At 67.7% G+C, this 54876-nt stretch carries 55 protein-coding genes and 1 tRNA gene (1 of these 56 only partly in view); 22 read left to right on the top strand and 34 right to left on the bottom strand.

Features of this window, described 5'->3' with window-relative positions:
* Positions 1-179: 179 nt before the first annotated feature.
* Positions 180-1268: a site-specific integrase gene (locus tag EV216_RS12335; protein WP_132695837.1), complete on the bottom strand. Its 1089-nt coding sequence runs from the start codon at positions 1266-1268 to the stop codon at positions 180-182.
* A gap of 113 nt (positions 1269-1381) precedes the next feature.
* Here EV216_RS12335 and dusA point away from each other — a divergent pair, with 113 nt between their 5' ends.
* The 3 genes from dusA to EV216_RS12350 all read left to right on the top strand — a co-directional run bounded on the left by dusA (position 1382) and on the right by EV216_RS12350 (position 4131).
* Positions 1382-2365, top strand: a complete 984-nt coding sequence (gene dusA, locus EV216_RS12340) for a tRNA dihydrouridine(20/20a) synthase DusA (RefSeq protein WP_132695838.1) — start codon at positions 1382-1384, stop codon at positions 2363-2365.
* An 82-nt stretch (positions 2366-2447) separates the two neighbouring features.
* Positions 2448-3272: a sulfite exporter TauE/SafE family protein gene (locus EV216_RS12345; RefSeq protein WP_132695839.1), complete on the top strand. Its 825-nt coding sequence runs from the start codon at positions 2448-2450 to the stop codon at positions 3270-3272.
* Positions 3273-3354: 82 nt separating this feature from the next.
* On the top strand, positions 3355-4131 hold the full coding sequence (locus EV216_RS12350; protein ID WP_132695840.1) for an enoyl-CoA hydratase-related protein: 777 nt from the start codon (positions 3355-3357) through the stop codon (positions 4129-4131).
* Between the two features lie 214 nt (positions 4132-4345).
* Here EV216_RS12350 and gltA read toward each other — a convergent pair whose 3' ends face one another.
* Positions 4346-5641: a citrate synthase gene (gene gltA / locus EV216_RS12355; protein ID WP_132695841.1), complete on the bottom strand. Its 1296-nt coding sequence runs from the start codon at positions 5639-5641 to the stop codon at positions 4346-4348.
* An 86-nt stretch (positions 5642-5727) separates the two neighbouring features.
* Entirely contained in the window at positions 5728-7131 is a 1404-nt protein-coding gene (gltX, locus tag EV216_RS12360; RefSeq protein WP_132695842.1) for a glutamate--tRNA ligase, read from the bottom strand.
* Between the two features lie 77 nt (positions 7132-7208).
* On the opposite strand from gltX, the gene EV216_RS12365 reads away from it, so the two are divergent.
* Positions 7209-9257, top strand: coding sequence for a ComEC/Rec2 family competence protein (locus tag EV216_RS12365; RefSeq protein WP_132695843.1), 2049 nt, complete (start codon positions 7209-7211; stop codon positions 9255-9257).
* On the opposite strand, the gene lexA is transcribed toward EV216_RS12365, so the two are convergent.
* The 6 genes from lexA to EV216_RS12395 all read right to left on the bottom strand — a co-directional run bounded on the left by lexA (position 9251) and on the right by EV216_RS12395 (position 14316).
* A complete protein-coding gene (gene lexA / locus EV216_RS12370; protein WP_132695844.1) occupies positions 9251-9943 on the bottom strand; it encodes a transcriptional repressor LexA in 693 nt (230 codons plus the stop codon). The genes EV216_RS12365 and lexA overlap by 7 nt on opposite strands.
* A gap of 87 nt (positions 9944-10030) precedes the next feature.
* Complete coding sequence (locus EV216_RS12375; protein WP_132695845.1) at positions 10031-11203, bottom strand: molybdopterin molybdotransferase MoeA; 1173 nt, start codon at positions 11201-11203, stop codon at positions 10031-10033.
* Complete coding sequence (gene moaC / locus EV216_RS12380) at positions 11200-11679, bottom strand: cyclic pyranopterin monophosphate synthase MoaC (protein WP_132695846.1); 480 nt, start codon at positions 11677-11679, stop codon at positions 11200-11202. The genes EV216_RS12375 and moaC overlap by 4 nt, the downstream gene beginning before the upstream one ends.
* Positions 11679-12482: an indole-3-glycerol phosphate synthase TrpC gene (gene trpC, locus EV216_RS12385; protein WP_132695847.1), complete on the bottom strand. Its 804-nt coding sequence runs from the start codon at positions 12480-12482 to the stop codon at positions 11679-11681. Before trpC ends, moaC begins: the two co-directional genes overlap by 1 nt.
* A 236-nt stretch (positions 12483-12718) precedes the next feature.
* Positions 12719-13738 (bottom strand): anthranilate phosphoribosyltransferase, encoded by a 1020-nt coding sequence (trpD, locus tag EV216_RS12390; protein WP_132695848.1) that lies wholly within the window; start codon positions 13736-13738, stop codon positions 12719-12721.
* A complete protein-coding gene (locus tag EV216_RS12395; RefSeq protein ID WP_132695849.1) occupies positions 13735-14316 on the bottom strand; it encodes an anthranilate synthase component II in 582 nt (193 codons plus the stop codon). The genes trpD and EV216_RS12395 overlap by 4 nt, the downstream gene beginning before the upstream one ends.
* Positions 14317-14471: 155 nt before the next feature.
* Here EV216_RS12395 and EV216_RS12400 point away from each other — a divergent pair, with 155 nt between their 5' ends.
* Positions 14472-16121: a divergent polysaccharide deacetylase family protein gene (locus tag EV216_RS12400; protein WP_132695850.1), complete on the top strand. Its 1650-nt coding sequence runs from the start codon at positions 14472-14474 to the stop codon at positions 16119-16121.
* A 26-nt stretch (positions 16122-16147) separates the two neighbouring features.
* Here the strand turns inward: EV216_RS12400 and EV216_RS12405 are convergent, their stop codons facing one another.
* From EV216_RS12405 to gyrA, 6 genes are all read right to left on the bottom strand, one after another.
* The gene (locus EV216_RS12405) at positions 16148-16891 is read right to left on the bottom strand and encodes a proteasome-type protease (RefSeq protein ID WP_132695851.1); all 744 of its coding nucleotides are present in this window, start codon (positions 16889-16891) and stop codon (positions 16148-16150) included.
* A gap of 23 nt (positions 16892-16914) precedes the next feature.
* The gene (locus tag EV216_RS12410; RefSeq protein WP_132695852.1) at positions 16915-17712 is read right to left on the bottom strand and encodes a transglutaminase family protein; all 798 of its coding nucleotides are present in this window, start codon (positions 17710-17712) and stop codon (positions 16915-16917) included.
* A gap of 4 nt (positions 17713-17716) precedes the next feature.
* Entirely contained in the window at positions 17717-18658 is a 942-nt protein-coding gene (locus EV216_RS12415) for an alpha-E domain-containing protein (protein WP_132695853.1), read from the bottom strand.
* 5 nt (positions 18659-18663) lie between these two features.
* A complete protein-coding gene (locus EV216_RS12420; RefSeq protein ID WP_132695854.1) occupies positions 18664-20085 on the bottom strand; it encodes a circularly permuted type 2 ATP-grasp protein in 1422 nt (473 codons plus the stop codon).
* 127 nt (positions 20086-20212) lie between these two features.
* Positions 20213-20389, bottom strand: a complete 177-nt coding sequence (locus EV216_RS18300) for a hypothetical protein (protein WP_165899237.1) — start codon at positions 20387-20389, stop codon at positions 20213-20215.
* Between the two features lie 33 nt (positions 20390-20422).
* Positions 20423-23182, bottom strand: coding sequence for a DNA gyrase subunit A (gene gyrA / locus EV216_RS12425; protein WP_132695855.1), 2760 nt, complete (start codon positions 23180-23182; stop codon positions 20423-20425).
* A 192-nt stretch (positions 23183-23374) separates the two neighbouring features.
* Here gyrA and EV216_RS12430 point away from each other — a divergent pair, with 192 nt between their 5' ends.
* Positions 23375-23644: an usg protein gene (locus EV216_RS12430; protein ID WP_132695856.1), complete on the top strand. Its 270-nt coding sequence runs from the start codon at positions 23375-23377 to the stop codon at positions 23642-23644.
* Here the strand turns inward: EV216_RS12430 and EV216_RS12435 are convergent.
* Both EV216_RS12435 and EV216_RS12440 read right to left on the bottom strand, forming a co-directional pair.
* Positions 23631-24143: a disulfide bond formation protein B gene (locus EV216_RS12435; RefSeq protein ID WP_243642069.1), complete on the bottom strand. Its 513-nt coding sequence runs from the start codon at positions 24141-24143 to the stop codon at positions 23631-23633. The two genes, EV216_RS12430 and EV216_RS12435, sit on opposite strands and share 14 nt — an antisense overlap.
* Positions 24140-24718, bottom strand: coding sequence for a YqaA family protein (locus EV216_RS12440; RefSeq protein WP_132695857.1), 579 nt, complete (start codon positions 24716-24718; stop codon positions 24140-24142). Before EV216_RS12440 ends, EV216_RS12435 begins: the two co-directional genes overlap by 4 nt.
* A gap of 131 nt (positions 24719-24849) precedes the next feature.
* Between EV216_RS12440 and EV216_RS12445 the strand changes: the two genes are divergently transcribed.
* Both EV216_RS12445 and EV216_RS12450 read left to right on the top strand, forming a co-directional pair.
* Positions 24850-24933: transfer RNA gene (locus EV216_RS12445), tRNA-Leu, on the top strand.
* A gap of 722 nt (positions 24934-25655) precedes the next feature.
* Positions 25656-26090: a hypothetical protein gene (locus EV216_RS12450; RefSeq protein WP_132695858.1), complete on the top strand. Its 435-nt coding sequence runs from the start codon at positions 25656-25658 to the stop codon at positions 26088-26090.
* A 17-nt stretch (positions 26091-26107) separates the two neighbouring features.
* Here the strand turns inward: EV216_RS12450 and EV216_RS12455 are convergent, their stop codons facing one another.
* From EV216_RS12455 to EV216_RS12490, 8 genes are all read right to left on the bottom strand, one after another.
* Positions 26108-26704 (bottom strand): nucleotidyltransferase family protein, encoded by a 597-nt coding sequence (locus tag EV216_RS12455; protein ID WP_132695859.1) that lies wholly within the window; start codon positions 26702-26704, stop codon positions 26108-26110.
* 373 nt (positions 26705-27077) lie between these two features.
* Positions 27078-28376 carry a branched-chain amino acid ABC transporter permease gene (locus tag EV216_RS12460; protein WP_132695860.1) on the bottom strand — a complete coding sequence of 433 codons (1299 nt, stop codon included), beginning with the start codon at positions 28374-28376 and terminating at the stop codon, positions 27078-27080.
* Positions 28373-29383: a branched-chain amino acid ABC transporter permease gene (locus EV216_RS12465; RefSeq protein WP_132695861.1), complete on the bottom strand. Its 1011-nt coding sequence runs from the start codon at positions 29381-29383 to the stop codon at positions 28373-28375. Before EV216_RS12465 ends, EV216_RS12460 begins: the two co-directional genes overlap by 4 nt.
* Complete coding sequence (locus tag EV216_RS12470) at positions 29383-29793, bottom strand: hypothetical protein (RefSeq protein WP_132695862.1); 411 nt, start codon at positions 29791-29793, stop codon at positions 29383-29385. The genes EV216_RS12465 and EV216_RS12470 overlap by 1 nt, the downstream gene beginning before the upstream one ends.
* A 110-nt stretch (positions 29794-29903) precedes the next feature.
* Positions 29904-30326 (bottom strand): hypothetical protein, encoded by a 423-nt coding sequence (locus tag EV216_RS12475; protein ID WP_132695863.1) that lies wholly within the window; start codon positions 30324-30326, stop codon positions 29904-29906.
* A gap of 1 nt (position 30327) precedes the next feature.
* A complete protein-coding gene (locus tag EV216_RS12480) occupies positions 30328-31038 on the bottom strand; it encodes an ABC transporter ATP-binding protein (protein ID WP_132695864.1) in 711 nt (236 codons plus the stop codon).
* A 69-nt stretch (positions 31039-31107) separates the two neighbouring features.
* Positions 31108-31896 carry an ABC transporter ATP-binding protein gene (locus EV216_RS12485; protein ID WP_132695865.1) on the bottom strand — a complete coding sequence of 263 codons (789 nt, stop codon included), beginning with the start codon at positions 31894-31896 and terminating at the stop codon, positions 31108-31110.
* A 100-nt stretch (positions 31897-31996) separates the two neighbouring features.
* Positions 31997-33181 carry an ABC transporter substrate-binding protein gene (locus EV216_RS12490; protein WP_132695866.1) on the bottom strand — a complete coding sequence of 395 codons (1185 nt, stop codon included), beginning with the start codon at positions 33179-33181 and terminating at the stop codon, positions 31997-31999.
* A 123-nt stretch (positions 33182-33304) separates the two neighbouring features.
* Here EV216_RS12490 and EV216_RS12495 point away from each other — a divergent pair, with 123 nt between their 5' ends.
* Positions 33305-34441: a PQQ-dependent sugar dehydrogenase gene (locus EV216_RS12495; protein ID WP_132695867.1), complete on the top strand. Its 1137-nt coding sequence runs from the start codon at positions 33305-33307 to the stop codon at positions 34439-34441.
* Here EV216_RS12495 and EV216_RS12500 read toward each other — a convergent pair.
* The gene (locus tag EV216_RS12500) at positions 34411-34965 is read right to left on the bottom strand and encodes an antibiotic biosynthesis monooxygenase family protein (protein ID WP_132695868.1); all 555 of its coding nucleotides are present in this window, start codon (positions 34963-34965) and stop codon (positions 34411-34413) included. The two genes, EV216_RS12495 and EV216_RS12500, sit on opposite strands and share 31 nt — an antisense overlap.
* 228 nt (positions 34966-35193) lie before the next feature.
* Positions 35194-36168: a GlxA family transcriptional regulator gene (locus EV216_RS12505; RefSeq protein ID WP_132695899.1), complete on the bottom strand. Its 975-nt coding sequence runs from the start codon at positions 36166-36168 to the stop codon at positions 35194-35196.
* A gap of 183 nt (positions 36169-36351) precedes the next feature.
* Here EV216_RS12505 and EV216_RS12510 point away from each other — a divergent pair, with 183 nt between their 5' ends.
* Positions 36352-37722: a class II 3-deoxy-7-phosphoheptulonate synthase gene (locus EV216_RS12510; RefSeq protein WP_132695869.1), complete on the top strand. Its 1371-nt coding sequence runs from the start codon at positions 36352-36354 to the stop codon at positions 37720-37722.
* Between the two features lie 89 nt (positions 37723-37811).
* On the opposite strand, the gene EV216_RS12515 is transcribed toward EV216_RS12510, so the two are convergent.
* Entirely contained in the window at positions 37812-38429 is a 618-nt protein-coding gene (locus EV216_RS12515) for a PAS domain-containing protein (protein ID WP_165899238.1), read from the bottom strand.
* A 174-nt stretch (positions 38430-38603) separates the two neighbouring features.
* Between EV216_RS12515 and EV216_RS12520 the strand changes: the two genes are divergently transcribed.
* From EV216_RS12520 to EV216_RS12530, 3 genes are read left to right on the top strand one after another with little or no spacing between them, the layout of a single operon-like run.
* On the top strand, positions 38604-39485 hold the full coding sequence (locus EV216_RS12520) for a YicC/YloC family endoribonuclease (protein ID WP_132695871.1): 882 nt from the start codon (positions 38604-38606) through the stop codon (positions 39483-39485).
* 3 nt (positions 39486-39488) lie between these two features.
* On the top strand, positions 39489-40130 hold the full coding sequence (gene gmk, locus EV216_RS12525; protein WP_132695872.1) for a guanylate kinase: 642 nt from the start codon (positions 39489-39491) through the stop codon (positions 40128-40130).
* Positions 40127-40654: a gamma carbonic anhydrase family protein gene (locus EV216_RS12530; RefSeq protein WP_132695873.1), complete on the top strand. Its 528-nt coding sequence runs from the start codon at positions 40127-40129 to the stop codon at positions 40652-40654. The genes gmk and EV216_RS12530 overlap by 4 nt, the downstream gene beginning before the upstream one ends.
* Before the next feature lie 79 nt (positions 40655-40733).
* On the opposite strand, the gene EV216_RS12535 is transcribed toward EV216_RS12530, so the two are convergent.
* Positions 40734-41006 (bottom strand): hypothetical protein, encoded by a 273-nt coding sequence (locus tag EV216_RS12535; protein WP_132695874.1) that lies wholly within the window; start codon positions 41004-41006, stop codon positions 40734-40736.
* A gap of 302 nt (positions 41007-41308) precedes the next feature.
* Here EV216_RS12535 and EV216_RS12540 point away from each other — a divergent pair, with 302 nt between their 5' ends.
* A complete protein-coding gene (locus tag EV216_RS12540; protein WP_132695875.1) occupies positions 41309-42349 on the top strand; it encodes an ATP-binding protein in 1041 nt (346 codons plus the stop codon).
* A gap of 21 nt (positions 42350-42370) precedes the next feature.
* Here EV216_RS12540 and EV216_RS12545 read toward each other — a convergent pair whose 3' ends face one another.
* On the bottom strand, positions 42371-42559 hold the full coding sequence (locus EV216_RS12545; protein WP_132695876.1) for a hypothetical protein: 189 nt from the start codon (positions 42557-42559) through the stop codon (positions 42371-42373).
* A 365-nt stretch (positions 42560-42924) separates the two neighbouring features.
* On the opposite strand from EV216_RS12545, the gene EV216_RS12550 reads away from it, so the two are divergent.
* On the top strand, positions 42925-43677 hold the full coding sequence (locus tag EV216_RS12550) for a LuxR family transcriptional regulator (RefSeq protein ID WP_132695877.1): 753 nt from the start codon (positions 42925-42927) through the stop codon (positions 43675-43677).
* A gap of 427 nt (positions 43678-44104) precedes the next feature.
* On the opposite strand, the gene tsf is transcribed toward EV216_RS12550, so the two are convergent.
* Both tsf and rpsB read right to left on the bottom strand, forming a co-directional pair.
* The gene (gene tsf / locus EV216_RS12555; RefSeq protein ID WP_132695878.1) at positions 44105-44980 is read right to left on the bottom strand and encodes a translation elongation factor Ts; all 876 of its coding nucleotides are present in this window, start codon (positions 44978-44980) and stop codon (positions 44105-44107) included.
* Positions 44981-45062: 82 nt separating this feature from the next.
* A complete protein-coding gene (gene rpsB, locus EV216_RS12560) occupies positions 45063-45854 on the bottom strand; it encodes a 30S ribosomal protein S2 (RefSeq protein WP_132695879.1) in 792 nt (263 codons plus the stop codon).
* 311 nt (positions 45855-46165) lie between these two features.
* Here rpsB and EV216_RS12565 point away from each other — a divergent pair, with 311 nt between their 5' ends.
* Both EV216_RS12565 and EV216_RS12570 read left to right on the top strand, forming a co-directional pair.
* The gene (locus EV216_RS12565) at positions 46166-46906 is read left to right on the top strand and encodes a DUF502 domain-containing protein (RefSeq protein WP_424511185.1); all 741 of its coding nucleotides are present in this window, start codon (positions 46166-46168) and stop codon (positions 46904-46906) included.
* Between the two features lie 6 nt (positions 46907-46912).
* Positions 46913-47521 (top strand): LysE/ArgO family amino acid transporter, encoded by a 609-nt coding sequence (locus EV216_RS12570; RefSeq protein WP_132695881.1) that lies wholly within the window; start codon positions 46913-46915, stop codon positions 47519-47521.
* 15 nt (positions 47522-47536) lie between these two features.
* Here the strand turns inward: EV216_RS12570 and EV216_RS12575 are convergent, their stop codons facing one another.
* Complete coding sequence (locus EV216_RS12575; RefSeq protein WP_132695882.1) at positions 47537-48574, bottom strand: patatin-like phospholipase family protein; 1038 nt, start codon at positions 48572-48574, stop codon at positions 47537-47539.
* A 22-nt stretch (positions 48575-48596) separates the two neighbouring features.
* Positions 48597-49370, bottom strand: coding sequence for a 3-hydroxybutyrate dehydrogenase (locus tag EV216_RS12580; RefSeq protein WP_132695883.1), 774 nt, complete (start codon positions 49368-49370; stop codon positions 48597-48599).
* Positions 49371-49650: 280 nt separating this feature from the next.
* Here EV216_RS12580 and EV216_RS12585 point away from each other — a divergent pair, with 280 nt between their 5' ends.
* The 5 genes from EV216_RS12585 to EV216_RS12605 all read left to right on the top strand — a co-directional run.
* Positions 49651-51468 (top strand): extracellular solute-binding protein, encoded by a 1818-nt coding sequence (locus EV216_RS12585; RefSeq protein WP_132695884.1) that lies wholly within the window; start codon positions 49651-49653, stop codon positions 51466-51468.
* Between the two features lie 3 nt (positions 51469-51471).
* Positions 51472-51585, top strand: coding sequence for an entericidin, EcnA/B family (locus EV216_RS12590; RefSeq protein ID WP_132695885.1), 114 nt, complete (start codon positions 51472-51474; stop codon positions 51583-51585).
* A gap of 65 nt (positions 51586-51650) precedes the next feature.
* A complete protein-coding gene (locus tag EV216_RS12595; RefSeq protein ID WP_132695886.1) occupies positions 51651-53180 on the top strand; it encodes a class I adenylate-forming enzyme family protein in 1530 nt (509 codons plus the stop codon).
* The gene (locus EV216_RS12600) at positions 53167-53817 is read left to right on the top strand and encodes a DsbA family oxidoreductase (protein WP_132695887.1); all 651 of its coding nucleotides are present in this window, start codon (positions 53167-53169) and stop codon (positions 53815-53817) included. The genes EV216_RS12595 and EV216_RS12600 overlap by 14 nt, the downstream gene beginning before the upstream one ends.
* Before the next feature lie 65 nt (positions 53818-53882).
* A protein-coding gene (locus tag EV216_RS12605) for a multidrug effflux MFS transporter (protein WP_132695888.1) crosses the window boundary here: on the top strand, positions 53883-54876 show its 5' portion. It continues 230 nt past the right edge of the window; the window shows 994 of its 1224 coding nt (coding positions 1-994); the start codon lies at positions 53883-53885; its stop codon lies beyond the right edge, outside the window.

Genomic DNA, 54876 nt, shown 5'->3' on the forward strand with positions numbered 1-54876 from the left:
GATACGATCGGTGCCCGGAAACGTTCTTCTCTGCGATCATGCTCGCCGCAACCGTCTTGTTCTGGCTATGATCAAGAACGAGTCCTGAGCCTAAGTGAAGTAGGAGTCTTAGCTGCTGGGTGCTTTGCGTGCCGGGCAGTTATGGAATGCCGCGTATGGTCGTTGTTTTGATTATTGCGTCACTCAGCGGCGACGTTCCCGGACGGGAAGGGCGAGCGCGCGGCGGCCAACCGATGCAATGCTTCGGGGCGAATATGCGTGTAGCGTCGCAGCATCTTCCAATCCTTGTGACCGGTGACCAGCGAGACCTGTTCGATGGCGAAGCCCGCCTCGAACAGGCGACTTGTACCTTCATGGCGCAAATCGTGGAAGTAGAGGTTCTTAACACTTACCTCGACGCAGGCGCGCCGGAAGGCTGTTCCCACCGATCTGGAGTTGTAGGGAAAAATCCGGCCCTTTGCATGGCCGAGTTCTTTCGCCTGTTCGGTGACCAGCGCCCAGGCGTCGAACCCCGTGGCGGCGAAGAGTGGGATCCGCTGGTCGTTCCCGGTCTTGTTGCGTGGGTCTTTTCGGTCGCGGATCAGAAGCATCCGGCGGTCGACATCGAGATCGCTCCACTCGACCCGGCAGATCTCGTCGAGCCGCATGGCCGTGGCCACCGCGAATTTCACGATCCGCGTCATCGGTGTCGTCAGGCGTTCGTTGTCATCGAAGCAGCGGAAGAGGCGGTTCAACTCGTCAGTGGTGGGGCGACGATCCCGCTCTGTGCCCTTGCCGATCAGGCCGAGACGCTTGAGCGCGACGCGCGCCAGATCGACGGGCTCCGGAGAGATGTCGAGGCCGTGAACGGCTGCCGCGTGGGTGATGATCATCTTGATCACGCCGATATCGATCCCGAGAGTCACCGGTCCCGCGCCTTGTTCGGCGCGCATCTTGCCGTAGTCGATCAGCTTTTGCCGGTCGAGGTGCCCGATCTTTTCCTTGCCCAGATCGCGCTTGAGCGTCGTGAGCGTGGCGGCCTTGCTGCGACGCGGCGGTTTCCCTACCTCGCACATATCGGTTATATGAAGGTCGATGAGGTCGCCAAAGGTCTGGAGGCGGAAGACGGACGACTTGTTCGGCGCCAGCCCCTGATCGACCCGGGTCTCCGCCTGGCGGGCCCAACGATGGGCGTCGTCGCGGCGGAGGAACGTCTCGCTCGCGTAGCGGCCCTTTCGTCTGATCTGGACCCGGTAGGCACCGGAGGGGAGCTTGGTGATGGAGACCATTTTCGTGTGCGCTGTGTGTGCAATGAGTCGTCGTAGAGGGGCAAATTCGGGGATATTGGGGCGTATTCCAGCGTAGCAGCCGTCGCCGCCAACAGTTTGAAGATGCAAAAAAAATGCAAATAAATCAACACGCTAGATTATCCACGGCCCCTATGATGGACTGGACCGACCGCCATTGCCGGTATTTCCACCGGCTGATGAGCGCGCGGGCGCTGCTCTATACCGAGATGGTGACCTCGGCGGCGCTGGTGCGGGGGGAGGCGCGGCATCTGCTGGCCTTTGACCCGGCCGAGCATCCGGTGGCGGTGCAGCTTGGCGGCTCGGATCCGGGCGAGCTGGCGCTGGCGACGCGGATGGCCTGTGACGAGGGCTATGACGAGGTGAACCTGAATGTCGGCTGCCCCTCCGACCGGGTGCAGTCGGGCTGTTTCGGGGCGGTTCTGATGAAGTCGCCCGGTCTGGTGGCCGAGTGCGTGGCGGCGATGCGGGCGGCGGCGCGCGTCGAGGTGACGGTGAAATGCCGCATCGGCGTCGACGATCAGGAGCCGCGCGACATCCTGCCGGAATTCCTGGAAACCCTGCGCGCGGCGGGGGTAAGCCGCTTTGTCATCCATGCGCGCAAGGCCTGGTTGCAGGGGCTGAGCCCGCGGGAGAACCGGGACATCCCGCCGCTGGATTACGATCTGGTTCTGGACATGAAGCGCGCCTTTCCCGACCTTGCGATCAGCATCAATGGCGGGATCCAGTCGCTGGACGAGGCGAAGGGATTTCTCGATGCGGGTCTCGATGGTGTGATGATCGGCCGGGCGGCCTATCACGATCCGGCGGCGATCCTGCTGGGTGCGGATGCGGCGATCTTCGGGCAGGAAGGCCGGAAGACGCGGGAAGAGGTTGTCGACGGGATGCGGCCCTATATCGCGCGCCACCTGGCCGAGGGCGGACGGCTGCACAATGTCACCCGGCACATGCTGGGCCTTTATGCGGGCCAGCCCGGCGCGCGGGCCTGGCGGCGGATCCTGTCCGAAGGGGCTGTGCAGCCGGGTGCGGGGCTCGACGTGCTGGACGCGGCCCTTGCGGCGCTGCCGCGCGCGGCCTGAACCGGCGCCGAACGGGGGCTGATCCCGCTGGCGCGGCGGGTGAGGCTGGGCTAAGGGCAGGGGAGCCGGACCGGAGATTGCCATGCCAGACCTTTCGCTGATCCTGCCGATGCTGGCGCTGCTGCTGGCGATCGGGGCGGTGGCGGGGGTGATCGCGGGCTTGCTGGGCGTCGGCGGCGGGCTGATCCTGGTGCCGGCCTTCTTCTATGCCTTCACCGCGCTGGGCTATGACAGCCCGCAGATCATGCAGATCTGCCTTGCCACCTCGCTGTCCACCATCATCGTGACCTCGGTCCGCTCGGTGCTGGCGCATCATGCCAAGGGGGCGGTGGACTGGACGATCCTGCGCGGCTGGGCGCCGGGGCTGATGCTGGGGGCGGTGCTGGGCGTGCTGGTGGCGGCGGGGCTGCGCTCGGTGGTGTTGCAGGGCATCTTCGGGGTGCTGGGCGTGCTGGCGGGGGGCTATCTGGCCTTTGGCCGCGCGACCTGGCGGCTGGGCGAGGCCATGCCGGGCGGTGCGCTGCGGGCGGCGCTGTCCTCGGGCGTGGGGTTCCTGGCGGTGCTGATGGGGATCGGGGGCGGGCTGTTCGGGGTGCCGCTGATGACGGTCTATGGCCAGGCGATCCACCGGGCGGTGGCGACGGCGGCGGGGTTCGGGTTGCTGATCGCGGTGCCGTCGGTGATCGCCTTTCTTCTGGTCGATATCGCCCCAGAGGGGCGGCCGCCGCTGACCATCGGGGCGGTGAACCTGCCCGCCTTTGCGGTGATCGTGGCGATGACGCTGCTGACCACGCCGCTGGGCGTGCGGCTTGCCCATCGGCTGGACCCCAAGCCCTTGCGCCGGGTCTTTGCGCTTTTCGCGATCGTGGTGGCGGGCAACATGCTGCGCAAGGCGGCGGGGTTGTGAGCGCGCGCGCGCCGCTGCGTTCCGCTTTCCATCCCCGCCCGCCGCGCTAGTCTGGCGGAAGGGCGAAGCGGGAGGACCGGCCATGGTCTACGAGGTGATCGACTACCGCGCGGCGGACGGGATCGGGGTGCTGGTGCTGAACCGGCCCGAGGTGATGAACGCGCTGAACACGCGGATGCGGGCCGAGATCCTGGATGCCGTGCGCCACGCGCCCGAGGAGGCCCGGGTGCTGGTCATCACCGGGGCGGGGCGGGCCTTCTGTTCGGGGCAGGATCTGGGCGACGGGGCCAATGTCGCCGATATCGACCTGGAACGCACGCTGCGCGACGAATACGAGCCGATGCTGCGGGCGATCTTCGATTGCCCGATCCCGACCGTCGCGGCGGTGAACGGCCCGGCGGCAGGGGCGGGGGCGAACCTTGCGCTGGCGGCGGATGTGGTGATCGCCTCGGAGGCGGCGATGTTCCTTCAGGCATTCACCCGGATCGGGCTGATCCCCGATGCGGGCGGCACCTACTGGTTGCCGCGGCAGGTGGGGTTCGCGCGTGCGATGGGGGCGGCGCTGTTCGCCGAGCCCGTGCCCGCGCGCCAGGCCGCCGATTGGGGCATGATCTGGGAGGCGGTGCCCGAAGCGGGGTTCGAGGCCCATTGGCGGACCCGCGCGGCGCAATTGGCCAGGGGACCGACGGTGGCCTATGCCAAGCTGAAGGCGGCGATCCGCGCCTCCTATGCCAACGACCTGGAGGCGCAGCTTTCGCTGGAGGCGCAGCTTCAGGGCGCTTGCGGGGCGACGCGGGATTTCAAGGAGGGCGTGCTGGCCTTCCTGGAGAAGCGCCCGCCCCGGTTCGAGGGGTTCTGAGGCATCTGCAGCCGGGACAGGGCCGCCCCGGCAGGGCCGGGTGCTCGCCCCCCTTGCCCGGGACATCACGCGCGCGCCCCCGATCCCGGGATTCCCGGCCAAATTCCGGTCCATGCGTCGTCGGGGGGGCACCGTGGCGCTTGCACGAAGCGCGGGCGCGCGGGCCGGGTTGCCGAAACCCTCTGCCGCGACGCGCCCGGAGCCTGTGGCCGGTTCAGCGGTCCTCGACGTCGACGTAATCGCGCCGGGTCGGGCCGGTATAAAGCTGGCGGGGACGGCCGATCCGCATGTTGGGATCGGCGATCATCTCCTTCCACTGCGAGATCCAGCCCACCGTGCGGCTGACCGCGAAGATCGGGGTGAACATCGAGGTCGGGAAGCCCATCGCGTCGAGGATGATGCCGGAGTAGAAATCGACATTCGGATAGAGCTTCTTCGAGACGAAATATTCGTCTTCCAGCGCGATCTTTTCCAGTTCCTTGGCGACCTTGAGCGTCTCGTTGTTCTCGATGCCCAGAAGGTCCAGCACCTCGTCGGCGGATTGCTTCATCACCTTGGCGCGCGGGTCGAAATTCTTGTAGACCCGGTGGCCGAAGCCCATCAGCCGGAACGGATCGTCCTTGTCCTTGGCGCGCTTGATGTATTCGGGGATGCGCTCGACCGTGCCGATCTCGCGCAGCATTTCCAGACAGGCCTGGTTCGCGCCGCCATGGGCCGGACCCCACAGACAGGCGATGCCGGCGGCGATGCAGGCAAACGGGTTCGCGCCCGAGGAAGACGCCAGACGCACCGTCGAGGTGGAGGCGTTCTGCTCGTGATCGGCATGCAGCGTCAGGATGCGGTCCATGGCGCGGGTCAGGATCGGGTCGACCTCGTATTCCTCGCAGGGCACGGCAAAGCACATGCGCAGGAAGTTCGAGGCATAGTCCAGATCGTTGCGCGGATAGACGAAGGGCTGGCCCACCGAATACTTGTAGGCCATCGCCGCGATGGTCGGAACCTTGGCGATCAGCCGGATCGAGGCGACCTCGCGCTGCCAGGGATCGTTCACATCGGTCGAGTCGTGGTAGAAGGCCGACATCGCGCCCACCACGCCCACCATGACCGCCATCGGGTGCGCGTCGCGCCGGAAGCCGGTGAAGAAGCGGTGCATCTGTTCATGCACCATCGTATGCCGCGTCACCCGGCTTTCGAAATCCTCAAGCTGGGCGGCGGTCGGCAACTCGCCGTAAAGCAGCAGGTAGCAGACTTCGAGATAATGCGATTTCTCGGCCAACTGGTCGATCGGATAGCCCCGGTGCAGCAACTCGCCCAGATCGCCGTCGATGAAGGTGATCGAGCTTTCGCAGGACGAGGTCGAGGTAAAGCTGGGGTCGTGGGTGAACACCCCCATCTTTCCGTAAAGCTTGCCGATATCGACAACGTCGGGGCCTGCCGTCGGGTGCAGGACCGGCAGATCTATCGACTTGTCCCCCAGGGTCAGCGTCGCGGTTCTGGTGCTCTCGGCCATGGATGTCCCTCATTTTCATCGAGAGACCGGGCCGCGTTCCCTGCGGCACGGTCGGTGGCGTGCGCGGGCATCGGGCCGTTTCGGCCTCAGCCCCGGGTGTCAGCCAGCCGGGCGAGCGTTTCGTCGCGGCCGATGACCAGCATCATGTCGAACACGCTGGGCGAGACCGTCCGCCCGGCCAGCGCGGCGCGCAACGGCGCGGCAAGCTTTCCGAGGGTGGTTCCGTGGCCCTCGGCCAGTTGCTTGACCGCCGCCTCAAGAGCGTCGCGTTCCCAGCTAGCATTTTGCAAGTGCGGCGTCAATTCGGCCAGTATACCACGGGATACATCATCCAGCGCCTGCGCCGCCTTTTCGTCCGGGGCGATGGGGCGTTCGGCAAGGACGAAATGCGCCTTTTCAAGAAGTTGGGGGAATGTCTTGAAGCCACCTTTCAGCAGCGGAAGGGCGGCGGAAAGGCCCGCCTCCTGCCGCGCCGACAGGGCGGGCTGGCCGGTGGCAGCCAGAAATGCCTTCAATTCGCGCAGCAGCGCAGCATCCTCCATCGCGGCAAGATGCTGGCCCGACAGGTTCTCCAGCTTCTTGAAGTCGAAGCGCGCGGGAGAGCGGCCGATTCCTTCCAGTCCGAACCAGGCCTGCGCCTGGGCGTCGGTGAAGAACTCGTCATCGCCATGGCTCCAGCCGAGCCGGGCGAGGTAGTTGCGCATCGCCGCCGCCGGGTAGCCCATCGCGCAGTATTCCTCGACCCCCAGCGCGCCGTGGCGCTTGGACAGTTTCTTGCCGTCGGGTCCGTGGATCAGCGGGATATGCGCCCAGACCGGCACCGGCCAGCCCATCGCGTGATAGATCTGCATCTGGCGGGCGGCGTTGTTCAGGTGGTCGTCGCCCCGGATCACATGGGTCACGCCCATGTCGTGATCGTCCACCACCACCGCCAGCATGTAGGTCGGCGTGCCGTCCGAGCGCAGCATCACCATGTCGTCGAGCTGGTCATTGCCGATGGTCACGCGGCCCTGCACCGCGTCCTCGATCACGGTCACGCCTTCGCGCGGGGCCTTGAGCCGGATCACGAAGGGCGCATCCGGGTGACTGGCGGGGTCGGCGTCGCGCCAGGGGCTCTGGAACAGGGTCGAGCGGTTCTCGGCCCGGGCGGCCTCGCGGAAGGTCTCGATCTCGTCCTGGGTGGCGAAGCATTTATAGGCATGGCCCGAGGCCAGCATCTGCTGCGCCACCTCGGCATGGCGGGGGGCGCGCTCGAACTGGCTGACCGGGTCGCCATCCCAGTCGAGCCCGAGCCAGCGCAGCCCGGTCAGGATCGCCGCCGTCGCCTCGGGGGTCGAGCGGGCGCGGTCGGTATCCTCGATCCTGAGCAGGAAGCGCCCGCCGCGGCCGCGCGCGTAAAGCCAGTTGAACAGCGCCGTGCGCGCCCCGCCGATATGCAGGAAGCCCGTGGGCGACGGGGCGAAACGGGTGACGACCTGCGTCTCGGACATGCGCCTTAACCTTTTGTTCATCATGATGGAGATAGCGTTGCCGCCTGTCTAGGAGATCGTCCGGGAGAGGACAAGCGGTGGGGGTGCTCGGCGCGCTCGAGGCCCGCAGGGGCCATTTGTTCCCCTGGGTGCCGGTCCTGCTGGCGCTCGGCATCGGGGCCTATTTCGCGCTGCCAGTGGAGCCGCCCGTCTGGGGGCTGGCGGGGTTTGCCTGTTGCGGGCTGGTCCTGCTGCTGGCCGCGTGGAAGGGGCCGGAACGCCGGGGGCCGGTGCTGGTCGCGCTGGCGCTGGTGGCCTTTGGCGTCGTGCTGGCAGGTGCGCGGGCGCATATGGTCGCCGCGCCCAAGCTCGATTACCGCTATTACGGCGTGGTCGAGGGGCGGGTGGTGGCGCTTGACCGCTCGATGTCGGACGCGCCGCGGATCACGCTGGATCGGGTCTGGCTGGAGCGGGTGCCCGCCCATCGCATTCCCGAACGGGTGCGCGTGTCGCTGCATGGCGCGGCGGGCCTGACCGATCCCGCACCGGGCACGCGGATCGCGATGATGGCGCATCTGTCGCCGCCCTCGGCCCCGGCGGAGCCCGGCGGCTTCGACTTTCGCCGCCATGCCTGGTTCGACCGGCTGGGCGCGGTGGGCTATGCGCGCAGCCCGGCGGTGGCGCTGGATCCGCCCGAGGGGGGGCTGACCCTGCTGGTGCAGCGGGCGCGGATGGCGCTGTCGGGGGCGCTGCGCGCGCGTATCCCGGGCGATCAGGGGGCGTTCGCCGCCGCGATCCTGACCGGCGACCGCTCGGCGATCTCGCGCGATGCGTTGCAGGCGCTGCGGGATTCGAACCTGGCGCATCTTCTGGCGATTTCCGGGCTGCATATGGGGCTGTTGACCGGGGTTGTCTTTGCGGCGCTGCGCTTTGGCCTTGCGCTGATCCCGCCGCTGGCCCTGCGCCTGCCGACCAAGAAACTGGCGGCAATCGGTGCGCTGGCGGCGGGGGCGGTCTATCTGGCGCTGTCGGGCGGCAATGTCGCGACGGAACGCGCCTATGTCATGGTCGCGGTGGTGCTGGTTGCGGTCCTGGCCAACCGCCGCGCGCTGACGCTGCGGGCGGTGGCGATGGCGGCGCTGATCATCCTGGCGATGGCGCCGGAAAGCCTGACCCAGGCCGGGTTCCAGATGTCCTTTGCCGCGACCACGGCCCTGATCGCCGTCTTCGGGGCGCTGCGCGAGATGCCGGACGGGCGCTGGCGCCCGCCGCGCTGGCTGAACGCCGTGCTGGGGGTGGTGATATCCTCGGCGGTGGCGGGGGCGGCCACGGCGCCGTTCGGGGCGGCGCATTTCAACCAGATGTCGCAATACGGGCTGCTTGCGAATGTGATTTCCGTGCCGTTGATGGGGCTTCTGGTCATTCCCGCGGCGGTCGTGGCCGCCTGCCTTGCGCCTTTCGGGCTTGCGGGGCTGGGGCTTGAGCCGATGCGCTGGGGCATCGCCTGGATCCTGGGCGTGGCGGAGTGGGTCGCGGGGCTGGATGGCGCGGTCTGGCCGGTGGTGAGCCCGGGGCCCGCGGTGCTGCCGATGATCTCGCTGGGCGCGCTGTGGGTGATCCTGTGGTCGGGCAGGGCCCGGCTGGCGGGGCTGGTGCCGATGCTGCTGGCGCTGGCGCTGTGGGCGCAGACGGACCGGCCCGCGCTGCTGATCGCCGAAAGCGGCGGGCTGGTGGGCGCGCTGGGGCCGGAGGGGCGGGCCTTGTCGAAACCGTCCGGCGAGGGGTTCGTCGCGGGATCATGGCTTGAAAACGATGGCGACCGGGTCACGCAGGGCATGGCGTTCGAGCGGCCGGGGCTGGACGGTGCGCGCGGGCTGCAGGTGGCCGAGGTTTCGGGCGACCGGTTCATCCTGGTCACCGGGCGCGGCTGGGCCGAGCGGATCGCGCCCGCCTGTGCCGAAGGCTGGGTGATCGTGCCGCAGATCGTTGCCGATGCACCCGAAGGCTGCCGCCTGCTCGACCGGCGGGCGCTGGCGCGCAGCGGCACGCTGGCTGTCTATCCCGGAAGCGACGGCCCGCAGCTGGTCGCGGCGAACAGGGCCGAACGGGTGTGGACGGCGCGGCGCGGGCCGCCGCTGCGTCAATAGCTGCGGATCAGCCCGACAAGGCGGCCCTGCACCCTGACCCGGTCGGAGGGCAGGATGCGCGTTTCATGGGCCGGGTTCGCGGCCTCGAGCGCGATCATGTCGCCCTTGCGGCGGAAGCGTTTCAGCGTCGCCTCCTGGTCATCGACCAGCGCCACCACGATCTCGCCATTCTCGGCGTTGTCCTGTTCGCGGATCACCACCACGTCGCCATCGTTGATGCCCGCCTCGATCATCGAATCGCCCTTGACCTCAAGCGCGTAGTGGCGCCCGCGCCCCGAGAGCATGCTGCCCGGCACGGCGACATGGTGCGAGACATGGGAAATCGCCTCGATCGGCGTGCCCGCCGCGATCCGCCCCATCAGCGGCACCTCGAGCGCGCCCGCGGCTTCCACATCCATCGCCCCGCGGGGCGGGCCGGGCGGCGGGGCGTCGCCCGCGATCACCATGGGGCGGAATCCCTTTGTCTCAAGCGCCTCGGGCAGCCGGACAATCTCGATGGCGCGGGCGCGATGGGCCAGGCGGCGGATGAAGCCGCGTTCCTCAAGCGCCGTGATGAGACGGTGGATGCCGGATTTCGAGCGCAAATCCAGCGCCTCCTTCATCTCGTCGAAAGAGGGGGGCACGCCGTCGCGCTGCATCCGCTTGTGGATGAATTCCAGGAGGTCGAGTTGCTTGCGGGTAAGCATGGGACATCCTCGCCATGGGGATCGTTCCCTCGTGTTCTAGGCATGTTCACGTTTTGTGTCAAGTTGTCCCGGCGCAAACCGGCCCGGTCAGAGCGGCAGGTATTCCACCGCCTCGCCCGCGCGGCGCGGCCCGTCGCCGGGGGGGCGCACGATCAGCGCGTCGGCCTCGGAGAGGATGGTCAGAAGCGCGCTGTCCTGGCGGTCGAAGGGCGCGATGCCGTCCGCGGTGATCCGGGCGCGCATGTAATGTTCGCGCGGGCCGTTGGCGTCCAGATCGCAGGCCAGCCGGGCGGTCCGGCGCGGGGCGGGGGCTGTGGGCAGGCCCTGCATCACGCGCAGCACCGGCAGCAGGAACAGCGTCGCGCAGACCAGCGCCGAGACCGGGTTGCCGGGCAGCCCGATCATCGCCGCCTTGCCCATCCGTCCCGCCATCAGCGGCTTGCCCGGCCGCATCGCGACCTTGTAGAACGCCTGTTCCATGCCCAGATCGGCGGCCACCTTGCCGACAAGGTCATGATCGCCCACCGACGCGCCGCCGATGGTCACGATCAGGTCGGCCCCCTCGGCCAGCCCGAAGACGGTTTTCAGCGAGGCCTCGGTATCCCGCGCGATGGGCAGAAGCCGCCCGATGCCGCCCTCGGCCTCGACCATGGCCTTGAGCCCGAAGCCGTTGGATGCGACGATCTGATCGGGACCCGGCACCTCGCCCGGCATCACCAGTTCGTCGCCGGTGGCGATGATCGCGACATCGGGGCGGCGGTGGACGGGCAGGGCGGGCAGGTTCATCGCGGCGGCCAGCGCCAGATCGGCAGGCCGCAAGCGGCGCGGGGCGCTCAGGGCGTCACCTGCGGCGAAATCGGCGCCCGCGGGGCGGATATTGGTGCCGCGGTCCAGCCGGTCGCCCAGCGTGATCCGGTCGCCTGTGCGGGTCACGTCCTCCTGGATCACGACGCGCGCGGCGCCTTGCGGGACCGGGGCGCCGGTGAAGATGCGCACCGCCTGCCCGGGGGCCAGCGCGCCGACGAACCCTTCGCCCGCGCGAGAGGTGCCGATCACGTCCAGCGTGGCGCCGGGCCGGGCATCGGGCTCGGCGATGGCATAGCCGTCCATCGCCGAGGTGTCGAAGGGCGGCTGGGTCAGGCGGGCGGCGACCGGGCGGGCCAGCACGCGGCCCGCGGCCTGGGCCAGCGGAACCTCCTCGACCGGCAGGGGCGCGACCAGGGCGCAGACCCGGGCAAGCGCCGCCTCGACCGAAATCATTCCTGCGCCTCGTAGCGGCCGGATTTGCCGCCCTCCTTGAGGGTCAGGCGGATGCCGCCGATCTCCATGCCCTTTTCGGCGGCCTTGAGCATGTCGTAGACCGTGAGCGCCGCGACCGAGACGGCGGTCAGCGCCTCCATCTCGACGCCGGTCTGGCCGGTGGTCCGCACGGTTGCGGCGATGCGGATGCCGGGCAGCGTGGGATCCGGGGTCAGGTCCAGCGCGACCTTGGTCACCGGCAGCGGATGGCAGAGCGGGATCAGCGCGGCGGTCTGCTTGGCCCCCATGATGCCCGCCAGCCGGGCAACGCCCAGGACATCGCCCTTGTCCGCCCGGCCTTGCAGAGCGATATCAAGGGTTTCCGGGTTCATCCTCACCCAACCTTCGGCCACCGCAAGCCGGGCGGTCACGGGTTTGTCGGACACATCCACCATATGGGCATGGCCCTGGGCGTCGAAATGGGTGAGGCCTGCCATCACTGGAGGCCCATTGCCGGATTGGCCAAGAGCGCCCGCGTGGCGGCGGTGACATCGGGCTGGCGCATCAGGCTTTCGCCGATCAGGAAGCTGCGCACGCCATAGCGGGCCATCTCGGCCAGATCGGCGGGGGTGTTCAGCCCGGATTCGCTGACGATGTGGCGGCCTTCGGGGACATGGCGCACAAGCTGGCGCGTTGTCTCAAGATCGGTGATGAACGTATTGAGGTTACGATTGTTTATCCCGATAAGGCCGGATTTCAGCGCGCAGGCCCGCTCTAGCTCTGCGGCGTCGTGCACCTCGATCAGCGCATCCATTCCCCACTCGGTCGCGGCGGCTTCCAGCTCGGCGGCCTGCGCGTCCGAGACACTGGCCATGATGACCAGGATGCAATCCGCCCCCAGCGCGCGCGCCTCGGCGACCTGGTAGGGGTCATACATGAAATCCTTGCGCAGGCAGGGCAGCTTGACCGCGCGATGCGCCTGGGTCAGGTAGTCCTTTGCGCCCTGGAAGGACGGCGTGTCGGTCAGGACCGACAGGCAGGTCGCCCCGCCCGCCTCATAGGCCCGGGCCAGTGCCGGCACGTCGAAATCCTCGCGGATCAGGCCCTTGGAGGGGCTGGCCTTCTTGATCTCGGCGATCAGGCCATAGCCCTTCTGGACGGCCTTGTGCAGCGCGGCGGCGAAGGGGCGGACGGGCGGCGCGGCCCGCGCGTCGGCCTCGATGTCGGACAATGGGCGGGCGGCCTTGTCGGCGGCGATCTCGTCCAGCTTGTAGGCCTTGATGCGGTCGAGGATTGTCATTTATTCCCTCGGAAGTAGGCCATTCGGAAGGCGATTTGGCAGATCAAGCCTATTGATTTTGCAGGCGGCGATCATCTTCGGCTCCAGAAGCGAGTTGAAACCATCGTGGTTACTTTCCCAACATGCTTTGCACAACATGACGCCGTAACGCGTGGCTTTTCTTCCGTTGTATACGTGGTTGCCATACTGGAACTCGCGTCCACAAACGTAACAGGTCTCCTTGAACGCGGCCTGGCTCATGTGGGCTCCGAGGTGATCTGGGCAAGCGCCTGCACCTTGGCCCTGGCCTGGCCGCTGTCGATGCTTTCGGACGCCATTTCAACACCTTCGCGCAGGTTCTTTGCGTGGCTTGCGACGACCAGCGCAGCGGCGGCGTTCAGCAGGACCGCGTCGCGATAGGCGGACGGTTCGCCATCGAGCAGTGCGCCGAAGGCACGGGCGTTGTGTTCGGGCGTGCCGCCGAGGATCGCCTCGAACGGGTGTTCGGGCAGGCCGGCCTCTTCGGGGTGCAACTCGCGCTCGGTCACTTCGCCGTCCTCAAGCATCGCGACATGGGAAATGCCTGAAATCGCAAGCTCGTCGGTGCCGTCGCTGCCATGGACCAGCCAGGCCGCTTCGGAGCCCAGGGCCGCGAGCGTTTCGGCCATCGGGCGGATCAGCGTGCGGGAGAACGCCCCGGTCAACTGCCGCCTGACGCCCGCGGGGTTGGTGAGCGGCCCGAGGATGTTGAAGATCGTTCGCGTGCCGAGTTCCGCGCGGGTGGGGCCGACATGGGCCATCGCGGGGTGGTGCATCGGCGCCATCATGAATCCGATGCCGACCTCTTTCAGTGCCTTTTCAACAATTTCCGGGCCGACCATCACGTTGATGCCCATCTGCGACAGGGCATCCGCCGCGCCCGATTTCGAGCTGAGGTTGCGGTTGCCATGCTTGGCCACCGGCACGCCCGCGCCCGCCACGACAAAGGCCGCCGCAGTCGAGATGTTCAGCGTGCCCTTGCCGTCGCCGCCGGTGCCCACGATGTCCATCGCGCCCGCGGGGGCGGTGACCTTGCGGCATTTCGACCGCATCACGGCGGCGGCGGCGGCAAATTCGTCCACCGTCTCGCCGCGCGTGCGCAGCGCCATCAGCAGGCCGCCGATCTGGCTGGGCGTGGCTTCGCCCTGGAACAGCGCCTCGAACGCGACGCGCGCCTCGTCCCTTGTCAACGGGCGGTCGGCGGCGATGCCGATCAGCGGCTTCAGCGCATCGCTCATGCCGGTTCCTTCACGGATTGCAGGAAGTTGCCCAGCAGCGCGTGACCATGTTCGGACGCGATGCTTTCGGGATGGAACTGCACGCCATGGACCGGCAGCGTGCGGTGGCGCAGGCCCATGATCGTGCCATCGGCCAGCCAGGCATTGGCCACGAGGCAATCGGGCAGGGTTTCGCGCTCGACGATCAGGGAATGGTAGCGCGTCGCGTTGAAGGGCGAGGGCAGGCCCGCGAAAACGCCGGTGGCGTCGTGCTCGATCCGGCCCATCTTGCCATGCACGATCTCGCCCGCGCGCACGACGCGGCCGCCGAATGCCTCGCCGATGGTCTGGTGGCCGAGGCAGACGCCCAGCAGCGGCGTTGCGGTCTCGGCCGCGGCGCGGGTCAGCGCGAGGCAGATCCCCGCCTGCGCCGGATCGCAGGGGCCGGGCGACAGGATGATCGCGGACGGGTTCAGGGCCATCGCCTGCTGCACGTCCATCGCATCGTTGCGCACGACGCGCGTCTCGGCGCCCAGCTCGCCCAGGTAATGGACGAGATTCCAGGTGAAGCTGTCGTAATTGTCGATCAGTAGCAGCATGGTCGCGCCAGAAGCGAAAGAGGGTGAACCCGGGGGCGGGTCGGGCTATACATGCTCAGAGCGGTGCGCCCCGGTCAAGGGGCGGCAGTGCGGGCAAATCCCCGCGCGAGGCAGAAGGCAAGAGGCGCAAGGCCAAAACCCTGAAGGAGCACGGCATGGGCAGGGGACTGTTCGGCGGGATTGTCTGGGGCATCGTCCTGAGTGGCTTGGTGCTGGTCGTGCTGGCGCTGGTCGGCCCGCCGCCGACCCGGCCGGGCGAGGCCCCGGTGCCGCCGCTTGCCGGTCGCCCCGAGGCGCCGCCGTCGCAGACCCGACCGCCCGAGGCCGCACCGGAAACCGCGCCGCCCGTCGCTGCGGAGCGTCCCGGCGCCCTTGCGCGCCCCGAGCCCGCCCGCGCGCCCGCCACCGATATAGAGCTTCCGCCCGGGTCGGAGTTCAACCGCAGGCCGCCCGACCGCGAGGCCAGCCTGCCCAGGGCCGATGAAGGCCGCCGCGGCGCGCCGCCCGTGCGCGGACCGGATGCGGAGGGGGCTGTGATCGAGGCGCCCCGGCTTGACACCGCGCCCGGGGCGGCGCCCGCGCCGGTGACCTCTGGTCCCGACGGGCTGGCGCCGCCGCTCTCGGCCGAAGCGCCGCCCGATTTCGCCGCGGACGAGCCCGTGCAGACAGCCCCCGGCGCGACCGCCCCGCTGGCCGTGCCGTTGCCCGCGGCGCCGGAGCGCGACGACATGGCCGTGACCGCCCCGGACGCCGTCCCGGCGCCCGGCGATGGCGACGCGCAGGCCGCTGCGGATGCCGCGGGGGGCATGCGCGACCCCGTCGACCCTGCGCAGCCGCGCGTCCGCCCGCTGCCCGTGCTGCCCGAAACGGCGCAGCGCGGCGAAGCCGGGAGGACCGGCATGCAGGCCGAGCCCCCCCCGGACAGCCCGCCGGGCGGCGCGCTGCGCGTCCCGGCCCCCAGCGGCGGGATCGAGGCCCCCGATATCCGCACCGGCCGGTTGCCGATGGTCGGCACCGTGCCGCCCGAGACCGCAGCCGATGCCGCCCAGCCGCCGGAAGCGGCGCAGGAACCGGCAGAGGAGAGTGCCGAGGCCGCGGAGGCCAGCCCCGGGGCCACGCCGCGCGAGGGGCTGGGGGCGCTGGCCCGCAACGCGGTGCCGTTCCAGCCCGCCGCGGACCGCCCGCTTTTCTCGGTGATCCTGATCGACGCGGGCGAAGAAGGGCTCGACCGGGCGGCGCTGATGACCTTTTCCTTCCCGGTGACCTTCGCGGTCGATCCGAGCCGCCCGGACGCGGATGAGGCGATGGCCGCATATCGCGCGGCGGGCTACGAGGTGGTCGCGCTGGCCACGGGGCTGCCCCCCGGCGCGACGCCCGGCGATCTGGAGGTCGCGCTGGCCGCGCAGCACGGGCTGCTCGACCGGGCGGTGGCGGTGATGGACGTGGCCGGGGCGGGGTTCCAGGACGACCGCGCGCTGACCGCGCAGATGGTGGCCTTTGCCGGAGAGACCGGGCATGGGCTGGTGACCTATGACCGCGGGTTGAACAGCGCGGCGCGGCTGGCGGGACAGGCTGGCGTGCCGCAGGCCACGGTGTTCCGCATGCTTGACGAGAATCGGCCCAACGCCCCGACGATCCGGCGCATTCTCGACCGGGCGGTGTTCAAGGCCCGCCAGGACGGCCATGTGGTGATGGTCGGGCACAGCTATTCGGACACGGTGACCGCGCTTTATTCCTGGGCGCTGGAGGCCGAGGCCGAGGCGGTCACGCTGGCGCCGATCTCGGCGGTGCTGCGCCGCCGCTGAGCCCGCAGGGGCGCTTTGGCGCCGCGTCAGCCCCCGGCGTCCAGCTCGAAATCGGGCAGGCTGTCCAGCGCGGTCTTCAGCGCCTCGCCCCAGCCTGCCGAGATCGCGTGGTAATAGGGATCATCCGCCGCGATCCGAAGCTGCGGCTCCAGCGTCAGGCTGCCCGCGCGGTAGAGTTGCAGGTCGAAGGGCGGGCCGACCGAGAGGTTCGCCTTGACCGTGCTGTCGAAGCTGACCAGCAACAGCTTGATCGCCTGTTCGAACCCCATCGTCCGGTCATAGGCCCGCACCAGGATCGGGCGGCCATATTTCGTCTCGCCGATCTGGAAGAACGGCGTGTCGGTCCCGGCCTCGATGAAATTGCCCTCGGGATAGATCAGGAACAGCCGCACCGGCCCGCCCTTGATCTGCCCGCCCAGGATCAGCGTGGCGTTGAAGGTGCCTTCGGCGCGCTGGCCCTGGGTGCCGGGCTGAGAGATCACGCTGCGCAGCGTGTCCGCCACGAGGCGGGCGGCCTGGAACATCGAGGGCACCTCGTTGATCGAGGGATCGCGTTCGCCATGGGCCTTGGTGCGTTCATCCAGCAGGCTGACCACGGCCTGGGTGGTGGCCAGGTTGCCCGCCGTCATCAGCATCAGCACCCGTTCGCCCGGCACCTGCCAGGTAAAGAGCTTGCGGAAGGTCGAGATGTTGTCCACCCCCGCATTGGTGCGGGTGTCGGCCATCATCACCAGCCCCTGGTCCAGCATCAGCCCGACGCAATAGGTCATTGCCCGTCCCGTTTCCCGCGCGGCTATTGCTGCGCCACCTCGATCTCGACCGACAGGGCCTCGCCCGCGCCGCCGATCCGCGTGCCCCGGACCGGGGCCGCCTCGTCATAGTCCAGCCCCGTGGCGACCCGGACATAGCGGATGTCGGGCGAGATGCCGTTCGAGACGTCGAAACCGACCCAGCCCAGCCCCTCGACATGCGCCTCGGCCCAGGCGTGCATCGCGTTCTGTTCGACACGGTCGTCCATCCGCAGATAGCCCGAGACATAGCGCGCCGGAAAGCCCATTTCGCGCGCGCAGGCGGTGAAGACATGGGCGTGGTCCTGGCAGACGCCGCGCCCCTCGGCCAGGGCGTCCTCGGCGGTGGTGCCTGCATCGGTGGCGCCCGGTTCGTAGGACACGGCGCCGAGGATGATCCGCGACAGTTCGTGCAGGCGTGCGAGATCGGTCTCGCCCGTGACCTCGCGGATCAGCGCCCGGCAGCCCTGGCCCGCCCGGGTGCGCGGGGTCGCACGGCGGAACAGCCAGAGCGGCGCGGGGCCGCGATGCGCGCCCACGATGCCGTGGGTCTCGACCAGATCGACCTCGCCCTCCGAGCGCACGACCAGTTCCGTGGCGTCCCGCTCGAAGCTGAGCAGTTCCACGGTATTGTGGTTGTGATCCTCGAAGGAGAGTTCCTTGCGGCCGCCCTCGACCGTGGTGGTCCAGGCGATCACGGTCTGCTGGTGGCTGGATTTCGGCGTCTTGCGCAATTGCTGCAACCCGTAGGTCACCGGGTTCTCGAAGCGATAACGGGTGGTGTGGCGGATCCTCAGGCGCATGGGCTCACTCGTAGAACCTGTAGTCGATCTCGATCTGGTGGCCCAGCGCGGCGAGCGCGGCGAGGATGTCCTGCAGGTATTCGTGCAGGCCGTATTCGAAGATCGAGTCGATGTCATGGGACATGAAACGGCGCACCAGCGTATCCACCTGCGCGTGACAGGGATGACGCAGCCCGTAATCGGAGGCGAGATAGTCCAGGTTGTCGCGGATCTTGGAGATCGAGAATTTCAGGCTGCGCGGCATCCGCCGGTCGAGAATCAGGAAGCGCGCGATATCCACGGAACAGGCCTGGTTGCCATGGACCATGCGATAGCCCCCGCGGGCCGAGACCGAGCGCAGGATCGTCTCCCACTGGACATTGTCGATCGAACTGCCCACCGAGTTCACCGAGGGCAGCAGCACATAGTATTTCACGTCCAGGATGCGCGCGATGTTGTCGGCGCGTTCCAGATAGGTGCCGATGCGGGCGAAGTTGAAGATGTCGTTGCGCAGCATCGTGCCCTGGGTCGTGCCACGCACGAGGGCGGTGTGCTGCTTGATCATGTCGATCGCGGCGGGCAGGTCGCGTTCGTTGACCTTGCGGGCCAGTCGCTCGCGCACCTGCATGTAGCAGCGGTTCATCGCCTCCCAGACGTCATGGGTCAGCGCGGTGCGCACCAGCCGCGCGTTCTGCCGCGCCGCCGAGATCGCCGAGAGCACCGAGGACGGGTTGTCCCTGGAGCGCAGCATCCAGTCGATCGCGGCTTCCTTGGTGACCTCGTCATGGCGGGACAGATAGCCATCGGCCACGCCCGCGGTCTGCATGATCGACAGCCATTCGCCATCCGAGCTTTCCAGCCGGGTCAGCGCGATGCGCTGGCCGGTCTCGACCAGGCGCGAGATGTTCTCGGCCCGTTCGAGAGAACGATACATCCAGAACAGGCCATTTGCGGTCTTGCCCAGCATGCGGCTCAGTCCTCCAGCACCCAGGTATCCTTGGTGCCGCCCCCTTGCGAGGAATTCACCACGAGCGATCCCTTCTTCAGCGCCACCCGCGTCAGCCCGCCGGGCGTGATGTTGATGCCGTTCGGACCCACCAGCACAAAGGGCCGCAGGTCGACATGGCGCGGCGCGAGACCGTTGCGGGTGAAGATCGGCACGGTCGACAGCGAGAGCGTGGGCTGGGCGATGTAATTGCCCGGCCGCGCCATCAGCTTCTTGCGGAACTCGGCCAGATCCTTGCGCGTGGCCGCAGGCCCGATCAGCATGCCGTAGCCGCCCGAGCCATGCACCTCCTTGACCACCAGTTCGGACAGGTGGTCCAGCACATAGGCCAGCGCGTCCGGTTCCGAACAGCGCCAGGTCGGCACGTTTTCCAGCAGCGCCTTTTCGCCCGTGTAGAACTCCACGATCTCGGGCATGTAGCTGTAGATCGCCTTGTCATCGGCGATGCCGGTGCCGGGCGCGTTGGCGATGGTGATCCGGCCCGCGCGGTAGACATCCATGATGCCGGGGATCCCCAGCGCCGAGTCCGGGTTGAAGTTCAGCGGATCGAGGAAATCGTCGTCCACCCGGCGATAGAGCACGTCGATCGGCTGATAGCCTTGCGTCGTGCGCATCGCCACCTTGCCATCGACCACGCGCAGGTCGTTCCCCTCGACCAGTTCGACGCCCATCTGGTCGGCGAGGAAGGCATGTTCGAAATAGGCCGAGTTGTAGATCCCCGGCGTCAGCACCGCGACGGTGGGGCTGTCCGAGCCATTGGGCGCGCAGGAGGCCAGCGAGCGGCGCAGATCCGCGGGGTAGGATTGCACCGGCTGAACCCGGTTCTGGGAAAACAGCTCGGGGAACATCTGCAACATCGTCTCGCGGTTTTCCAGCATGTAGCTGACGCCGCTGGGCGTGCGGGCATTGTCCTCGAGCACATAGAACTGGTCGTCGCCGGTGCGCACCAGGTCGATGCCGACGATATGGGTATAGATGCCGCCCGGCGGTTCCACCCCGATCATCTGCGGCAGGAAGGCATCGTTGCGCGAGATCGCCTGTTCGGGGATGCGGCCCGCCTTCACGATTTCCTGGCGGTGATAGATATCGTAGAGGAAGGCGTTGATCGCGCGCACCCGCTGTTCGATGCCGCGGCTCAGACGCTGCCATTCGCGACCCGAGATGATGCGCGGGATGATGTCGAAGGGGATCAGCCGTTCCTCGGCCTCGGCCCGGCCATAGACGTTGAAGGTGATGCCGGTCAGCCGGAACACCTCCTCGGCCTCGCGCTGCTTGGCGCGCAGGCGGGCTATGTCCTCGCCCTCGAACCAGTTCTGAAAGCGCCGGTAAGGGGCGCGCAGATCTGCGTCCCGGCCCCACATCTCGTCGAAGATCGGTGTCTCGCTCATGCTGCTACGCTAGGCAGGCGCCGGGGCCAGAGCAATATGCAAGCTTCGGGGCAGGGGCGCATTTCCGGGCAGGCGCCTGTTTTTTAGGCAGGCGTGGCGCATGCGGCGGGACGACATTGGTGCCGCCTCAGCGCATCTTCCGGGTCTCGTTGATCCAGTCGACCATGGCGGCGTCGATCTGGCGCAGGATCTCGACCGCGGCCTCGGTATCGCCGTGGTTCACGAGCGCGTCCAGCGCCATGTGCACGCCGCGATGCATCTGCTGCACCCCGTCCAGAGCCTCGCGGTTGGCGACCTTGTGCATCGCGCGTTCCCCCCCCCTGACCAGACGGCGCGCCTATTCGGCGTCGCCGGGCCCCTCGTCCTCGGCCTGCTCGGCGATCCAGGCGACCGAGACGACCTCTTCGCCGCGGGCGGTATTGAACACCCGCACGCCGCCCGCGCTGCGCGAGCGGAACGAGATATCCTCGACCGGGCAGCGGATCGACTGGCCGGTGGAGGTGACCAGCATGATCTGGTTGTCGATCTCGACCGGGAAACAGGCGACCAGCCTGCCGCCGCGCATCGCCTTGTCGATGGCCTGCACGCCCTGGCCGCCGCGCCCGCGCACCGGGTAGTCGTGGCTGGACGACAGCTTGCCGGTGCCGCCCGCGGTGATCGTCAGGATCAGATCCTCGGCGGCCGACATTTCCGCGTAACGCTCTGGCGAAAGCTGGCCCTCGGCAACGGCCTCTTCCTCGTCGTCGGACTCCTCCTCCTCGGTGACACCGGCCATCAGGCGGCGCTGCTTGAGATAGGCGGTGCGCTCCTCGGAGCTGGCGTCGAAATGGCGGATGACCGACATCGAAACGACCCGGTCGTCGTTCAACAGCCGGATGCCGCGCACGCCTACCGAACTGCGGCTGTTGAACACCCGAACATCCGTGGTCGGGAACCGGATGGCCCGCCCCATCGCCGTGACCAGCATCACGTCGTCATCCTCGGAACAGATGCGCGCGTTGATAAGTTGCGTCTCGGCGTGCTCATCCTCGAATTTCATCGCGATCTTGCCGTTGCGCATGACGTTGGTGAAATCCGACAACTGGTTGCGTCGGACCGTTCCCGCCGAGGTCGCGAATACGATCTGCAACTCGTCCCATTCCGCCTCGGGCCGGTCCACCGGCATGATCGCGGCGACCGAGACGCCGGTCGCGATCGGCAGGATGTTGACGATGGCCTTGCCCTTGGCGGTGCGTCCACCCTGCGGCAGGCGCCAGCATTTCAGCTTGTAGACCATCCCGTCGGTGGTGAAGAACAGGAGCGGTGTATGGGTGTTGGCCACGAAGAGGGTGGTGACCACATCCTCTTCCTTGGTCTGCATCCCCGACATGCCCTTGCCGCCGCGGCGCTGGGCGCGGAACTCGGCCAGCGGCGTGCGCTTGATATAGCCGGACTGGGTGACCGTCACGACCATGTCCTCGCGCTCGATCAGATCCTCGTCCTCCATGTCGCCGGACCAGTCGGCGATCTCGGTGCGGCGGGGGACGGCGAACTGGTCGCGGACCTCTTTCAGCTCGTTGGAAATGATCTCCATGATCCGGTCGCGCGAGCGCAGAATATCGAGGTAATCCTTGATCCTTGCGGCAAGGTCTTCAAGTTCGTCGGTAACTTCCTTGACGCCCAGTTGGGTCAGGCGTTGCAGCCGCAGATCGAGGATCGCGCGGGCCTGGGTCTCGGACAGGTAATAGGTGCCGTCCTCGTTCATCTTGTGGCTCGGATCGTCGATCAGCCGGATGTAGTCGGCGATATCGGCGGCAGGCCAGCGGCGTTCCATGAGGCGCGCGCGGGCCTCGGCGGCATCGCTTGATGCGCGGATCGTGGCCACCACCTCGTCCACATTCGACACCGCGACGGCCAGACCGCACAGGATATGGCTGCGCTCGCGCGCCTTGCGCAGTTCGAACGCCGTGCGTCGTGCGACAACCTCCTCGCGGAAGTCGATGAAAGACGTGAGGAATTTTCGAAGCGTCAACGTCTCGGGGCGGCCGCCGTTCAGCGCCAGCATGTTGCAGCCGAAGGAAGTCTGCATCGGCGTGAAGCGGAACAGCTGGTTCAGCACGACATCGGGCGTGGCGTCGCGTTTCAGCTCGATCACCACGCGCACGCCGACCCGGTCGGATTCGTCCTGCACATGGGCGATGCCCTCGATCCGCTTGTCGCGCGCGGCCTCGGCGATGCGCTCGATCATCGTGGCCTTGTTCACCTGATAGGGGATCTCGTCCACCACGATGGCAAAGCGGTCCTTGCGGATTTCCTCGATCCGGGTCTTCGCCCGGATGATGACCGAGCCGCGCCCCTCCAGATAGGCCTTGCGCGCGCCCGAGCGGCCGAGGATCTGCGCGCCGGTCGGGAAATCCGGGGCAGGGACGTATTCCATCAATTGCTCGGTCGACAGATCCGGGTTCGCGATCAGCGCCAGCGTGGCATCGACCACCTCGCCCAGATTGTGCGGCGGGATGTTGGTGGCCATGCCGACCGCGATGCCGCCCGCGCCGTTGACCAGCATGTTCGGGAAGCGCGCGGGCAGGACGGTGGGTTCCAGGTCCTTGCCGTCATAGTTCGGCTGGAAATCGACCGTGTCCTTGTCGATATCGGCCAGCAGCGCCGCGGCGGGCTTGTCCATCCGCACCTCGGTATAGCGCATGGCCGCCGCGTTATCGCCATCCATCGAGCCGAAATTGCCCTGCCCGTCCAGCAGCGGCAGCGACATCGAGAAATCCTGCGCCATCCGCACCAGCGCGTCATAGATCGCGCTGTCGCCATGCGGGTGGTATTTCCCCATAACGTCGCCCACGGGGCGGGCCGACTTGCGATAGGGCTTGTCATGCGTGTTGCCGGTCTCGTGCATCGCGTAAAGGATGCGCCGGTGCACGGGTTTCAGGCCGTCGCGCAGATCCGGGATCGCGCGGCTGACGATCACGCTCATCGCGTAATCGAGATAGGAGGTCTGCATCTCCTGCTCGATGGCAATGGTCGGGCCGTCATGGACGGCACGAGGCGCCCCTGCGCTGGAGCCGTTTTCGTCTTGGTTTTCAGGGGTTTCCGGCGTGTCGCTCACGTCAGTATCCGCCCTTTCGTGGCGATGCTACATATTGTTGGGCGCACTCTAACAGAACCTTCATGTTGGGTGCAATGCTCGTCCGGCCCCGCCATTGGCAGCCGCGCGACAGGAGTGACAACATACTGTTTTCATTGAAAATAAACAGCGATTCGGCATCATTGAACCGTTAACGCAACAGGAGGTTCAAACGTGCGCCCGACCGAGACTGAGCTGATGCTGAAGGGCTATGGCCTGACCACGGCCGAGTTCTTCTACCGGATGCCCGATTACCGCAATGTGCTGAACACGTTCATCTGGCAGGATTACGACCTCGCCCCCGATCACCCGCGGCTGTTCAGGTTCATCGAGTTCTGGCAGGAAAGCATCGAGGGGCCGCTGCATTCGGTGCGTTTCACCCATCGCAAGATGATCTCGCCCGGGGAATGGCAGAACGTGGTCGGCGAGTTCACGCTGCACTAGATGACCGCGCCGCGCCTCGGCCGTGAAGGAACGCCCAGAGCCAGAGCCCCGCGAAGGCCAGCGAGATCATGGCATTGTAGCTGGCCATCGACAGGCCGAACATCTCCCACTGGACCTGGTCGCACAGCACGACCGGGCGGACCAGTGTCGGGTCGAGCATCTGTTCGGGCGTCAGTGCCTGGAAGCCCGCCGCATCGCCCGTGCACGAGGCGGGGCCGGGCCACCATTTCCGCTCGACCCCGGTATGGTAGATCCCAAGCCCGGCCGAAACGACCATCGTGACCGCGCCCGCCAGCGGCAGGATGCGCCCGCCCACCGCGATCGCCGCCATGCCCAGAAGCGTCGCGATCATGTGCGGCAGGCGCTGCCACAGGCACAGGATGCAGGGCGCGAGACCGACGATATACTGGAACCAGTATCCCGCCAGCAGGATGCCGAGCGATCCCGCCGCGGCAAGGAAGATCGCGCGGTTGCGTGTCATCGTCAGCATTCTGGTCATAGATATCTCACCGCGTAGAATCCGCCGAGCAGCAGCAGCACGAACAGGGTAAAGAGCAGGCCCATATAGCGCTCGATGAAGGCGCGGATCGGACCCCCGAATTTCCACAGCAGCGCGGCCAGCACGAAGAAGCGCAGCCCCCGTGCGATCACGCTGGCCACAATGAAGACGCCGAGGTTCAGCGACGTCAACCCCGACAGGATCGTGATCACCTTGTAGGGAAAGGGCGTGATCCCCGCGATCAGCACCGCCCAGGCGCCGTATTCGTTGTAGCGCTCGGAAAACGCGTCGAAATAGGCGTCCTTGCCGTAGAATTCCAGAACCGGGCGGCCCAGCGTCTCGAAGAAGCCCCAGCCGATCAGATAGCCCAGAAGCCCGCCCAGAACCGAGCCCAGCAGCGCGACGCCGGCGATCAGCCAGGCGCGCGAGGGGCGGGCCAGGATCATCGGGATCATCAGCACATCGGGCGGGATTGGGAAGACCGAGCTTTCCACGAAGGCGACCAGGAACAGCGCGGTCAGCGCATGCGGGTGGTCGGCCAGGGACATGGTCCAGGCATAGAGGCGGCGAAGCATTGGCGGGCGGTCCTCGGTTCGGTCCGGGTCCAGAAGCCACGGGGGCGATGCCGCGTCAAGACGAGGGCGCGCGCCCCGAAGCGGGCCGACCCGATTGACCCGCGCGCGGCCGCGCGCTAGAGCGGGGCGTGGCCCGAGTGGCGGAATGGTAGACGCAGGGGATTCAAAATCCTCCGCCGCAAGGCGTGCGAGTTCGACTCTCGCCTCGGGCACCACATCGAACGATCAGCGCAGGAATCGATTCGGCCCGGATCGGGGCGTCTTGCGGGGCTGTTTCCCCGGTGCGCCCAATCCTTGCGCCCCGCGCCGATCGGTTCCGTTTCGGCATCCGGGCAGGACGGCGGGCAGGGGAACCTGACCCAGAGTCGGCCGGGTCTTTGCGCAGCCGGGTTTGGACCGATTCTGGCGTCGATACGGTTCCGGCACGCGGCCAATGCCGGGTGCATGAGCCGTATTGTTCCGGCTTTTCGGACAATCGGCCGCGCTGCGGAAACAGTCGCGGACATCCGCCCGCCGACGCCCGCGGCGGTCCGGGGCAGGGCCGACCGTTCCCGCCCGGCTTTCGCCCTGTTTCGGCCCGATTTCCCTTGGGCCGCGAGTTCGGCCGCCATACCCTGACCGGGCCTTGCTGGGGGGACATCGGGCCTGGGCCATGGGGTGGCCGCATGACAAGGCCGGGGCGCCGTGCCTGTCCTGTCCGTCTATTCCGGCGGACGAGGGCAGGGGAAAAGTGCGGTGTCCCGGCCGGTTTCAAGAGGGGTGGGGGATCCCTCCATGCGGTTCGGCCGGGCGCCTCGATGTCTCGGGCTGACGGGGCAGGACCGGGTCGGCGTCAACGCCGTGCCCGGTCCGACCCATGTTGTCGCACCCGCTGGACAGCGGGGGCCGCTTGCAGGCAGTTTGGCAGCAGGGCCAAACGGGCAAGGCAGGGGCGGCGATGACCGACGAGACGGAGATCTGGCACCTGATGCCGGTCGCGATCCTCGCGATCCTGTGGAACCTTGCGGGCTGCGCGGATTATGTCCTGACGCAATATGGCGTCGCGCCCTATCTGCAGATCCTGACGCAAAGCAATGCCGAGTATTTCACCTCGCTTCCCTCGGCGCTGGACGGGGCCTGGGCGATCGCGGTCTGGGGCGGGCTGTTGGGGTCGGTGATGCTGTTCCTGCGGCTGGGCGCGGCGCCCTGGGTGCTGGGCGTGGCGGCGCTGGCCATGCTGGGGTCGGCGGGCTGGCTGATCCTGTTCGCCGTGCCGCCGCTTGTCGAGGTGTCGGGCCTGTTCGGGGTTGCCATGATCGCGGGCGCGGCCGGGATGGCGACTTTCTTCTACCTCTATGCCCGGCAGATGCGGGTTGCCGGGGCGCTGGGGTAGGGGCGCCTTTCTGCGCGTCAGAGGCCGGTCCGGGCACGCCAGGCGGCCCAGTCCTCGGGCGTGTCGAGGTCGAGGATCGCGCGGTCTCCCTCCAGTGTGCAGGTGCGCACGCTCTCGCCCGCAAGCACCGCGCGTCCCCCCGCATCGCCCTGCACCGTGCCAAGCGCGGGAAGCAGCCGGGCGGGAAAGATCACCGGATGGCCCGCCGTCCCGTCCGGGGCAGAGGCGCGCAGCACGCGGTCGGGGGCCTGATCGAAGGCCGCGAGCAGGTGCAGCAGATCCCCGGCGGTGATCCCGGGCATGTCGGGCAGCAGCACCATCAGCCCCCGCGCGCCTGCCTGATCGGCTGCCGCAGCCCCTGCGCGAAGCGAGGCCGCCATGCCCTCGGCGGCGTCGATCCCGGCAATGCGCACCGCCAGCCCCGCCAGGGCCGATGCCCGGCCCGCGCCCGCACCCTGCGGCAATGTCACCATCACCGGCGCCCCGGTGGCCAGCGCCGCGATGACCTGACGGCGCAGGACCGGCACGCCATCGACGGGCTCCAGCAGCTTGTCGCGCCCCCGCATCCGGGCCGAGGCGCCCGCGGCCGGCAGCAGGATCAGCACCTCGTCCATTCGACCTCACGCTGAGGCGCGGCGTGCGCATTGCCATTGGACCCCGGGAGGGACGACATGCAAGACTGCCCTTGCAGGATACTGATCGCAACTTGGGGATTGATGGCCAAGGGGGGCATATGATCCGCACGGCATTTCTTGTGGCGGTCTGGGTTCTGCCGATTGCTGTCTTTGCAGAGCCTGTCGCAAGTCCCGTTCCCCAAGCCGCGCGGGAACAGACCCTTTCGCCCGGCGCAGAGAAGATAAACAACGCGTCTTGCTGCAAGATCTGCCGTCAGGGGAAGGCGTGCGGCGACACATGCATCAGCCGCACACATAGTTGCAGAAAACCCCCGGGCTGCGCCTGCAACGGCTAGCACGCCGCCCCCGTTCCCTAGCGTTCGGGGATCAGCCCGCGCGGGCTGAAGCGCAGCACCAGAAGCAGGATCACCCCCATGGTCAGCAGCCGCATATGCGCCACGCTGTCCAGAAGATGCGCGCGCAGCGCCGAGTCGGCGGCCATGCCGCTGGTCAGCACCTCCATCAGGAAGGCGCCGAAGGGTTCGACCTGCACCCAGAGGAACCAGATCAGGAACCCGCCCAGAACCGCCCCGAAATTGTTGCCCGAGCCGCCGACGATCACCATCACCCAGACAAGGAAGGTGAAGCGCAGCGGCTGGTAGCTGGCGGGCGTCAACTGGCTGTCCAGCGTGATCATCATGGCGCCGGCCAGCCCGCAGACCGCCGATCCGAGGATGAAGATCTGCAGATGGCGTGCCTTGACATCCTTGCCCATCGCCTCGGCCGCCACCTCGTTGTCGCGGATCGCGCGCATCATCCGCCCCCAGGGCGATCTGAGCGCCATCTGGCTGAGCCAGATCAGCGCGATCAGCACAATGGCGAACAGCCCGGCATAAAGCAGCTTGACGTACAGCGTCGAGGCCGTGACCGGATCGAGCCCGAAGCCCGCGGCCCGTTCGACAAAACCCGGATCGGCCTGCAGGTCGACCTCGTAGGGGACGGGGCGGGGGATGCCGATGACGTTCTTGACGCCGCGGGTCAGCCATTCCTCGTTCTTCAGGACCGCGATCACGATCTCGGCGATGCCCAGCGTCGCGATCGCCAGATAGTCCGAGCGCAGCCCCAGCGCGGTCTTGCCGATCACCCAGGCCGCGCCCGCGGCCAGCAGCGCCCCCACCGGCCAGCCGAACAGCACCGGCAGACCCAGCCCGCCCAGATAGCCCGTCGCGGCCGGGTTCACCGCCTCGATCGCCGCCACGGCAGGGTCGAAGACCGCGCGGAACACGAAGAAGCCCGCCACCAGCCAGACCACCATCGCGAGCCCGCGCAGCGCGCCCCGCGCCATCCGTCGCCAGAGCTGGATCGCGCCCACGATCACGCCGACCCCGATGCCCAGCGCGAACAGGACCCGCAGCCCGCCCGCGGACCAGGACTCTCCCACGGGCGGCATCGCGACCAGCACCGCACCCAGCCCGCCCAGCGCCACGAAACCCATGACGCCCACGTTGAACAGGCCCGCATAGCCCCATTGCATGTTCACCCCAAGCGCCATGATGGCCGAGATCAGCCCCATGTTCAGGATGTTCAGCGCCGCGTTCCAGCTTTGCAGGTAGCCGGTGCCCAGGATCAGCAGGGCGACCAGCGCGAAAAGGGCCATGTCTCTGGGCTTCATACCGATTTCCCCCGGAAAATCCCCGTCGGACGGAACAACAGAACGATCACCAGGATCACGAAGCTGACCGCGAACTTGTATTCGGTCGACAGCAGTTGCACGAGCCCCTCGGGCGCCATGCCGTCAGGCAGCAGGTAGGTCAGCACCTTCTTCCAGGCATAGGTGATCGTCACCTCGGAATAGGCGATCAGGAAGCCGCCCGCGATGGCGCCCAGCGGATTGCCCAGGCCGCCGACGATGGCCGCCGCGAAGATCGGCAGCAGAAGCTGGAAATAGGTGAAGGCCTTGAACGACTTGTCCAGCCCGTAAAGAACGCCCGCCGTGGTCGCCAGGGCTGCCACGATGATCCAGGTGATCGCCACCACGCGTTCGGGATTGATGCCCGACAGAAGCGCCAGATCCTCGTTGTCGGAAAAGGCGCGCATCGACTTGCCGGTGCGGGTGCGGTTGAGGAACCAGAACAGCAGGGCGACCACGACCACCGCGGTCACGATGGTAATGGCCTGCGAGGTGCGGATCGCCAGCCCCTCGGCCAGCCCGGTCATCTCGCGGAAGGTGCGCGCGTCGATCAGGAACCGTGCCCCGTCGGCAAAGCGATGGTCGTCCGGGCCGATGATGAAGCGGACCAGACCGTTGAGGATGAACATCACCCCCATCGAGACGATCACAAGGATCACCGGCTTGGCCTTCTGTTCGCGGTAGAAGCGATAGACCGCCCGGTCCGTGCCCAGCAGCAGCAGCGCGGTGATCGCGATGCCCGCTGGCAGCGCCAGAAGCGCGGTCGGCAGCGGTCCCAGAGAGATCCCGGCCGCCTGCAGCGCCCAGGTCACCAGGATCGTCGCCATGGTGCCGAACGCCATCGTGTCGCCATGCGCGAAATTGGAGAAGCGCAATATGCCGTAGATCAGCGTCACCCCCAGCGCCCCAAGCGCCAGTTGCGCGCCATAGGCAGTTGCGGGGATCAGAACGAAATTGGCCAGCGCCACGACGGCGTTCAGGAAATCCATTACTCGCAGGTTCCGTGATAGGTGACGACGGTCGGCCCTTCGGCCATGTGCAGGGTGTAGCGTGCGGCGCCGTTGGTGACGACAAGATAGGACCGGGACGCGCCGTCGCCGCCCTGAAGGAACATCGTGCCGCCATCCAGGGTGCCGAAGGCGTCGACATCGCCCGAGACCGAGGACAGCACCACGCGGGCCAGCATGGTCCCCGCGCCCATCCCGCCGACGCGGCCGGTCACGTCCAGGGCGAAATCGGCGTCCGTGCAGGGTTCGGCCTCGTGGCATTCCCGGTCGAAGGCACAGGCCAGCGCGAAATCGTTGTCGGTGCTTGCGCCGTCCTGCGCGGCAAGGGGCAGGGGCGTGCCCAGCATCAGGGCAATGATCGCGCCCGTGGCGGCGGGATGGCGGTTCGGCATGGCTGTCCTCCTGGGCGGGCCGACGGGGTCGGCCGGCGGTGCTTGGCGCGTATCCGCCGATATCCTAACCGGATTTTCCGGTCGGGCGATCCCGAATGACGTACAGCGCATCACCGGCGCGCCTCGCAGCGGCCATGGATCGTGATCGCGACCGCGCTGGACGGGGACTCGGCGCCATCCAGCGGCAAGAGGCTGTGCCGGGTCAGAACGAAGCCGAGATCGTCGAACACCGTCATCGCGCCCGCACCCTGGCCGGGTTCGAGCGCGCCGCCCGCGGCCTGCACCAGCACGCCCGGCGCATCGTCCAGACGGCGGAACTCGAAGAACCGCTCGCCCTCGGCCGTGGTCAGGATCAGCTTGTCGCCCGTCTTGCGCGGTACTTCCATGGCATAGCCCAGATCGACCGGGTCGCAGACGCTGTCGACCCGCGTCACGCAGGCCAGGTCTGCCGTGCAGTCCAGCATGGTCGGCGCGGCCTCGGCCGGGATCGCAGGAACGGCCAGTAAAGCCATGAGAAGGAAGCGTTTTCCCATCTCAGCCCCCCAGGAAGGTGCGGCGCACCTCGGGATCGGCCAGAAGTGCCTTGCCGGTATCGGTATAGGCATTGCGCCCCTGCACCAGCACATAGCCCTTGTCGGCGATCTCCAGCGCCTGGCGGGCGTTCTGTTCCACCATCAGGATGGAAATGCCGGTGCGCGCGACCTCGATGATCCGGTCGAACAACTCGTCCATGACGATGGGGGAAACCCCCGCCGTGGGCTCGTCCAGCATCAGGACCGAGGGTTTCGTCATCAGCGCCCGCCCCACGGCGACCTGCTGGCGCTGGCCGCCCGACAACTCGCCCGCTGCCTGCCGACGCTTTTCCTTGAGGATCGGGAAGAGGTGATAGACCTCCTCGATCGTGCCCGAGATGTCGTCGCGGCGCAGGAAGGCGCCCATTTCCAGGTTTTCCTCGACACTCATCGAGGTGAAGATGTTGCTGGTCTGCGGCACGAAGGCCATGCCCTTGGCCACGCGGGCCTGCGGCGTCAGGGCGGTGATGTCCTCGCCGTTCAGACGCACCGCGCCCGAATGGACGTTCAGCATTCCGAACACCGCCTTCATCGCGGTCGACTTGCCCGCGCCATTGGGGCCCACGATCACCGCGATCTCGCCCTTTTCGACCGCCACCGTGCAGCCATGCAGGATGTCCGCGCCGCCATAGCCGCCGGTCATCCGGTCGCCGATCAGGAAAGGTTCACCCATCCGCGCGCGCCCCGTCCTTCTTCCTGGCAAAAATACCCAAATCCGCCCTTTCCGCCTGCGCGTCCCCGCTCAGGCCGTGCCTTCCGCCTTCAGCTTGTTCTTCAGCCCGGTGCCCAGATAGGCCTCGATCACCGCCTCGTTCTGCATGATCTCGTCGGCCTTGCCCTGGGCCAGCACCTTGCCCTCGGCCATCACGATCACCGGATCGCACAGCCGGCCGATGAAATCCATGTCATGCTCGATCACGCAGAACGTATAGCCGCGTTCGCGGTTCAGCCGCACGATGGCATCGCCGATCGTGTTCAGAAGCGTGCGGTTCACGCCGGCCCCGACCTCGTCGAGGAACACCACCTTGGCGTCCACCATCATCGTGCGGCCAAGTTCCAGCAGCTTCTTCTGCCCGCCCGACAGGTTGCCCGCCCGTTCATCGGCCAGGTGGTCGATGGTCAGGAAGTCCAGCACCTCGTCGGCCTTGGCGGCCAGCGCCTTTTCCTCGTCGGCCACGCGGCCACGCCCGAACCAGGCGTTCCACAACGTCTCGCCCGACTGGCCCGCGGGCACCATCATCAGGTTCTCGCGCACCGTCATGGAACTGAATTCATGCGCGATCTGGAAGGTGCGCAACAGCCCCTTGTGGAACAGGTCATGCGGCGGCAGGCCCGTGATGTCCTCGCCCGCCATCGTGACCTTGCCCGAGGTCGGCGGCAGCACGCCCGCGATCACGTTGAACAGCGTCGACTTGCCCGCGCCGTTCGGCCCGATCAGCCCGGTGATCGAGCCCGTGGCGATCTCGATCGAGGCGCCGTCCACCGCGTGGAAGCCGCCGAAATGCTTGTGCAGGTTCTCTACCCGGATCACGTTCCCATCCCCCGCGTTCTGGCGCGCGTGCTTAGCGCAAGGGGGCGGCCCGGAAAAGCCCCGGGCCGCCTGTCCTTTTGGCCAGTCGCCGTCCCGCGCCTCAGCGGAAGCGGTCGGTGACGAAGGCGCCGTCGGTGATCGTGTATTCGCGGAAATTGCCCGCGCTCTCGCCCGGTCCGATCAGTTCGACCGCGGTGGCCCCGACAAAGTCGATCTGCTCGCCCGCCGCGAGAAGCTCAAGCGCCTTGGCCAGGTCGCCGGGATAGATCTTCTCGCCCGGCTCGTTGGCGATATCCATGATCCGGTCCTTGAAATCGGCCGAGGCGGTCGAGCCCGCCGCATGCATCGCCAGCAGGATCAGCGCCGCCGCGTCATAGCTTTCGGCGACATAGGACGAGGTTCCGTCGAAGCCCGCCGCCGCCGCCATTTCCTGGATCGTCGCCGCGCCGGGGCTGTCGGTGCCGGGCACGGTGCCGAACGAGCCGTTCAGCTCGGGGCCGATCGCCGCGATCAGCGACTCGCCATACATCCCGTCGGGCAGGAAGAAGGTGTCGAAGGCGCCGGTGTCGATCGAGGCCTGGATCACGCCGCGGCCGCCCTGGTCGACATAGCCCGCGACCACCAGCATGTCGCCGCCCGCAGAGGCCAGCGCCGCGACCTCGGCCGAGTAGTCGGACTTGCCGTCCTCATGCGCGGCGACGATGGTCACGGTGCCGCCGGTCGCCTCGAAGGCGGCCTTGATCGAATCCGCCAGGCCCTTGCCGTAATCGTTGTTGGTGTAGGAGATCGCGACCGACCCCATGCCGCGTTCCTGCAGCACCTCGGCGATCACCTCGCCCTGGCGCGCATCCGACGGCGCGGTGCGGAAGAACAGCCCGTCATCCTCGGCATTCGACAGCGCGGGCGAGGTCGAGGAGGGCGAGATCATCACGATGCCGTTGGGCCGTGCCACGTTCTGAAGGATCGCGCCCGACACGCCCGAGCAATCGGCTCCGACGATGGCATGCACCTTGTCCGAGGTCACCAGACGCTCGGCGGTGGCGGTGGCGGCGGCGGCGTCCACACAGGTCGAGTCGCCGCGCACCGAGGTCACGGTCGCGCCGTCCATGAAGGTTCCGGCGGCGTTGATCTCGGCAATCGCCAGTTCCGCACCGCCCGCCATGGCCGGGGTGATCGATTCGAGCGGCCCGGTGAAGCCGAAGATGATGCCGATCTTGACCTCGTCGGCCGTTGCCGTCCCGGCAAGGGCCAGCGTGGCCGCGCTGGCCAGAAGCAGTTTTTTCATTGTTGAACTCCCGTGTTGGAATGAAATCCGCGGGGCAGACTAGTGGCGCCCGTATGAAAAGGGAAGGGAAACCGCGCCGCATCCGGGCTTGGCTTGACCAGGCTGCGTCCTAGGTTTCCCCGGATGCGACACCGTGGTTCCAGACCGATCCTGCGCCTTGCCGGGCTTGTGCTTGGCGCGGCTGCCCTGTTCCTGCCCTTGTCCGATCCCGCCCGCGCGCTGGACAGTTCCGCCGGGCCGCTGCGGATCGAGACCGTCGCCACCGGCCTGAGCGAGCCCTGGGCCATCGGCTTTCTGCCTGATGGCAGCGTGCTGGTGACCGAGCGGGGCGGACGGCTGGTGCGGATCGCCGACGGTGTGGCGGCCGAGGTCGCGGGGCTGCCGGATGTGGCGGCCGTGGGGCAGGGCGGGTTGCTGGACCTGCTGGTGCCGCGCGATTTCGCCGAAAGCCGCGAGATTTTCCTGAGCTATGCGAAGCGGCAGGGTCGGGGCGAGGGCACGGCGCTGGGCGTGGGGCGTCTGTCGGAGGACGGCACGCGGCTGGAGGGGGTTCGCGAGATCTTTGCCATGGCACCCGGGGCGCGGGGCGGGCGGCATTTCGGTTCGCGCATCGTCGAGGGGCCGGAAGGCCATCTGTTCCTGACCATCGGCGACCGCGGCGAGGATCGCAGCGCGCAGGATCTGGCGCGCCATGAGGGCTCGGTGCTGCGGCTCAACCGCGACGGCACGGTGCCGGGGGACAATCCCTTCGTGGGGCAGCCGGGCGCGCGGCCCGAGATCTGGTCTTATGGCCACCGCAACCCGCAGGGCGCGGCGCTGGACCTTGAGGGGCGGCTTTGGGTCAACGAACATGGTGCGCGCGGCGGGGACGAGGTGAACCTGATCGAGAAGGGGGCGAATTACGGCTGGCCGGTGATTTCCTACGGGCGGCATTATTCGGGCCGGAAGATCGGCGAGGGGACGGCGAAGCCGGGGATGGAACAGCCCGTGCATTACTGGGATCCGTCCATCGCGCCCTCGGGGCTGATGATCTATTCCGGGGCGCTCTGGCCGGAATGGCGGGGGCATCTGTTCTCGGGCAGCCTGAATTCCGGCTTCCTGTCGCGGCTGGACCCCGATTCCGGGTTCGCCGAGGAACGGCTGGAAGCGCCCCAGACCGGCCGGGTGCGCGATCTGCGCGAAGGCCCCGAGGGCGCGATCTGGTTCCTGTCGGTGACGGACGGGGCGCTTTACCGGCTTCTGCCCGAGACCGGGCAATAGGCGGGCGCCTCGGCCCGGTCGGTCATCGTGTAGTCGCGCGTGATCGCGAAGATGCGGACCTCGTCGGCGCCGCCCGACGCCATGCCCTCGGCAAGCCCCTGTGCCGCCGCGCCCTCTGTCGCCTCGGCCAGCGTCAGGAAGCGGCCCGGGCGCGTGACGCTTTCATGGCTGCGCCCGGATGCGGCCGGTGCAGGGCCATAGGCGGCGACCAGCCAGCGCGCCGCGCCCTCGGGCGGGTGGACTGCCTGGGGGCCGACGCGGATGCGGTAGCTTTCGAAATGGACCCGCTGGCCCGCCCATTGGCTGGCGCGGTGCGCGATGTCATGCCGCCAGGCGGTGATCGCGTCCTCGTCGGCCCAGATCTGGTGCGAGAGCAGGGCGTCAGGCGCGTCGAGCGGGCGGAAGCGTTCCAGACAGATCAGCCCGCGATGGCGCGCGAGGACCGGCCGCAGCCGGTCGACATGGGCGAAATAGGCATCCATGTGGCCCGGTTTCGGGCGGACGTCGAAGAACAGGCAATGCATCGGAGGCGTGGTCCCTGCTGACGGCTTCGGGTCGAGACTGGCCGGGACCGGCGGCCGGTGGCAAGAGACAAGCGGGGCATCCGCGGCGGGGGAGCGCTCCCGCCCCCGTCAGGCGCGGGGCTGACGCCCCGCTTGTCCGGGGTTGGGCGTGGCGCGGGCCTGCGGCCCGCGCGGGGGTATTTGGGCCAAGAAGAAGCACAGGGCGCGGGCAGGGGCAGGGGCGGGCGGTCAGTCCGCAATGGCGTCGCCGCGGCTGCCGCGTTCGCGATAGGGGGTGGTGGCGTAATGGGCCCGGTAGCATTTCGAGAAATGGCTGGGCGAGGCGAAGCCGCAGGCCAGCGCCACGTTGATCACGCTCATGTCGGTCTGCATCAGCAGGTTGCGCGCCTTGGCGAGCCGGAGTTCCATGTAATAGCGCTTGGGGCTGCGGCTGAGATAGCGGCGGAACAGCCGTTCGAGCTGGCGCGTGCTCATCCCCACATCCCGGGCAAGCGTCGCGGGCGAGATCGGATCCTCGAGGTTCTTCTCCATGACCTTGATGACCTGGGACAGCTTGGGGTGGCGCACGCCGATCCTTGTGGGGACCGAAAGCCGCTGGGTGTCCTGGTCGGTGCGGATCGAGGAATAGATCAGCTGGTCGGCCACCGCATTGGCCAGGTCCAGGCCATGGGTCCGGGCGATCATGGTGATCGCAAGGTCGATCGACGCCGTGCCGCCCGCCGTGCTCATCCGGTTGCCGTCGATCACGAAGACCGATTTCGTCAGTTCGATCTCGGGGAAATCCTCGGCAAAGCTGTCCTGGTTCTCCCAGTGGATCGTGGCGCGGCGCCCGTCCAGAAGCCCCGCGCGCGCCAGCGCATGGGCCGCGGTGCAAAGCCCCGCGATGACCCGGCCCTGGCGCGCCTCGCGCCTGAGCCAGCCCACCAGCCGCTTCGTCGTGGCCGCCTGCACGTCGATGCCGCCGCAGACCAGCACGATCTCGTCGCGGCCCAGCGCGTCGAGATCCATGTCGAGCGCGATCCGCGCACCGTTGGAACAGGTGGCCCAGTCGCCGCCCTCGCCCGCCAGGCGCCAGCGGTAGAGCGTCTTGCCGGACATGCGGTTGGCGATGCGGAAGGGTTCGATCGCACCGGCGAAGCTGAGCATGGTGAAGCGGTCGAGCAGGACGAAGACGAGATCCTGCGGGCGGCTGCCATCCGCCATCCCCCCGATCAGGTCGCTGTCCCGGGCGCCTGCCGCCACGTCCGCCTCCGCGCGCTAATTCGCTTCAGCGAAAGCAGGTTTGCCGGGGCGGATCAAGAGCGCCACGGGGAATTGATGGTGGCGGGAGGGCGCGCTTGCCCCTATAAGGCGCCACGGAATGCGACAGACCTGCGGAGCGAAGCGATGACGACCTGGCAGAAATCCGACTGGCGGTCCCGTCCCCGGGTGCAGATGCCCGACTACAGGGATGCGGCGATACTGCATGCCGTGGAGGACCAGCTTGCCAAGTATCCGCCGCTGGTCTTTGCGGGCGAGGCGCGCAACCTGACGGCCAAGCTGGGCCAGGCCGCGCGGGGTGAGGCGTTCCTGTTGCAGGGCGGCGATTGCGCCGAGAGCTTTTCCGAGTTCTCGGCCGACACGATCCGCGACACCTTCAAGGTGCTGTTGCAGATGGCGGTGGTGCTGACCTGGGGCGCCAAGCTGCCGGTCATCAAGGTGGGCCGGATGGCAGGGCAATTCGCCAAGCCGCGCTCGGCGCCGACCGAGATGCAGGGCGGCATCGAACTGCCCGCCTATCGCGGCGACATCGTCAACGGGTTCGACTTCACGCCCGAGGCGCGCATCCCCGATCCGGCGCGCATGTTGCAGGCCTATACCCAGGCCGCGGCGTCATTGAACCTGTTGCGCGCATTCTCGAAGGGGGGCTTTGCCGATATCCACCGGGTCCATGCCTGGACGCTGGGCTTCACCGACCGGGACGAGGCCGAGAAATACCGCGACATGGCCAACCGCATTTCGGACACGCTGGCCTTCATGACGGCGGCGGGGGTGAACGGCGACACGATGAACGGCCTGTCGACGGTGGATTTCTTCACCTCGCACGAGGCGCTGCTGCTGGAATACGAAGAGGCGCTTTGCCGGGTCGATTCCACCTCGGGCAACTGGATCGCGGGGTCGGGCCACATGCTGTGGATCGGTGATCGCACGCGGCAGGTGGATGGCGCGCATGTCGAGTTCTGTCGCGGCGTGATGAACCCGATCGGGCTGAAATGCGGGCCGAGCATCAGCGACGACGATCTGAAGGTGCTGATCGACAAGCTGAACCCGAAGAACATCCCCGGTCGGCTGATGCTGATCGCGCGGTTCGGGGCGGGGACGGTTGGCGACCATCTGCCGCGGCTGATCCGCGTGGTGCGCGAGATGGGGGCGCAGGTCGTGTGGACCTGCGATCCGATGCACGGCAACACGATCAAGTCGGCCAGCGGGTTCAAGACGCGGCCCTTCGACTCGGTGCTGCGCGAGGTGCAGGAGTTCTTTGCCGTCCATGCGGCCGAGGGCACGATCCCGGGCGGCGTGCATGTCGAGATGACCGGCAAGGACGTGACCGAATGCACCGGCGGCGTGCGCGCGGTGACCGACGAGGATCTGTCCTCGCGCTATCACACCGCCTGCGATCCGCGGCTGAATGCGTCCCAGGCGCTGGAACTGGCCTTCCTCGTGGCCGAGGAACTGGCGGCGCGCACGGGCGACAGCGCGGCGGCCGCAGCAGTTTGAACGAGTGGTTTGACCGCGCAGGAGAGGTGCCATAACCGCCTTTCCCGCAATCATTGACCGCGAAGGAGCGGTCGTTCGGCGGCGGCCTGTCAGGGGCGCGCCGAGAGCCCGCCGTCGATCACCTTCAGGGCGGGGCGGCCGGCAGGTGTGGCGGTGGGTCGATCGACCTCGGCCGCGCCCAGGATGCGGAACCTGCGCGGCGCGCGGCCGGGTTTGCCGACCGTGGCGAAGGCGCCCAGCATCCGGCGCGGCGCCCCGGGCTCGTCGCGCAGCGGCAGCAGCACCATGCCGCCGTAGAGCGCGGGCTGGCCGAAACGTGGCGGCGCGAACAGGCTGATCCGGACCGGCCCGGTCATCCCGACCAGAGCATCGGAAATCAACTGTTCGAGATGCGGCCGGGAATCGGGCAGGATGATCGCCGAAAGCGGCATCCCGCGCATATCCATGCCCATCACATCGCTGAGATGCTGGCCGGTCAGCCGCAGCCGCAGGTGGCGCGGCGTGATCGATTCGGCAATGAAGCAGTTCGACAGCGACCGGGAAAAGGCGCGCGGATCCAGCTCGGCCCGGCTGGGTGCGATACCGTTCGCATCCACCAATCCGCGCCAATAGGTCTCGATCTCGTCCAGCGCGGGCAAGGCGCCACCCGCGCGATACCCTGCCAGCGCAATCACTGCGGCCTTCAGGTTTTTCTCGTTCTCGGACATCTCGTCACCCTGATCACATCCATCCCGGCCGCCCGCCAGCCCACCGCGGCCGCCGTTGTCGGCCTGCGCGGGAAGTGCTAGTGCGATACAGCCCCCACGGGCCAAATATTGCCACAAAAAAGCCATGAGCGAGAGGAAAGTCTTCACCAATGGTTAACGAATATGCCTAACTCGATGACCGCCTTCGCCGCGCGCGGCGGGCAGGGGTATGGCCATGGCTGGACCTGGGAACTGCGCGGTGTCAATGGCAAGGGGCTGGATCTGCGGCTGCGCCTGCCCGAGTGGCTGCCGGGGCTGGAACAGGCGGCGCGGACGGTGGTTCAGGGGCGGATCGCGCGGGGCAGCGTGACGCTGGGGCTGAAGGTCCAGCGCGAGGCGACGGGGGCGGGGTCGGCGATGATCGACGCGCGCGCGCTCGAAGCGGCGCTTGTCATGCTCAGGAAGGTCGAGGCGGCGGCGGCCGAACACAATATGCGCCTGGCGGTGCCCAGCGCGACCGACATCCTGACATTGCGCGGCGTGGCCGACACCACGCTGCCCGAGGCCGCGACCGAGGCGCTGACAGCCGCGCTGCTGGCCGACCTGGACAGGCTGATCGACGATTTCGCCGCGATGCGCGCCGCCGAGGGCGAGGCGCTGGAGGCGCTTTTGCGCGATCATCTTGTCCAGATCGCCGAGCTGGTCGAGGACGCGGCCCGGGCCGCCGAGGCGCGGCGCGAGCACATGGCCGAATCGTTGCGCGCAAATCTCGCCCGGGTGCTGGACAATTCCGAGGGCGCCGACCCGGGCCGGGTGGCGCAGGAACTGGCGATGATCGCGGTCAAATCCGACGTGCGCGAGGAACTGGACCGGCTTTCGGCCCATGTCGAGGCGGCGCGCGCGCTGCTGGATGCGGATGGCCCCATCGGACGCAAGCTCGACTTCCTGATGCAGGAATTCAACCGCGAGGCCAACACGCTGTGTTCCAAGTCGCAATCCACGCCGCTGACCCGCATCGGTCTTGACCTCAAGCATGTGATCGACCAGATGCGCGAGCAGATTCAGAACGTGGAGTAGGGCATGGGGGCGCGGCGGGGTCTTCTCATCATCCTGTCCTCGCCGTCCGGCGCAGGCAAGTCCACGCTGGCGCGGCGGCTGCGCGACTGGGACCGGGATATCCTGTTCTCGGTCTCGGCCACGACGCGCCCGCCCCGGCCGGGCGAGGTGGACGGGCAGGATTATCATTTCCAGACCGAACCCGCCTTCAAGGCCGAGGTCGCCCGCGGCGCGATGCTGGAACATGCCTATGTCTTCGGCAATTTCTACGGCTCGCCCGAGGCACCGGTGCGCGCCGCCATCGAGGCCGGGCGCGATGTGCTGTTCGATATCGACTGGCAGGGCGCCCAGCAGATCCGCAACTCGGCCCTGGGCCAGCACACGCTGTCGATCTTCCTGCTGCCGCCCTCGATCGCGGAACTGCGCCGCCGGCTTGTGGCGCGTGGCCAAGATACGGCCGAGACCATCGCGAAACGGATGCAGAAAAGCTGGGACGAGATCAGCCACTGGGACGGCTACGATTTCGTGCTGGTCAACGACGATCTGGACGCGACAGAGGAAAAGCTGAAGACGATCCTGACCGCAACCCGCCTGCGCCGCAGCCAGCAGCCGGACCTGACGGCCCATGTCCGCGCGCTTCAGGCCGAATTCGAGGCCCTGCCATGACGCTTTACGCCCTTGACGGCATCGCGCCCACGCTTCCCGAGGATGGCGATTTCTGGGTCGCGCCCGATGCCAACGTGATCGGCAAGGTGATCCTGGGGCAGGGCGCCTCGGTCTGGTTCGGCGCCACGCTGAGGGGCGACAACGAACCGATCACGGTGGGGGCAGGGACCAACATCCAGGAAAACACGGTCTGCCACACCGACATGGGCTTTCCCCTGGTGATCGGCGAAGGCTGCACCATCGGGCACAAGGCGATGCTGCATGGCTGCACCATCGGCAACAATACCCTGATCGGCATGGGCGCCACGGTGCTGAACGGGGCGGTGATCGGCGACAATTGCCTGATCGGGGCCTGCGCGCTGGTCACCGAGGGCAAGGAAATCCCAGATGGCAGCCTGGTGATGGGCAGCCCGGCCAAGGTGGTGCGCCAGCTCGACGCGGCCGCGATCGAAGGGCTGCGCAAGTCTGCGCGGAACTACCAGCTGGCGATGCGCCGCTTCCGGGCCGGGCTGGCGGTCGCGTGAGGCCCCGGATTTCCCGATGCCCTGTCCGCTAGGCGTCCCAGAACGCCACCGGGGCAGGTTTGCCGCCCCCGATACCCGTCTAGATCCGGGCGCGCGGGATCAGTTCGACCGTCAGGCTGGGGCAAAGCTGTTCGATCTCGCGGCGGATCACGCCGGGGGCAGGCAGGGACGGGGTCACCACCATGTAGCGCCCGCGATAGCCCGCAAGCTCCAGCTGCGCGGCAAGATCCAGCGCATCGAACTGGTCGCCGACCAGTGGCGAGACCACATAATCGGCCCAGGGCACGCAGGCGAGCGCGGCATGCAGCAATGCGTAGGGCAGGCTTTCGCAGCGACCTGCGGAGAAGGGCATGCAATGGTTGGGGTGATCGTCTTGCTCAAAACCGACGAGCAGGGCCAGAGACGGCGCGACAGGCCGAACGACCCGCGCGTCGATTTTGAGGTGGCGTTGCTCCATGCAGGCCGCTCCACTGTGCGGCGCCATGGAGGCGCCTCGACTCAATTAAAGCTTGTCAACCTGACCTTTCAGACAGGCCGCAAAAGTCGTTATAGGGTCAATTCGACCCCCGCGCAAACCCCGATCACCATCGCGCCTGATTTCCGTTACGTCCGTTTTCGCCCTGTGGACGCAGAAACGCCTTGCGGAGCCCGCCCATGACTGCCGATCTCGCGCCATGGATCATTGCGGGCATGCCGTTTCCGGTCCTGCTGATCGACCGCACGGAACGTGTGCTGGCGATGAACTCCTCCGCGACGCAGTTATTCGGTGTGGCGGGCGCCGGGCGGCACTACATCACCGTATTGCGCCAGCCGGCGCTTCTGGATTGCGTCGAAGAGGCCCTGCGGCTGCGTCAGGCGCGCAAGGTGCGTTTCCTGACGACCGAGGTCACGCGGGAAGCCACTTACGAGGTCGTTGCAAGCCCGCTTGGCCCCGATGGCGGCGCGGGGGTTGTCGTGGTCTTCACCGACGTCACCGAGCGCGAGCAGATGGGCCAGATCCGGCGTGATTTCGTGGCCAATGTCAGCCATGAGTTGAAGACGCCGCTGACGGCCCTTCTGGGATTCATCGAGACCTTGCAGGGTCCTGCGCGGGACGATGCCGCGGCGCGCGCGCGATTTCTAGAGATCATGGGGCGCGAGGCGAAGCGGATGAACAGGCTGGTCAGCGATCTTCTGTCGCTCAGCCGGGTCGAGGCAGACGAGCGCGTGCGGCCGGATGCGCGGCTGGACGTCGCCGCCCTGGTGCGCAGTTCGGTTCAGACCCTGCGACCGATCGCCATCGATTCGGGGGTCGAACTCACCCACGAGGGGGCCGATGCGCCGGTCCATGTCCTGGGGGATTCGGACCAGTTGACCCAAGTATTCCAGAACCTGATCGAGAACGGCATCAAGTATGGCGCATCGGGCGGAAGCGTTCTGGTGCGCATGACGCAAAGCGAGCGCGAACTGGCGTTCCGCGGCCCGGGCGTGCGGATCGACGTGATCGACCGCGGCGAGGGTTTCGATCCGGTGCATATCCCGCGGCTGACCGAACGGTTCTACCGGGTCGACAGCCATCGCTCGCGCGAGATGGGCGGCACGGGGCTGGGGCTGGCCATCGTCAAGCATATCGTGAACCGCCACCGCGGCCGGTTCCGGATCGAGAGCATCGAGGGCAAGGGCAGCACCTTCACGGTCTTCCTGCCGGTGAACTGAGACCCGTCAGGCGGCGCCGGATCAGCCGCGCGTGTGCAGGCCCTCGATCAACGCATCGGTGGCTGCCAAGATCTCGGCGCGCATGAGTGCCACCGGCGTCGACCGCAGCAGGTCGATATCTTCGGGCGCGGCGTTCCGTCTGGCCGGGCATCCGCAACACGCGCCGCAGCAGGTTCGGTTCGGGGCGGGGGATCGGGACATGGACGCCATGACAGGTTTCCTTGATCGGCGCATCGGGAACAGCATGTCCGAGCCCCGCTGCGACCCTTAAATCCGATAATCAGTATTATGTAATATAAAGGACGCGGCGGAACTCTTTCAATCCATTGAGGTTCCAGGACGACAACGCCCTTGGCAAGACATCCGGCATATCCGAGACCGCGCCGCCCACCTGCCCGGGCTGTTGCCGGTCGGCCTCTCTAACGCGCAGGTTGCGGGTCGCGGTGCGTGGCCTCTCGACATGCTGCGCGCGTCCGGCCTAGAAATCCGGACCGGATTGAAGAAAGGGCGAGCGTCTTCGCACCGTCACTCGCGGTTCCGGGCGTCGTGCCGTTCCCTGCAACCATGGAGGTGCCATGCCACTCGAGCATCTCAAACTCATCGTCGCTGCCAAGACCGTTGAAGAGTTATGGGCCTGTCACACAAGACGGATGGCCGCCTACGGCTTCGACCGGCTGATATATGGGTTCACCCGGTTCCGCACCGCCAATTCCCTGGGCGACAAGGACGACCTGCTGGTGCTGTCCAATCTCAGCCCGGACTACATGCGGATCTTCGTCGACCGGGAAATGTATCGCGATGCGCCCATGGTGCGCTGGGCGGCCGAGAACGAAGGATACTGCAGTTGGCGCGAGCTGCGCGACCGCCGCGCGCTGGGCGCGTTGACCCCGGCCGAAGAGCGGACATTGGAATTCAATCACTCGATGGGAATCAATGTCGGATATTCCATATCCTTTCGGGACATATCGGCCCGCGCCAAGGGGGCGATCGGGCTGGTGGCGCGCGACGGGATGACGCAGGACGACGCGGATGCGGTCTGGGACGAGCACGGGGCGGATATCCTGCTGCAGAACGAGGTGATGCATCTCAAGGTCCAGAACCTTCCCTATCTTTCCACCCGCCCGCCGCTGACACCGCGCCAGCGCGAGGTGCTGGAATGGGTGGGCGACGGCAAGACCGCCCAGGATATCGCGACGATCCTGGGCGTGACGCCCGCAACGGTCGAGAAGCATCTGCGCCTTGCGCGCGAGACGCTGGATGTCGAGACGACCGCGCAGGCGGTGCTCAAGGCGTGGTTCCAGAACCAGATTTTCAGCACGCGGAACTGACTTGCGCGCGATTCGATCATCCCGCAACCGCGGCGAGTATGGATTCCCTCACTTCCTCGGCCGTGGGTTAAATGGCAATCATCTGCGTGTTCCGTGAGTGGTGGCCTTGGGCCAAGGAACTGAAGGGCTGGCATGACCCCTTGATTTAGGCGGTGTGTCTGCTCCCCGGGAGACCGGGACCAGCACGATGCGGCCTATACTCGGTCGCATCGTGTTATCCGCTTCGCGCGGTTCGACCTTTTGGGGGACGGTGGGAAGTGTGGGGGCGGTGTGGCCAAGGGGTGGCTGCACCGCCTCCGGCTTTGCCGTGCATGTGCCGAAGGCCGCCCCTTGCGGCATGTGACGTGTGCGTCCGAAACGACCGGGGGCGGCCAGGACCCCTGCCCCGACCGCCCCCAATTCGTTTGCCCCCGGGTCCGGGTGGCGATCAGCCCTGGACCGCCTTGGCGACCTCGGCTGCAAAGTCTTCCTCGACCTTCTCGATGCCTTCGCCGACCTCAAGCCGAGCGAAACCGGTGATCGTGGCGCCAGCCTCGGCAGCGGCCGCTTCGACGGTCAGGTCGGGATTCATCACGAAGGCCTGGCCCAGCAGCGTGACCTCGGACAGGTACTTTTTCATCCGGCCCTCGATCATCTTCTCGATGACCGAATCGGGCTTGCCGCTTTCGCGGGCGATGTCGATCTGGACCTGGCGTTCCTTCTCGATCAGCGCGGGATCGAGATCGGCCGCGCCCAGCGAGGCGGGGTTCGCCGCGGCAACGTGCATCGCGACCTGCTTGCCGAACGCCTCGTCGCCGCCGGTCATCGCCACCAGAACGCCGATCTTGCCCATGCCGGGCATGGCGGCGTTGTGGACATAGCTGACCACGGTCTCGCCCTCGATGCAGGCCATGCGGCGCAGCGTCATGTTCTCGCCGATGGTGGCGATCTTGTCGGTCAGCGTGTCGGCGACCGACTTGCCGCCCAGATCCGCGGCCAGCAGCGCGTCCAGATCGGCCGCGCCCATCGCCGCCTTGGCGATGCCCGCCACCATGGCCTGGAACTCGGCGTTCTTGGCCACGAAATCGGTTTCCGAGTTCACCTCGACGGCGACGCCCTTGCCGCCCGTGACCTCGACGGCCACCAGCCCCTCGGCGGCGGTGCGGCCGGATTTCTTGGCGGCCTTGGCCAGCCCCTTGGTCCGCAGCCAGTCGATGGCCGCCTCCATGTCGCCGTCGGTTTCGGTCAGCGCCTTCTTGGCGTCCATCATGCCCGCGCCGGTCCTGTCGCGCAGGTCTTTCACCATGCTAGCCGTGATTGCCATGGCTCGGCTCTCCTCGATTGTCGAATGCAGTTCCGGGCGCGGCGATATCCGCGCCCGGTATCAATCCCGTGACAGGCCGGGCTCAGGCCCCGGCGGTCTCTTCGGCGACTTCTTCCGTGGCCTCGGCCAGAACGTCCTCGACCGGCGCCTCGTCCAGCGCGCCGATATCGACGCCTGCGGCGTCCATCTGCGCCGACATGCCGTCCAGAGCCGCACGGGCGGCCAGATCGCAGTAAAGCTGGATCGCGCGGGCGGCGTCGTCATTGCCGGGGATCACATAATCCACGCCGTTGGGCGAACAGTTGGTATCGACCACCGCCACCACCGGGATGCCCAGCTTGCGGGCTTCGAGAATGGCCAGGTCTTCCTTGTTCACGTCGATGACGAACAGCAGGTCCGGCAGGCCGCCCATTTCGCGGATGCCGCCAAGGCTTGCCTGCAGCTTGGCCTGCTCGCGTTCGATCCCGAGCCGTTCCTTCTTGGTCAGCCCCTCGGCACCCGTCGCCATCTGTTCGTCGATCTCGTTGAGACGCTTGATCGACTGGGACACCGTTTTCCAGTTGGTCAGCGTGCCGCCCAGCCAGCGGTGATTCATGTAGTACTGGGCGCAACGCTCGGCGGCATCGGCGATCGGACCCTGCGCCTGGCGCTTGGTGCCGACGAAGAGGATGCGGCCGCCCCTGGCAACCGTCTCGCGGATGACGTTCAACGCGGCGTCCAGCATCGGGACGGTCTGCGTCAGGTCGATGATGTGGATGCCGTTGCGGTCGCCATAGATGAATTCGCCCATGCGGGGATTCCACCGCTGGGTCTGGTGGCCGAAATGAACGCCAGCTTCGAGAAGCTGACGCATCGTGAACTCGGGAAGCGCCATATGCCTTTTCCTTTCCGGTTTGCGCCTTGGCGGGGCTTTAAGGGCGATTGCCCAACCGGCGGACCGCAAGCGGGATGTCTCCCCGCAAGGACCCAACCCCGCCTGTGAAGTGCGCCAGCCGTTAGAACATTGCCGACAGGATGGCAAGCCCCTGCCGTCAGCGCCGCCAACCCATCGGTCTGACCATGTGGACCTGCCCCGCGTCGATCCCGGGCCGCCTCCGGCAAGGGATGATGCGCCCGACATCCGAGCCCGCTATTGCGCCGAGACCTGCCCGAACCTAGCTTTGGTCATCAGCCGGGATGACAGCCATGTTCGAGAAAGACGACCAGCACCAGACGGATCCGCAGGACGGACATGGCCGCCATATCGGGCGGTCGCTCTTCGCGCGGCTCAGGAACAACTTTCTCGCCGGTCTGGTGGTGATCGCCCCTGTCGGCCTGACCGTCTGGCTGATCTGGACGGTCACCGGCTGGATCGACGGCTTCGTGCTGCCGCTGGTGCCGAACCAGTTCAAGCCCGAGCAATATATCGGCATCGACATCCGCGGCCTTGGGGTCATCTTCTTTCTTCTGTTCACCCTGCTTGTCGGCTGGACCGCCAAGGGTCTGATCGGGCGGTCCTTCATCGGCTGGGGCGAGCGGCTGGTGGGCCGGATGCCCATCGTCCGCTCGATCTATAACGGGCTCAAGCAGATCGCCGAGACGGTCTTTGCCCAGTCCGAGGCCAGTTTCGACCGGGCGGTTCTGATCGAGTATCCGCGCAAGGGCCTGTGGGCGGTGGCCTTCGTGTCGACCCGCGCACGCGGCGAGATCAACCGCCGCATCCCGCAGGACGAGCAGATGCTGGCCGTGTTCCTGCCCACTACGCCGAACCCGACCTCGGGTTTCCTGCTGTTCGTGCCGCAGAACGACGTGATCGAGCTGGACATGTCCGTGGAAGAGGCCGCCAAGCTCATCATCTCGGCCGGGCTGGTGTCGCCAGAGGAACGCCCCCTGCCCGTTCCCGAACCGCTGCAGGAAATCGCGCGGCGCCAGAAGATCGGCGCGTGATCCCGCGTGAGCGGCGCCGCGCTGACCGGTTTCGCCACCTCGCTGTCGCTGATCCTCGCGATCGGGGCGCAGAATGCCTTCGTGCTGCGCCAGGGGCTGATGCGGAGCCATGTCTTCGCGCTATGCCTGTTCTGCGCGGCCTCGGACGCCGTGCTGATCGCGGCGGGGGTGGCGGGGTTCGGCAGGATGTCGGCCGCCGCGCCCTGGCTGCCGGTGGCGATGACGCTGGGCGGGGCGGCCTTCCTTGTGGTCTATGGCGCGCTTCGGCTGCGTGCGGCGATCCGCGGCGGGCATGCGCTGGCGGCCGCGGGCCGTGGCGGATCGGTCTGGGCGGTGCTGGGCACGGCCGCGGCGCTGACCTGGCTGAACCCGCATGTCTATCTCGACACGCTGGCGCTGATCGGGGCGGTCTCGACCCGGTTCGCGCCCGGCGATGACCGGCTGGCCTTCGGGCTCGGGGCGGTCGCGGCGTCTTTCGTGTTCTTCTTCACGCTGGGCTACGGGGCACGGCTGCTGGCGCCGGTGATGGCCAGCCCGCGCGCCTGGCGGCTGCTCGATCTGGGGATCGCGCTGGTGATGTGGGCGATTGCCGCGGGGCTGCTCGCGGGGCTGTAGACCGCGCGACCCGCCTCAGTCGCAAAGCCGGTGCAGATCGACGCTGCTTTCCTGCCCGATCCGGGGCCCGGCCTCGGCCAGGAAGCGATCCGCCGCCGCCCGACCCGCGCGCTTCAACTCGTCCAGCACAAGCGGGCTTGGCACCAGCTTGGTCGCCACGTTCAACTGCCGCATCAGCGCGTCGTCGGACACCATGTGGACGCGGATCTCCTTCATCGTGCCGCGGTCCAGCCGCCCCTGGTCGATCAGGTCACGCACCTGCTGGATCGCGCGCAACTCGCCCAGAAGCGAGGCGTTGAAGCTGATCTCGTTGATCCGGTTCTGGATCTCCTGCCCCGTGACCGGCACCCGGACGCGTTCCAGCGGGTTGATCGAGACCACGACGACATCGCCGGGCAGATCGGGCGCGAGAAAGGGAAACAGCGCCGGATTGCCGGTATAGCCGCCATCCCAATAGGCATCCGTCTCGCCCGTCTCGGGGTCGGTCACCTCGACCGCCTGGAACAGCGTGGGCAGGCAGGCCGAGGCGAGGATCGCGTCGGTGGTGATCGCGCGGCCCTCGAAGACCCGGATCTTGCCGGTGCGCACATTGGTCGCCCCGACGAAGAAGGCGGGCGGCCGGGCGGCGCAGACGCGATCGAAGTCGAACCGCTCGACGATCCGGCGCAGCGGGTTGCGGTAGAACGGGCCATAGGCATAGGGGCCGACCATGCGGCTGGCCATGTCGCCCAGCGACCAGGGAATTGCTGCGTCCAGCATCCGCGCCACGGTGCCCGCGCCGGGGGTAAAGGCCGCCATCCAATGCGTCAGCCGCAGATCGCCCACCGCGCCGACCTGCGTCCAGAGCCAGTCGAGATTCTCGCGCGCCGCCTGCGGCCCGCCCGCCACCAGGCCGGCCTTCAGCGCGGCCCCGTTCAGCGCGCCCGCCGAACTGCCCGAGATCGCCGCGATCTCGATCCCGGGTTCGTCCAGCAGCCGGTCCAGAACGCCCCAGGTAAAGGCGCCATGCGCGCCCCCGCCCTGCAAGGCCAGATTGATGCGCAGGGGCGTCATGGCCGCTGGCCCGGGCATCCGTTCACAGCGCGGTCCAGCCGCCATCGACGCTGATCGTCGTGCCCGTGATCTGGGCCGCCGCGTCCGAACACAGGAAGACGGTGGTTCCCCCGATCTGCTCGACCGTGGCGAACTGTTTGGACGGCTGGCGGGCCAGCATCACCTCGCGGATCACGCGGTCACGGTCCATGCCATGCGCCTTCATCTGGTCGGGGATCTGCGCCTCGACCAGCGGGGTCAGCACATAGCCCGGGCAGATCGCGTTGCAGGTGATCGCTTCCTCGGCGGTTTCCAGCGCCACGGTCTTGGTCAGCCCGACCACCCCATGCTTGGCCGCGACATAGGCGGATTTGTAGGGGCTGGCCGTCAGCCCATGCGCCGAGGCGATGTTGACGATCCGCCCCCAGCCCGCCGCCCGCATCATCGGCAGCGCGGCCGCCGTGGTGTGAAACGCGGAGGACAGGTTGATCGCGATGATCGCGTCCCATTTCTCGACCGGGAACTGATCCACCGGCGCGACATGCTGGATCCCGGCATTGTTCACCAGGATATCGCAGGCCCCTGCCTCGGCGATCAGCGCGCGGCAGGCGTCGGCGCTGGACAGATCGGCCTTGATGTAGCGCACGCTGACCCCGTGTTCCTGCGTCATGTCGGCGGCCAGCGCGTGATCCTCGTCGCGGTCGGTGAACGAGTTCAGCACCACATCCGCCCCGGCCCGGGCCAGTTCCTGCGCGATGCCAAGCCCGATCCCCGAATTGGAGCCGGTCACGATGGCGGTCTTTCCGGAAAGCGTCATTTCGTCCCTCGCAATGTCCCGAAACGGTTGCGAAGGAGCCTACATCCCGCCGCGGCGCGGCGAAAGCGCCACAGACGGGCGCGGGCACGAAAAAAGACGCCCGCACAGGGCGGGCGTCAAGTTATTGAGGCAGGTTTCATACAGGCAAGAAACCTATCGAGCAGTAACCTCTGTATACGCAATCCGCCGCCGGTGGCCAAGCTAAAAGTTTGAAAAATCGGGCGCTCATGCCTAAGCTGGCCCCCAAGAATACAAGGCACCGGGCAGGAATGTTGCCGAGATGAGACAGAAGAATCCCCTCCGCGCGCGCATCGCGGTGGCTGCGGCGTTGCTGTTCGGCATGGCCGGATTCGGGCAGGCCGAGCCCGCCCATGGCATCGCTATGTATGGCGCGCCCGCGCTTCCACCGGATTTTGTGTCGCTGCCCTATGTGAACCCCGACGCGCCCCGGGGCGGACGCATCGTTCTGGGCGAAACCGGGGGCTTTGACAGCCTCAATCCGTTCATCCTGAAGGGCAACGCCCCCTGGGCGCTGCGCAGCCTTGGCTACGAGACCCTGATGGGCCGGTCCTGGGACGAACCCTTCACGCTTTACGGGCTTCTGGCCGAATCGGTCGAGACCGGCCCGGATCGCGACTGGGTCGAATTCACCCTGCGCGAAGGCGCGCGCTTCTCGGATGGCAGCCCGGTCACGGTCGAGGATGTGCTATGGTCGTTCAGCGTGCTGGGCGAACAGGGCCACCCGCGCTATCGCAGCGCCTGGGAAAAGGTCGCGACGGCCGAGGCGACGGGGCCGCGCAGTGTGCGCTTCACCTTCACCACCGCCGACCGCGAATTGCCACTGATCCTGGGCCTGCGCCCGGTGCTGAAAAAGGCGCAGTGGGAGGGGCGCGATTTCGCGCAAAGCGGGCTGGAGGCGCCGATCGGGTCAGGCCCCTATGTCATCGCCGGGTTCGAGCCGGGCCGGTTCGTCCTGGTGCGCCGCAACCCCGACTGGTGGGGGCGCGATCTGGCGCTGAACCGGGGCCAGCACAATTTCGACGAGATCCGCATCGAGTTCTATGCCGATGCGGGCGTGCTGTTCGAGGCGTTCCGGGGCGGCGCAATCGACATCTACCGCGAATCGAGCGCGGCGCGCTGGCAAAGCGCCTATGACTTCCCCGCCATCGCCACGGGGCGGATCGTGAAAGCCGAGATCCCGCATGCGCGGCCCACCGGCATCAGCGGGCTGGTGATGAATGGCCGCCGCCCGGTCTTTGCCGACTGGCGGGTGCGCGACGCGATGCTGCATGCCTTCGATTTCGAGTTCATCAATGGCGTGCTGACCGGCGGCACCCAGCCGCGCATCGCGTCCTATTTCTCGAATTCCGAGCTGGGCATGGGACCGGGCCCCGCCGAGGGCCGCGTGCGCGCGTTGCTGGCGCCCTTTGCCGACGAGCTGCTGCCCGGCGCGCTGGAGGGCTATGCGCTGCCCGTCTCGGACGGGCGGCCCTCGAACCGGCAGAACCTGCGCATGGCCTTTGCCCGGCTGGAAGACGCCGGCTGGCGCGTGGGCGATGACGGGGTGCTGCGCGATGCCGACGGCCGGCCCTTCACCTTCGAGATCCTCTTGCGCCAGGGCGCGGCCGAGAGCCAGAAGATCGTCGACATCTTTGCCGAGGGGCTGAAACGGCTGGGCATCGCGGTGCGCATCAGCACGGTCGACAACGCGCAATATACCGAACGCACCGACGCCTATGATTTCGACATGGCGTTCTACACGGTCGGGCTGTCGCTGTCGCCCGGCAACGAACAGCGGCTGTACTGGGGGGCGGAGGGGGTCACGCGACCCGGCACGCGCAACTGGATGGGGCTGGCCAGCCCCGCCGCCGAGGCGATGATCGAGGCGCTGCTGACCTCGGAAACGCATGAGGAATTCGTCGCGGCCACCCGCGCGCTGGACCGGGTGCTGACGACCGGGCGGCATGTGATCCCGGTCTGGTATGCGCCCAGTTCGCTGATTGCCCACCGCGCCACGCTGCGCTATCCGGAAACGATACCGATATACGGGGATTGGATCGGTTTTCTCCCCGATATCTGGTGGTCCGAGAGGGAGTGATCCATGACCCGAACGCTTCTGATGCTGGGCCTGCTGGCCCTTGCGGGCTGCGGCACCGTCGAGGGGATCGGCGAGGATATCTCGGCCGGGGCCCGCGCGGTGCGCAACGCGTTCTGAGACCGCCCGCCTGCCCCGTTCCCGGCCCCTTGCAACCGCAAGGCAGCGGGGCTAGCACGCAGCCCATGCGAGCGATATTTGACGAGGGCGCCCCGCCGCCCTGCCCCGCCCCGTTCAACCTGGCCGCCCATGTGCTGGCCCCGGCCGCCTGCACGCCCGAAAAGGTCGCGCTGGCCGTGATCGGCCCCCATGGCGCCGAACGCTGGAGCTATGCCCGGCTGGAGGCCGCCGTGCGCGGACTTGCGGCGGGGCTGGCGCAGATGGGGCTGGCGCCCGGCGCGCGGGTGCTCTTGCGGCTGGGCAACGGGGTGGAGTTTCCCATCGGGTTTCTGGGCGCGATCGCTGCGGGGCTGGTGCCGGTGCCGACCTCGGCGCTGCTGACAACGCCCGAGATCACGAAACTTGCCGCCGAGATCGAGCCCGCGGTGATCCTGGCCGGCCCGGGCGTCGCCCTTCCCGCCGATTGCGCCGCGCCGGTGCTGGACCTCGACGCGCAGCGCGCCCTGCACGAGCACGCCCCGGCGGGCTATGCGCTGGGCGATCCCGACCGGCCGGCCTATGTGGTCTATACCTCGGGCACCTCGGGCAATCCGCGCGGCGTGATCCATGCCCATCGCGCGGTCTGGGCGCGGCGGATGATGTGGGAAGGCTGGTATGGCCTGACGCCCGAGGACCGGCTGCTGCATGCGGGCGCCTTCAACTGGACCTATACGCTGGGCACCGGGTTGCTCGATCCCTGGTCCATCGGGGCGACCGCCCTGATCCCCGCGCCGGGCGTGCGGCCCGCGCAATTGCCGCTGCTTCTGAAGCGCTTCGACGCGACGATCTTTGCCGCCGCGCCCGGTGTCTATCGCCAGATGCTGCGCGATTATCCCCATCTGGTGCTGCCCAAACTGCGCCACGGCCTGTCCGCGGGCGAGAAGATGCCCGAGGCCACCCGCGCCGCCTGGGCCGAGACCACCGGCACCTTCGTCTACGAGGCGCTGGGGATGTCGGAATGTTCCACCTTCGTCTCGGGCAGCCCCGCCCGGCCCGCGCCGCTGCCCTCCTCGGGCTATCCGCAGCCGGGCCGAAGGGTCGCGGTGCTGGGGCCGGACCTGGAACCCGTGCAACGCGGCGAGCCCGGGCAACTGGCCGTCTCGCGCCGCGATCCGGGGCTGATGCTGGGCTATCTCAAGGCCGAGGCCGAAACCGCGGCGCGGTTCCATGGCGAATGGTTCCTGACCGGCGACATGGTGGAAATGGCCGCGGATGGCGCGATCACCTATCTGGGCCGCGATGACGACATGCTGAACGCGGGCGGCGTGCGGGTCTCGCCGCTGGAGGTGGAACGCGCGCTGATGGAACATCCCGCGATCCACGAGGTCGCCGCCACCGAGATCGCGATCAAGGCCGATACCTCCGTGATCGCCGCCTTCTATACCGGCGAGGCGCTGGCCGAGGACCAGCTTGCCGCCTTTGCCGCCGAACGGCTGGCCCGCTACAAGCAGCCGCGGCTTTACGTCCATATGGACGACTTGCCGAAGAACCCGAACGGCAAGCTGAACCGCCGCCAGATCCGTGCATCCTACGAGGCTGGCCATGGTCCGGCTTGACATCTTCGCCGACCCGATCTGCCCCTGGTGCCTGATCGGCAAGCGGCTGCTGGATGCCGCGCTGGACGCCCGGCCCGACCACCCGTTCGAGATCGTCTGGCAGCCCTTCCAGTTGAACCCCGGCATGCCGCGCGCGGGCATGGACCGGCGCGCCTATCTCGAAGCCAAGTTCGGCGGCCAGATGGAGGCCGTTCGCGCCTATGCCGAAATCGACGAAAAGGCCCGCGCGGCCGGGATCGAACTGAACCTCGCCGCGATCACCCGCACGCCCAACACGCTGGATGCGCAGCGGCTGATCCACTGGGCCGGGCTGGAGGGGTGCCAGCACGCGGCTGTGCAGGCGCTGTTCGACGCCTGTTTCCTGGAAGGCCGCGATATCGGCGCAACCGGCGTTCTGGCCGCGATTGCCGGGGCCGTCGGGATGGACAGCGGCATGGTCGCGCGGCTTCTGGCCTCGGATGCCGATGCGGACGCGATCCGCGCGCGCGATGCCCATGCCCGCAGCCGCGGCGTGACCGGCGTGCCGACCTTCATCGTGGCCGACCACCACGTTCTGGTGGGCGCCCAGCCCACCGCGCTATGGGTGCAGGTCATCGCGGAACTGGCGGGCGATCCCGGCGCGCAGCCGCTGCACTAGCGGAGATTTATCCGCTGGCGGTCGCGCCCGATCTGTCGCATCAGAACCCCGAGGTCGGAGGCAGCATGGCACAGGCGGATATCACCGGGCAAAGGCGCGTCTCGCGGTCCGAATTCATCGCGATCATGGCGCTGCTGTTCGCGACGGTGGCGTTCTCCATCGACGCGATGCTGCCCGCCCTGCCCGAGATCGGTCGGGAACTGGCGCCCGCAAATCTCAATCATGCGCAATTCGTCGTCCTCGTCTTCGTCGCGGCAATGGGGATCGGCACGCTGGTTGTCGGGCCGTTGTCGGATTCGCTGGGCCGCAAGCCGGTGATCCTGGGCGGCGCGGGGCTGTTCGTCGTCGGCGCCATGATCGCGGGCACGGGCCAGTCGCTGGAACTGGTGCTGTTCGGGCGCGCGCTGCAAGGGCTGGGCGCTGCGGCGCCGCGGGTGGTGGCGCTGGCGGTGATCCGCGATCTTTATGCCGGGCGCGACATGGCGCGGATCGTGTCCTTCGTGATGATGATCTTCACGCTCCTGCCCGCCATCGCGCCGCTGCTGGGCGCAGGCATCATCGCGCTGGCAGGCTGGCGCGCGATCTTTCTGGCCTTCCTGCTGTTCTCGGTGATCTCGGTCGGCTGGTACGCGCTGCGCCTGCCCGAGACGCTGCCCCCTGCCCGACGCCGTCCGCTGAAACCCGCATCGCTGCGCGCCGCCGCGCGCGAGGTCTTTGCCGATCCGGTCGCGCGGCGCGCGGTTCTGGTTCAGACGCTGATCTTTTCGGTGCTGTTCATGCTGCTGACCTCGATCCAGCAGATCTTCGACATCCATTTCGGCCGCGGGGACAGCTTTCCGCTGTGGTTCGCCCTGATCGCGGTGATCGCGGGGAGCGCGAGTTTCACCAACGCGATGCTGGTGGGCCGTCTGGGCATGCGCTTCCTGGTGCGGGTCACGCTGAGTGCGCAGCTTGCGCTGTCGGTCGCGATGGCGGCGCTGTTCTGGAGCGGGCTTCTGCCGCCGGGTGCCGAGTTCGCGGCCTTCATGCTGTGGGCGATCACGCTGTTCGGGATGCTGG

It is taken from the genome of Rhodovulum steppense (genome assembly GCF_004339675.1).
Taxonomy (GTDB): domain Bacteria; phylum Pseudomonadota; class Alphaproteobacteria; order Rhodobacterales; family Rhodobacteraceae; genus Rhodovulum; species Rhodovulum steppense.

Excerpts from the sequence above, each read along its gene's own strand:
- EV216_RS12335 (WP_132695837.1), bottom strand. The coding sequence starts at position 1,268 with ATGGTCTCCATCACCAAGCTCCCCTCCGGTGCCTACCGGGTCCAGATC.
- dusA (WP_132695838.1), top strand. The coding sequence starts at position 1,382 with ATGCAAATAAATCAACACGCTAGATTATCCACGGCCCCTATGATGGAC.
- EV216_RS12345 (WP_132695839.1), top strand. The coding sequence starts at position 2,448 with ATGCCAGACCTTTCGCTGATCCTGCCGATGCTGGCGCTGCTGCTGGCG.
- EV216_RS12350 (WP_132695840.1), top strand. The coding sequence starts at position 3,355 with ATGGTCTACGAGGTGATCGACTACCGCGCGGCGGACGGGATCGGGGTG.
- gltA (WP_132695841.1), bottom strand. The coding sequence starts at position 5,641 with ATGGCCGAGAGCACCAGAACCGCGACGCTGACCCTGGGGGACAAGTCG.
- gltX (WP_132695842.1), bottom strand. The coding sequence starts at position 7,131 with ATGTCCGAGACGCAGGTCGTCACCCGTTTCGCCCCGTCGCCCACGGGC.
- lexA (WP_132695844.1), bottom strand. The coding sequence starts at position 9,943 with ATGCTTACCCGCAAGCAACTCGACCTCCTGGAATTCATCCACAAGCGG.
- EV216_RS12375 (WP_132695845.1), bottom strand. The coding sequence starts at position 11,203 with ATGATTTCGGTCGAGGCGGCGCTTGCCCGGGTCTGCGCCCTGGTCGCG.
- moaC (WP_132695846.1), bottom strand. The coding sequence starts at position 11,679 with ATGGCAGGCCTCACCCATTTCGACGCCCAGGGCCATGCCCATATGGTG.
- trpC (WP_132695847.1), bottom strand. The coding sequence starts at position 12,482 with ATGACAATCCTCGACCGCATCAAGGCCTACAAGCTGGACGAGATCGCC.
- trpD (WP_132695848.1), bottom strand. The coding sequence starts at position 13,738 with ATGAGCGATGCGCTGAAGCCGCTGATCGGCATCGCCGCCGACCGCCCG.
- EV216_RS12395 (WP_132695849.1), bottom strand. The coding sequence starts at position 14,316 with ATGCTGCTACTGATCGACAATTACGACAGCTTCACCTGGAATCTCGTC.
- EV216_RS12400 (WP_132695850.1), top strand. The coding sequence starts at position 14,472 with ATGGGCAGGGGACTGTTCGGCGGGATTGTCTGGGGCATCGTCCTGAGT.
- EV216_RS12405 (WP_132695851.1), bottom strand. The coding sequence starts at position 16,891 with ATGACCTATTGCGTCGGGCTGATGCTGGACCAGGGGCTGGTGATGATG.
- EV216_RS12410 (WP_132695852.1), bottom strand. The coding sequence starts at position 17,712 with ATGCGCCTGAGGATCCGCCACACCACCCGTTATCGCTTCGAGAACCCG.
- EV216_RS12415 (WP_132695853.1), bottom strand. The coding sequence starts at position 18,658 with ATGCTGGGCAAGACCGCAAATGGCCTGTTCTGGATGTATCGTTCTCTC.
- EV216_RS12420 (WP_132695854.1), bottom strand. The coding sequence starts at position 20,085 with ATGAGCGAGACACCGATCTTCGACGAGATGTGGGGCCGGGACGCAGAT.
- EV216_RS18300 (WP_165899237.1), bottom strand. The coding sequence starts at position 20,389 with ATGCACAAGGTCGCCAACCGCGAGGCTCTGGACGGGGTGCAGCAGATG.
- EV216_RS12435 (WP_243642069.1), bottom strand. The coding sequence starts at position 24,143 with ATGACCAGAATGCTGACGATGACACGCAACCGCGCGATCTTCCTTGCC.
- EV216_RS12440 (WP_132695857.1), bottom strand. The coding sequence starts at position 24,718 with ATGCTTCGCCGCCTCTATGCCTGGACCATGTCCCTGGCCGACCACCCG.
- EV216_RS12450 (WP_132695858.1), top strand. The coding sequence starts at position 25,656 with ATGACCGACGAGACGGAGATCTGGCACCTGATGCCGGTCGCGATCCTC.
- EV216_RS12455 (WP_132695859.1), bottom strand. The coding sequence starts at position 26,704 with ATGGACGAGGTGCTGATCCTGCTGCCGGCCGCGGGCGCCTCGGCCCGG.
- EV216_RS12460 (WP_132695860.1), bottom strand. The coding sequence starts at position 28,376 with ATGAAGCCCAGAGACATGGCCCTTTTCGCGCTGGTCGCCCTGCTGATC.
- EV216_RS12465 (WP_132695861.1), bottom strand. The coding sequence starts at position 29,383 with ATGGATTTCCTGAACGCCGTCGTGGCGCTGGCCAATTTCGTTCTGATC.
- EV216_RS12470 (WP_132695862.1), bottom strand. The coding sequence starts at position 29,793 with ATGCCGAACCGCCATCCCGCCGCCACGGGCGCGATCATTGCCCTGATG.
- EV216_RS12475 (WP_132695863.1), bottom strand. The coding sequence starts at position 30,326 with ATGGGAAAACGCTTCCTTCTCATGGCTTTACTGGCCGTTCCTGCGATC.
- EV216_RS12480 (WP_132695864.1), bottom strand. The coding sequence starts at position 31,038 with ATGGGTGAACCTTTCCTGATCGGCGACCGGATGACCGGCGGCTATGGC.
- EV216_RS12490 (WP_132695866.1), bottom strand. The coding sequence starts at position 33,181 with ATGAAAAAACTGCTTCTGGCCAGCGCGGCCACGCTGGCCCTTGCCGGG.
- EV216_RS12495 (WP_132695867.1), top strand. The coding sequence starts at position 33,305 with ATGCGACACCGTGGTTCCAGACCGATCCTGCGCCTTGCCGGGCTTGTG.
- EV216_RS12500 (WP_132695868.1), bottom strand. The coding sequence starts at position 34,965 with ATGCATTGCCTGTTCTTCGACGTCCGCCCGAAACCGGGCCACATGGAT.
- EV216_RS12505 (WP_132695899.1), bottom strand. The coding sequence starts at position 36,168 with ATGGCGGATGGCAGCCGCCCGCAGGATCTCGTCTTCGTCCTGCTCGAC.
- EV216_RS12510 (WP_132695869.1), top strand. The coding sequence starts at position 36,352 with ATGACGACCTGGCAGAAATCCGACTGGCGGTCCCGTCCCCGGGTGCAG.
- EV216_RS12515 (WP_165899238.1), bottom strand. The coding sequence starts at position 38,429 with ATGTCCGAGAACGAGAAAAACCTGAAGGCCGCAGTGATTGCGCTGGCA.
- EV216_RS12520 (WP_132695871.1), top strand. The coding sequence starts at position 38,604 with ATGACCGCCTTCGCCGCGCGCGGCGGGCAGGGGTATGGCCATGGCTGG.
- gmk (WP_132695872.1), top strand. The coding sequence starts at position 39,489 with ATGGGGGCGCGGCGGGGTCTTCTCATCATCCTGTCCTCGCCGTCCGGC.
- EV216_RS12530 (WP_132695873.1), top strand. The coding sequence starts at position 40,127 with ATGACGCTTTACGCCCTTGACGGCATCGCGCCCACGCTTCCCGAGGAT.
- EV216_RS12535 (WP_132695874.1), bottom strand. The coding sequence starts at position 41,006 with ATGCCCTTCTCCGCAGGTCGCTGCGAAAGCCTGCCCTACGCATTGCTG.
- EV216_RS12540 (WP_132695875.1), top strand. The coding sequence starts at position 41,309 with ATGACTGCCGATCTCGCGCCATGGATCATTGCGGGCATGCCGTTTCCG.
- EV216_RS12545 (WP_132695876.1), bottom strand. The coding sequence starts at position 42,559 with ATGGCGTCCATGTCCCGATCCCCCGCCCCGAACCGAACCTGCTGCGGC.
- EV216_RS12550 (WP_132695877.1), top strand. The coding sequence starts at position 42,925 with ATGCCACTCGAGCATCTCAAACTCATCGTCGCTGCCAAGACCGTTGAA.
- tsf (WP_132695878.1), bottom strand. The coding sequence starts at position 44,980 with ATGGCAATCACGGCTAGCATGGTGAAAGACCTGCGCGACAGGACCGGC.
- rpsB (WP_132695879.1), bottom strand. The coding sequence starts at position 45,854 with ATGGCGCTTCCCGAGTTCACGATGCGTCAGCTTCTCGAAGCTGGCGTT.
- EV216_RS12565 (WP_424511185.1), top strand. The coding sequence starts at position 46,166 with ATGTTCGAGAAAGACGACCAGCACCAGACGGATCCGCAGGACGGACAT.
- EV216_RS12575 (WP_132695882.1), bottom strand. The coding sequence starts at position 48,574 with ATGACGCCCCTGCGCATCAATCTGGCCTTGCAGGGCGGGGGCGCGCAT.
- EV216_RS12580 (WP_132695883.1), bottom strand. The coding sequence starts at position 49,370 with ATGACGCTTTCCGGAAAGACCGCCATCGTGACCGGCTCCAATTCGGGG.
- EV216_RS12585 (WP_132695884.1), top strand. The coding sequence starts at position 49,651 with ATGAGACAGAAGAATCCCCTCCGCGCGCGCATCGCGGTGGCTGCGGCG.
- EV216_RS12590 (WP_132695885.1), top strand. The coding sequence starts at position 51,472 with ATGACCCGAACGCTTCTGATGCTGGGCCTGCTGGCCCTTGCGGGCTGC.
- EV216_RS12595 (WP_132695886.1), top strand. The coding sequence starts at position 51,651 with ATGCGAGCGATATTTGACGAGGGCGCCCCGCCGCCCTGCCCCGCCCCG.
- EV216_RS12600 (WP_132695887.1), top strand. The coding sequence starts at position 53,167 with ATGGTCCGGCTTGACATCTTCGCCGACCCGATCTGCCCCTGGTGCCTG.